The organism is Aquincola agrisoli (genome assembly GCF_036621135.1).
Taxonomy (GTDB): domain Bacteria; phylum Pseudomonadota; class Gammaproteobacteria; order Burkholderiales; family Burkholderiaceae_C; genus Aquincola; species Aquincola agrisoli.
The window spans coordinates 1-56,537 of the sequence record NZ_JAZIBG010000044.1; the positions used below are offsets into that span (position 1 = coordinate 1).

The following is a 56,537-nucleotide window of genomic DNA, read 5'->3' on the forward strand; positions in this document are numbered from 1 at the left end:
TGATAGTGCGGGTTCCCGTGTGAAAGTAGGACATCGTCAGGCTATTTACCCCGCAAAGCCCCTGCTCATCTCCTTGAGCAGGGGCTTCGCCTTTTGGGGATCGGGCTTTGGCTGCCTCAAGGTATCGAGGACTTGATACCCAAGGCAGTACACAGGCCAGACTCTTTCGTCTGCCAACGCATTTTGCGTGTGCTCCGAGGGTTGGTGGACGGCCCCGACCGTCAGGGCGCCCGACGAAAAATTGATCGGGTCAGGTCCCATGACCGACCCGACCCGCCCCGTCAGCTCAGGAGCATCAGTCGGCGTATTGACCGGCCGCCTTGATCACCGGGCTCCACTTCTCAATTTCCGCCTCGACAAACTTCTTGTGCTCGGCTCCGCCCACACGGTTGTCGGTCACGATGACGGCGCCCAGGGCCTCTTCACGCTTGATGAAGTCAGCATCTTTGAGGGCCGCACGCAGCGCCGTGTTGATCTTCTCCAAGGTAGCCGCCGGCGTGCCCTTCGGTGCATAGAGGCCGTGCCAGATGGTGACGTTGAACCCCTTCAGGCCCGATTCGTCGAGCGTGGGCAGTTTGGCGAGCGCCGCGGGCTTCAGCCGCTGCGTGGTCGTGACGGCGAACGCCTTCACCTTGCCAGCTTCGATCTGTCCGCTGGTGTTGGTGGTCTGGTCGCACATGATGTCAACCTGGCCGCCCAGCAGATCATTCATGGCGGGCGCCGTGCCCTTGTAAGGCACCGTGGTCATGTCGATCTTGACCGTCGACTGGAACAGCAACCCACACAAGTGCGATGCGGCACCCAGACCTGCGTTGGCAAGGTTGACCTTGCCCTTGTTGGCTTCGAGCCACTTCACGAGCTCGGGATACGTGTTGGCCGGTAGCGTGGGGCGGCCGATCAGCGTCATCGGCACCTCGTTGACCAGGCCCAGGTACTCGAAGTCGTCCAGGGTCTTGTATGGCAGGCTCCGATACAAGGACGGCGATGTTGCCATCCCGATGTGGTGCAGCAGCAGGGTGTAGCCGTCGGGTGCGGCCTTCGCCACCTTCGCGGCGCCCAGGGTGCCGCCTGCACCTCCGACGTTCTCGATGATCACCGTGGCACCCAAGGGCTTGCGCAGAGCTTCGGCCAGATCGCGGCCAACTTTGTCTGTCGGGCCACCCGCCGTGAACGGCACGACGATCGTGATGGGCTTGCTGGGGTACTGTGCCCATACGGCGGCACTGACGGCGGCCAGCGCGCCGCCCACCAGAAATTTCTTCATGAGGCTCTCCTTCAATGACGGTGCATGCGCACGGTGGCGTCATGCTAGTCAAGCGCATGAAGGGCGTACCGTCGGTCACTACGTAGGGGGCGGCCCGGGGTCAGGGCCAGGCCTTCGGCCGCCGCTACTATTTGCCGCGCTTCAGCGGTAACTGCGACGGTCCTCTATCACCTTGCCGTCGTTGGCCAAGGCACCCGGCGCCACCATGGTGATGTCGGCCCTCAGCTTCGTGATGTCGCGCACGCTGACGGTGAGCGACGACGCGAGCGCCTCCGACGGGACGGCAGTCTCGACGAACAAGGTCAGGCGGTCGCTGGCCATCTCACCCTCGACCACCATCCTGGCACGACGAACGTCGGCGGCATGCCTGCGAACCACCTCGGCAACCTGGCTCGGATGGACGAACATGCCGCGCACCTTGGTGGTCTGGTCCGCCCGGCCCATCCAGCCGGCGATGCGTGTGTGGGTGCGGCCCGTCGGGCAGGGGCCGGGCAGCACGGCGCTCAGGTCGCCCGTACCGAAGCGCACGAGTGGGTAGTCCGGATCGAACGTCGTCACCACCACCTCCCCCACCTCGCCTTCAGGCACGGGATCGCCTGTGCCGGGCCTCACGATCTCAACCAGGATCTGCTCATCCAATACCAGGCCTTCCCGTGCTTGCGTCTCGTAGGCGATGAGACCGAGATCGGCCGTCGCATAACACTGGTAGCCGTCGATGCCCCGGGCTGCCAGCCAATCCCGGAGGGACGCCGGAAACGCCTCGCCGCTGACGAGTGCCTTCTGTAACGACAACGTGGTCCGCTGCTCGGCGGCTTTGTCCACGACGATCTTCAGGAAGCTGGGTGTGCCGCAGTAGCCCTGAGGACGCAAATCCGCCATGGCTTGCAGCTGCAGGTCGGTGTTGCCCGTTCCGCCCGGGAACACCGTGCAGCCCAATGCGTGAGCGCCTTCTTCCATCATCGCGCCGGCAGGGGTGAGGTGGTAGCTGAAGCTGTTATGTACGAGATCTCCCGGCCGGAAACCCGCAGCGTGCAGCGCACGGGCCATGCGCCAGCCGTCCGGACCCCCCCCTTGCGGCTCGTAGATCGGCCCCGGCGACTGGAACACCCGCTTCGCCGGGCGGGTGCGTCCGAGGGCCGACCAGCCGCAAGCCGCGAAGCCCGCAAACGGATCACCGCCCCGTTGGTGGGCCTGCTGCTCCAGCAATTCGTGTTTGCGCAGCACGGGCAGTTGCGCCAGCGCGGCTCGCGTGGTGACGCTCTGCGGGTCGATGTGCGCAAGCCGCGCCGCGTGCGCCGCACTCGCCGCCTTGGCGTGCGCCAGCTGCCGCGGCAAGGCCGCCAGCAGCGCCGCCTCGCGCGCTTCGGGTTCGCGCGTTTCCAGCGCGTCGAAATAGACGGTGCTCATTCGTCCTGGCGCCAGCGCGCGAGTTGGATTTTCAGGTGGTCGACGAAACGGCGGACGTCGGCGCTGGACGCCAGACGGTGGACCGTCCATTCCGGCGTACGGGCCGGGCGTTTGACCAGCCGCACCTCGATGGCGGTGTCGCCGCCGCCGAGCTCGACCACCGCCAGGCCGGCCTCGGTGTAGCGCGACCCTTGCTCGCTGAGCTTCAGGTCGCGCAGCTGGCGCTTCAGCTGCACCAGCGCCTCCGCCGGCTTGAACAGCGGCGGGGCGAAGAAATCGTTGTCGGACATGCGCGGTTCTCCGGATGCGTGGCGCCGATCAGGCCAGCCAGCGCTTGCGGCGCTTGTAGCTCTTCACGTCGCGGAAGCTCTTGCGCCCCTCGCCGCCGGCGCCGAGGTAGAACTCCTTGACGTCCTCGTTCTCGCGCAGCGCCGCGGCCTTGCCGTCCATCACCACGCGGCCGCTCTCCAGGATGTAGCCGAAGTCGGCGTAGCGCAGCGCCATGTTGGTGTTCTGCTCGGCCAGCAGAAAGGTCACGCGCTCCTTGGTGTTCAGGTCCTTCACGATCTCGAACACCTCTTCGACGATCTGCGGGGCCAGCCCCATCGACGGCTCGTCGAGCAGCACCATCTTCGGGTTGGCCATCAGTGCACGGCCGATCGCGCACATCTGCTGCTCGCCGCCGGAGGTGTAGGCCGCCTGGCTGGTGCGGCGCGTCTTCAGGCGGGGGAAGTAGTTGTAGACCTTCTCCAGCGTCGCGGCCACGCCGCCCTTGCCGTCGCGCCGTGTGTAGGCCCCGGTCAACAGGTTCTCCTCGATGGTCAGGTGCGCGAAGCAATGGCGGCCTTCCATCACCTGGATCACGCCGCGGTCCACCAGGCTGGCTGGCGTCAGGTTCTCGATGCGCTCGCCGCGCAGCGAGATGGAGCCCTTCGTGACGGCGCCGCGCTCCGCGTGCAGCAGGTTCGAGACGGCCCGCAGCGTGGTCGTCTTGCCTGCGCCGTTGGCGCCCAACAGCGCCACGATCGATCCCTCGTCGACCCGCAGCGACACACCCTTGAGCACGAGGATCACGTGGTTGTAGATCACCTCGATGCCGTTGACGTCCAGCAGTTGCGTCATGGGAAGCTTCCAGGAACAGGTTCTTGATCCAGCAGCCACCGCGGATCCGGCTTTGCCGGGCCGCCAGTGGCTCCCCCTCGAGGGGGAGCGCCTTAAGGCGCTCCGGGGACGGTCAACAAGCTCTGGGCTTGATGTTCTTGTCCTTGGCGTACTTGGCCGACAGTTCCTTGACCAGCGGCTCGATGATCGTCTGGTCCGCCTGGTACCAGTCGGACACGAGGTTCCACTTGCCGCCGTCCCACTGGACGATGCGAGCCCAGTCGGTGCCCATGTGATTGCTGCACGAGGTCTTGACCGGCCGCATGATTTCGCCGAAGCCCAGCGCCTTCAGCTTGTCGGCCGAGAGGTCGAGGTTCTCGAAGCCCCAGCGCACCTGTTCGGGGGTCATCACCTTGCCCTTGCCGTACTTCTCCTGCGCCGCGCGGATCGCTTCCACCTGCAGCATCGAGATCATCATGCCCCGCGTGTGCGCCATCACGCCGACCTCGCTCGCGGCACCGGCCGTGCCCTGGCCCTTGTCGTAGACGAACTTCTTCAGGTCGTCATGCACCTTGTCCTTGGCCGAGCTGTTGTGGATGGTGATCGCGTTGTAGCCCTTGGCGCCCGCGCCGATGTCCTTGACGTCGTGGTCGGAGCCGGCCCACCAGATCGCGTAGATCTTCTCGCGCGGATAGCCGCTGGCCTGCGCCTCGCGGATGCCGGCGGGCGTCATCACGCCGGCCGACCAGAACAGCACGTAGTCGGGCCGTTGCTGGCGGATCTGCAGCCAGGTCGACTTCTGCTCCACCCCCGGCGGCGTCACCGGGAACAGCGACAGCTCGAAACCCTCCTTCGCCGCGCGCTTCTGCAGCAGCAGGATCGGCTCCTTGCCGTAGGGCGAGTCGTGGTAGACCAGCGCGATCTTCTTGCCCTTCAGGCTGCCTTTCTCCTTCTTCAGGATGTCCTGGATCATCACGTCGGCCGCCGTCCAGTAGGTGCCCAGCAGCGGGAAGTTCCACTCGAAGACCGTGCCGTCCACCGACTGCGACAGGCCGTAGCCCAGCGTCTCGATCGACACCTTGTCGTTGAAGGCCTTGTCCGTCACCGCGAAGGTGATGCCCGTCGACTGCGGATCGAAGCCCGAGGCGCCGCTGCCCTTGCTCTTCAGGCGCTCGTAGCATTCCACGCCCTTGGCCGCGTCATAGGCTGTCTCGCACTCCTCGAACACCAGCTTCACGCCGTTGACGCCGCCGTCGCGGGCGTTGATCAGCTTCAGGTAGTCCTGCTTGCCGTCGGCCCACGGGATGCCGAGCGGCGCGAACTGGCCCGTGCGGTACACCAGCAGCGGCACGAACTGTTCCGCCGCCTGCGCCTGGGCCGGCAGCGGTGCCGCGGAGAACGTGGCGGCAGCCGCGAAGGCTGCAGCGGTGACGGTGAGCGATCCGAACATCTTCATGGGTTGTCTCCGTGAGGGTTGGGGGGCCATGCGGTCTGCGCCGCGGTGTCAGTGGGGGAAGGGCCAGAGGCGGAGCTTTTCGCGCGCGGTGAGCCACAGCCGTGCCAGGCCGTGCGGCTCGACGATCAGGAAGAACACGATCAATGCGCCGAAGATCATGTGTTCCAGGTGCGAGGCCGTCGCGGTCGACAGCGGCAGCCCCAGCCAGTGCGGCACGTAGTTCAGCAGCAGCGGCAGCAGCACGATGAAGGCCGCGCCGAAAAACGCGCCGGAGATCGAGCCCAGCCCGCCGATGATCACCATGAACAGCAGCTGGAACGAGCGGTCGATGCTGAACGCCGCCGGCTCCCAGGAGCCCAGGTGCACGAAGCCCCACAGGGCGCCGGCCACGCCGACGATGAACGAGCTGACCGCGAAGGCCGACAGCTTCGCGTAGACCGGCCGGATGCCGATGACCGCGGCGGCCACGTCCATGTCGCGGATGGCCATCCACTGCCGGCCGATCGCGCCGCGCACCAGGTTCTTGGCCAGCAGCCCGAAGATGCAGACGATGGCCAGGCACAACAGGTACTTCTGCACCGGCGTCTCCACGGGCACGCCGAACACCGACAGCGCGCCGACGCTGACCGAACCGGACGGCGAATCGTTCGTCACCCACTTCACGCGGTTGGTGAACCAGTCGGTGAAGAACTGCGCCGCCAGCGTCGCCACCGCCAGGTACAGCCCGCGGATGCGCAGGCTGGGGATGCCGAACAGCACGCCGAACACCGTGGCCGCCACGCCACCGCCGATCAGCGACAACAGCAGCGGCATGCCTTCGATGCGCACCTGCAGGTTGTAGGCGGCATAGGCGCCGATCGCCATGAAGGCCCCGGTGCCCAGCGAGATCTGCCCGCAGTAGCCCACCAGGATGTTCAAGCCCATCGCGGCGAGCGAGAGGATCAGGAACGGGATCAGGATCGCGCGGAAGAAGTAGTCGCTGGCCAGCCAGGGCACGGCGACGAACGCGACAAGCAGCAGCAGATACATGCCGATGCGGTCCTGCAGCACCGGGAAGATCTGCAGGTCGGCGCGGTAGGTCTGCTTGAACTGGCCGTTTTCTCTGTACAGCATTGCCGGTCGCTCCCGTTACACGCGATCGATGATCTTGTCGCCGAAGAGGCCCTGCGGCCGCAGCAGCAGGAAGCCGAGTGCCAGCACGTAGGCGAACCAGTTCTCGATGCCGCCGCCGAGCATCGGGCCGATGTAGATCTCCGAAAGCTTCTCGCCCGAACCGATGATCAGCCCGCCGACGATGGCGCCGGGCACCGAGGTGAGCCCGCCCAGGATCACCACCGGCAGCGCCTTCAGCGCGACCAGCGAGATCGAGAACTGCACGCCCAGCTTGCTGCCCCAGATGATCCCGGCCACCAGCGCGACGATGCCACCGATCGACCACACGATCACCCAGATGCGCGACAGCGGAATGCCGATCGACTGCGCGGCCTGGTGGTCGTCGGCCACCGCACGCAGGGCACGGCCGGTGGCCGTCTTCTGGAAGAAGAGCGACAGCGCGGCCACCAGCAGCGCGGCGATCAGCGCGGCGTAGAGGTCTTCCTTGCTCAGCAGCAGGCCGCCCTGGAAGGTGTCTTCCAGCACGATCATCGGGTCCTTGGGCATGCCGACATCGATCTTGTAGGTGGCGCTGCCGAACAGCAGCTGCCCTGCGCCGTCGATGAAGTAGGCGATGCCCAGCGTGGCCATCAGCAGCGCGATCGGCTCCTGCCCGACCAGCGAGCGCAGCGCCAGCCGCTCGATCAGCCAGGCCACCCCCACCATCACCGCGACCGCGGCGATGAGCGCCAGCACGTTGGCCAGGAACAGGCTCTCGAAGCCGAACCACTTCGGGAACCACTCCGAGAAGCGCGCCATCGCCAGCGCCGCGAACAGCACCATCGCGCCCTGCGCGAAGTTGAAGACCCCGCTGGCCTTGAAGATCAGCACGAAGCCCAGCGCCACCAGCGCGTAGAGCATGCCGGCCATCAGGCCGCCGAAGAGTGTCTCGAGGAAGAATCCCATGTTGCTGCTCCGGGGCTCAATGCGTGGTGCCCAGGTACGCGCGGATCACGTCCTCGTTGCCGCGTACTTCGTCCGGCGTGCCGTCGCCGATCTTCTTGCCGTAGTCGAGCACCACCACGCGGTCGGAGATGTCCATCACCACGCCCATGTCGTGTTCGATCAGCACGATCGTCGTGCCGAACTCGTCGTTCACGTCGAGGATGAAGCGGCACATGTCCTGCTTCTCCTCGACGTTCATGCCGGCCATCGGCTCGTCGAGCAGCAGCACCTGCGGCTCCATCGCCAGCGCGCGGCCCAGGTCGACGCGCTTCTGCAGCCCGTAGGGCAGGCGGCCCACCGGCGTCTTGCGCCAGGGCTGGATCTCGAGGAAGTCGATGATGCGCTCCACCTTCTCCCGGTGCGCGATCTCCTCGCGCTCCGCCGGCCCCCAGCGCAGCGCCTGCAGGAAGATGTTGCTCTTCATGCGCAGGTTGCGGCCGGTCATGATGTTGTCGAGCACGCTCATGCCCTTGAACAGCGCGAGGTTCTGGAAGGTGCGCGCCACGCCCATCTCGGCCACCTGCCGCGAGTTCATGTGCTTGAAGGTCTGGCCGCGGAAGGTGATGGCGCCTTCCTGCGGCGCGTACACGCCGTTGATGCAGTTGAGCATCGAGCTCTTGCCGGCGCCGTTGGGGCCGATGATGGCGCGCACCTCGTGCTCGCGCACGTCGAAGCTGATGTCGGTGAGCGCCTTGACGCCGCCGAAGCGCAAGCTGATGTTGCGCACGTCGAGGATCACGTCGCCGATGCGCCTGCCGGCCGCAACGGGGGGCTCGGCCTGGCTGGCCGAAGGAGGCTCCGCCGAGGCCTGCGAGGTGAACATCGCGCCGGCGGGCAGGGCGTGGACTGCTGGGCTCATCGTCGGTGTCTCCAGGGCGGTGTGTGCTGCGCAGGCCTCAGGCGGCCCGGCCGAGCGGCGCGAAGGTCTTCGCGTCGGCGATCTTCAACGTCGCCGAGACCATGCCGCTGCGGCCGTCCTCGAACTTCACGGCCGTCTCGATGAACTGTTCGGCTTTGCCGCCGTACAGCGCCTCCACCAGCACGCCATAGCGTTCGGCGATGAAGCCGCGGCGGACCTTGCGCGTGCGGGTCAGCTCGCCGTCGTCGGCATCCAGCTCCTTGTGCAGCACCAGGAAGCGGCTGATCTGGGAACCGGCGAGCCGCTCGTCGGCGGCGAGGTCCGCGTTTACCTGCTCGACGCACTCGCGGATCAGTTCGTACACCTCCGGCTTGCCGGCCAGGTCGGTGTAGCCGGCGTAGGGCAGGTTGCGCCGCTCGGCCCAGTTGCCCACCGCTTCCACGTCGATGTTGATGAAGGCGCAGACCCGGTCCCGGCCGTCGCCGAAGGCCACCGCCTCCTTGATGTGGGGAAAGAACTTCAGCTTGTTCTCGACGTACTTGGGCGCGAACATCGCGCCGTCGTTCGCGCCGCCGCGCAGCCGGCCCACGTCCTTCGCGCGGTCGATGATCTTCAGGTGGCCGCCGGCATCCAGGAAGCCGGCGTCGCCCGTGCGGTACCAGCCGTCGGGCGTCAGCACCTCGGCCGTGGCCGCGTCGTTCTTGTAGTAGCCCTTGAGCAGCCCGGGCGAGCGCACGAGGATCTCGCCGCTGTCGGCCACGCGGATCTCCACGCCGTCGATCGGCACACCCACCGTGTCTGCCTTCACCTCGTGATCGGGCTGCAGGCACACGAACACGGCCGTCTCGGTCGAGCCGTAGAGCTGCTTCAGGTTGATGCCGATGGAGCGGTAGAACGTGAAGAGGTCGGGCCCGATCGCCTCGCCCGCCGTGTAGGCCACGCGCACGCGGGAGAAGCCCAGCGTGTTGCGCAACGGGCCGTAGACCAGCAGGTCGCCCAACGCGTATTTCAGGCGGTCGAGCGTGCCGACAGGCTGGCCATCCATGCGGGCCGGCCCCACGCGCTTGGCGAGATCGAGGCCGCGGCGGAACAGCCAGCGCTTGAAGCGGCCCGCGTCCTCCATGCGGATCATCACGCTGGTGAGCAGGCCTTCGAAGATGCGCGGCGGCGCGAAGTAGTAGGTCGGCCCGATCTCCTTCAGGTCGATCATGACCGTGCTGGCCGACTCGGGGCAGTTCACCACGTAGCCGCAGGCCAGCCACTGCGCGTAGCTGAAGATGTTCTGCCCGATCCAGGCCGGCGGCAGGTAGGCCAGCACCTCCTCGTGCTCGGTCAGCTTGTCGAAGCGCTGGCCGGCACGCGCGCGGTCGAGCAGCGAGGCGTGCGTGTGCACCACGCCCTTCGGGTGGCCGGTGGTGCCGGAGGTGAAGAACATCGCCGCCACATCGCCGGGCGACGCCGATGCCACGGTCTGGTCGAAGAAGCTGGGCTGCTGGCGGTCGAACGCCTGGCCCTGCTCGCGCAGCGCGTCGAGCGACGCCAGCCCCGGCTCCGTGTAGTTGCGCAGCCCCCTCGGGTCGTCGAACCAGATGCGATCGAGCCGCGGGCACTGGGCGCGGACCTCGATCAGCTTGTCGACCTGCTCCTGGTCTTCCACCACCGCAAACGCCACCTCGGCGTTGTTGATGGGGTAGACGAACTCCGCCGCCACCGCGTCCTGGTACAGCGGCACCGGTACCGCCCCCAGCGCCTGTGCCGCGAGCATGCAGGCGTACAGGCGCGGCCGGTTCTCGCCGATCACCACCAGGTGCTGGCCCCGCTGCAGGCCGGCGAGATGCAGGCCGCAGGCCAGCGCGCGCACGAGCCCGGCGAGCTGAGACCAGTCGGTCGTCTGCCAGATGCCGTACTCCTTCTCACGCAATGCCGGGGCATGGGGCCGCTGGCGGGCGTGATCGAGCATCAACCGGGGGAAGGTGCTGTCCAAGGCGCTTTCTCCTTGCAATGACTGCACTGTAGGAACAAGTTTGACGCCCGGTTGTCGTTCTGACGACAATCCTAGGGACAGTACGCCCCGGTGCTTACCCGGAGCGGTTTGGACAGAGGACACCGGTGGACCTTCGCTCGAACGACCTGCCGCGCGCGTCGACGCTGCGCCACCGCGTGCGCGCGGCGCGGCCGGGCGAGCTGGAGATGATCCCTTGGCTGCGTGTGCTGGGCCCGGAGGACCGGGCGCGGACGGTGGCCGACCTGCAGCTCGCCGATGCCGAGCCGGGTGAACGCTTGTGCCGCATCGGCCGGCCGGCGGCGCTGTGGTTCGGCGTGATCGACGGGTTGTTGAAGATGACCAACGACGACTCGGTCGACGCGGCGATCACCTATTCCGGCCTGCCGCCCGGTGCCTGGTTTGGCGAGGGCACGCTGCTCAAGCGCGAGAGCTACCGCTACAACATCGAGACCCTGCGCCGCAGCGTGGTGGCGGGCCTGCCGATCGGCACGTTCGAGTGGTTGCTGGAGCGCAGCATCCCGTTCAACCGCTACCTGATGAACCAGCTCAACGAGCGCGTGAGCCAGTTCATCGCCGCGCGCGAAACGGATCGCCTGACCGACCCCGACACCCGCGTCGCACGCAGCCTCGGCGGGCTCTTCCATCCGGTGCTGTTCCCCGGCGTGGGCACGGTGCTGCGCATCACGCAGCAGGAGCTGGGCTACCTGGTGGGGCTGTCGCGCCAGCGGGTGAACGAGGCGCTGCGCGCGCTGCAGTCCGCCGGCCTGATCCGCATCGAGTACGGCGGCGTGCAGGTGCTGGACCTGGAGGGGCTGCGGCGCTATCGCCCGCGATGACGTGTGGGCAGGGGTACGACGGAGTTCGCGCCTGATGGCCGCAGGCCACTGCGGTCATGCGTGGTGCGCAGACGGCCGCCGTGTCTGCCGCCGACAGCAGTCGACCAGCTGCTGGAGGGCAAAAAAAGAGGAAGCGCCTCCGGCGAGGCGCTTCCTTGCGCAGCAACGCTAACCCACACGCGTCCTTGTCCGGTGACGGGAACGGGACAAGCGCCCCCTCCGTCGGACCGAGGCGCGTGCTCTTGGCTGTCCCGTCGTCGCCGGGGAGGACCGGCACGGCCGGGACGTGCGCCTGCATGCAGGGTGTATGCCAATGCCACCGGGGCCGCCGGCCGCGCCAAGCCATTGATTTGGAAGAAGGTCGTGGCGCGCCCGTGCCGGCAGTCCGTCTCGCCTCCCGGTCGAGCGGACGGCTTTCCGCCCCCGTGTTTCGCATCCCGGCCGTCATCCAATGAAGGACCGGGGAACGATGATCGAGGGCCACGGCGGCAGGCCGTGAGGCTCACAGCCCGTACTTCTTGATCTTGTCGTTCAACGTCGTCTTGGCCACGCGCAGCGCCTTCGCGCTGTGCGCGATGTTGCCGCTGTGGCGGCTCAGCTCGGCGGCGATGAGGCTGCGCTCGAAGCCTTCCACCATCTCCGACAGCGAGGCGCTGGCATCGGCGTGCTCGCCGATCGCGGCGGGGCCGGCGCCGAGCACGTCCTTGCGGATGCCCAGCACCAGGCATTCCGCCACGTTGCGCAGCTCGCGCACGTTGCCGGGCCACGAGTGCGCCATCAGGCGCTGCATCTGTTCGACGGTGACCGTCGGCTGCGCACGGCCGTAGCGGCTGGCCGCCAGCAGCATGAAGTGCTCCATCAGCAGCGGGATGTCCTCGCGCCGCTCGCGCAGCGGCGGCAGCTCGATCGACACCACGTTGAGGCGGTAGTACAGGTCGGCACGGAACGCGTTCTCGCTCGCGCGCTGCAGCAGGTCGTCCTTGGTGGCGGCTACCACACGCACGTCGACCGGCAGGCTCTGGTTGGAGCCCAGCCGCTCGATGCGGCGGTCCTGCAGCACGCGCAGCAGCTTGATCTGCATGCCCATCGGCATGCTCTCCAGCTCGTCGAGGAACAGCGTGCCGCCGTTGGCGTATTCGATCTTGCCCACGCGGCGCTTCTGCGCCCCGGTGAAGGCGCCGGCCTCGTGGCCGAACAGCTCGCTGTCGAGCAGGTTGTCGGGCATGCCGCCGCAGTTCAGCGCGACGAAGGGCGCGTTCTTGCGGGTCGACATCTCGTGCAGCGACTGCGCCACCACCTCCTTGCCGGTGCCGGTTTCGCCGTGGATCAGCACATCCACCGGCGAGTCGGCCACCTCCATGATGAGCTGGCGCACGCGGTCGATCTGCGGCGAGCGGCCCATCAGCCGCCCCTCCAGGCCGCTGCGCTTGTCGAGCATGCGCCGCAGCGTCGCGACCTCCATCGTCAGCGCGCGCTTCTCCATGGCGCGGCCGACGACCTCGGTCAGCGTCTCCGGGGAAAAGGGCTTGGGAATGAAGTCGTAGGCGCCGCTGCGCATGGCCTCGACGGCCAGGCTCACGTCGCCGTGGCCGGTGATCATGATCACCGGCAGGCCGGCGTCCAGCTCGCGGCAGTGCCGCACCAGCGACAGGCCGTCGGAGCCCGGCAGCCGCATGTCGGTGACGACGACGCCGGCGAAGCCCGCCTCGATGCGCTGCATCGCCGCCTCGGCCGTGTCGACGGCGTCCACCGGTACGTCGGCCAGCTGCATGGCTTGCACGCAGCCGAGCTGCACATGGGGATCGTCCTCGACGATCAGTACCGAAAGACCGTTGTTCATGCGGTGAGTGTCTCCTGCGAAGCCGCGGCGGGCAGCCGCAGGCTGAAGCACGCGCCGCCGTCGGGCCGGCTGTGCGCCTCGATGTCGCCGCCGAACTCGCGGGCGATGTCGCGCGATATGGCCAAACCCAGACCCAGGCCCGCGCCTTGTGTCTTGGTGGTGAAGAAGGGTTCGAACAGATGGGCCAGCGTCTTCTCGTCGAGGCCGGCACCGCTGTCGATCACGTCGATGCGCGCCCAGCGGGGCGGCCCCGCATCGGGGTCGGCTTCCTCGTAGTCGGCGGCGAGCGTCAGCGTCTTTGTGGGCGAGTTGGCCATGGCGTCGATGGCGTTGCCGACGAGGTTGATCAGCACCTGCTCCAGCCGGTTGGCGTCGCACCAGGCGGTGACCGCGCCGGGCTCGCACAGGTTGACGACCTCGATGCCTTCCTTGCGCAGCCGCAGACCGTAGAGGAACAGCGCATTGCCCAGCGCCACCGCGACATCGGTGCGTGCGGGCGCCGGATCGGACTTGCGCGCGAACCCCTTCAGCGGATGGATGATGCTGCCCATCTGGTCCGCCAGGCGGGCGATGATGCCGAGGTTGCCCGAGAGCGTCTTCATGTCGCCGCGCTTGAGGAACTCGATGGCGTTGCCCGACAGCGTGCGGATCGCGCCCAGCGGCTGCGTCAGCTCGTGGGTGATGCCGGTGGCCAGCTGGCCGAGCACGGCCATCTTGGCCGCGTGCACCAGTTCGCTCTGCGTGGCCCGCAGGGTCTGCTCGGCCTGTTCGCGGTCGGCCACCTCCTTGCGCAGGCGGTCGTTGGCGTCGGTGAGGTCCTGTGTGCGCGTCGCGACCTTCTGCTCCAGCTCGGCGTTCGCGCGTTCCAGCAACTGGCGCGATTCCAGCCGCTGGCGCTGGATGCGCCGGCGCTGGGCGATGAACAGCGCCAGCAGCAGCAGGAAGGCCGCTGCCACCGAGGCCATCATCCCGTTGAAGGCCGCGGCGGTGCGCACCTCCCGCAGGTCGAGGAACATCATCACCCGCCAGTCCATGCCGTCGAGCGGCCGGCTCAGCACGAGCATGCCGCCGCCGGAGGTGCTGCGCATCAGCTGCTGCGGGCCGGCCTGCCCGCGGCTGTCGACGAGTTGGCCGTCCTCGCCGATCCACAACAGCGGCGACAGCGGGAACGGCCGGATGCGCATGCTGTTGTACATGCGGGTCAGCAGGAGGTCGACGCGGCGTTCCACCGGCAGGTCGACCAGCGCCGTGTAGCGCCAGCCCGGCTGCGACGAGTGGATGACCACCTGGTTGGCGTCGGCCAGCAGCGCCGGCGAGCCCACCATCTGCCAGGTCTGGTCGATGGGCTCCAGGCTGATCTTGATCGCGGCCACGCCGATCACCCGTGCGCCGTCGCGGATGGGATGCGAGACGAAGTAGCCGGGCTCGCCGCGCACGCCGATGGCGAAGTGCCGTCCGACGCGGCCGGACAGCGCTTCGAGGAAGTAGGGGCGGAAGGAGACGTCCTCGCCGACGCGGCTGTCGTCGGCGCGGTCGGTGTTGCTCGACGCGAGCACCACGCCCCGGTCGTTGAGGACGAAGGCAGACACGCTGCCCACGTGCGCGTTGAGGCGCCGCAGGTAGCTGTCGGCCGCCTGCACGCGGCGCGGGTTCGCCGGGTCGCGCAGCAGGTTGAGCACATCGTGGCTGAGCTGGATGGTCGCCGGCACGTGCTCGAGCCGCTTGACCATGCCTTCGACCGCCGATGCGAAGAGATCGAGCCGATGGTTGGATTCGGCCCGCAGCGAGGCGATGCCCTGGTTCTCGCTCAGGTGGAAGCCGAGCCAGGAACTGGCGGTGATGAAGGACACCGCCAGCGCGCCCCACAACAGCCGGCGCCAGAAGGGCAGGACGGGCCTGCCGGGCGCCTGCTGGGAGCTCACTTCTCGGCGTAGTCTTCCATCGGCTTGTCGTTCGGGTTCGCCCAAGCCGACTTCGTCGCTTCCGACGCCGGCAGGCCGACCTTGGTGTTGGTCGGGGGAATCGGCTGCATGAACCACTTGTCGTAGAGCTTGGCGATGTCGCCGCGCGCGATCTGCGCCTTGATGCTGTCATCCACGGCCTTCTTGAAGGCCGGGTCGTCCTTGCGGATCATGATAGCGATCGGCTCGACCGACAGCACTTCGCCGACGATCTTGTAGTCGGCCGGGGCCTTCGACTTGGAGATGTTGCCGGCCAGGATCTGGCCGTCCATCACGAAGGCATCGGCGCGGCCCGACTCGAGCAGCAGGAAGGAGTCGGAGTGGTCCTTGCCCATCACTTCCTTGAACTCGACGCCGTTGGCGCGGCGGTGCTTGCGCAGCGTCTGCACCGAGGTCGTGCCGGTGGTGGTGGCGATGGTCTTGCCCTTCAGGTCGGCGATCGAGTTGATGCCGGAGTTGGCCTTGACCGCGATGCGCACTTCTTCCACGTAGGTGGTGACGGCGAAGGCCACGTCCTTCTGGCGGGCGGCGTTGTTGGTGGTGGAGCCGCACTCGATGTCGACCGTGCCGTTGACGACCAGCGGGATGCGGTTCTGCGAGGTGACCGGCTGGTACTTGATGTCCAGCTTGGCCAGGCCGAGCTGCTTCTGCACGTCGGCCAGCACGTTCTGGCAGATGTCGTAGTGGAAGCCGGTGTACTTGCCGTCGCCCAGCGTGTAGGCCAGCGCGCCGGAGGATTCGCGCGTGCCCACGGTCACGCTGCCGGAGTCCTTGATCTTCTTCAGGGTGTCGGCGTGCGCGGTGCCCAAGGCCAGCAGCGCAGCGATCGTGAACAGGGTCTTCGTCATGCTTGTCTCTTTCAGAGAGGGGTGGGGAAAGGGGTGTGGAGACGGCAACCGCCGGTCACAAGGGTTTGTCGGTGGGCGCCCGGTAGAGTTCCAGCAGCGCGTCGGAGGGCGGCCAGTTGAGGTTCAGCCCCTTGGGAGGGATGGGCCGCTGGAACCACTTTGTGTAGATCTTCAGCGCCTCGCCCGATTGCATCAGCCGGGTGAGCTCGCGATCCACGACCTTCTTGAACGCCACGTCGCCGCGCCTCATCATGCAGCCGTAGGCCTCGGCGGACATCGGCGAGCCGACGACGATCCAGTCTTCCGGCTGCTGCGCCTTGGCGCGTTCGCCATAGAGCAGTGCGTCGTCCATCATGAAGGCCTCGGCACGGCCGAGTTCCAGCAGCTGGAACGACTCGCCGTGGTCCTTCGCGATGACGATGTTGATCGTGCCGCCGATGCGCTCGTTGAAGGTGCGCAGCAGCCGCTCCGAGGTGGTCGCCGCCGTCACCACCACGCTGCGGCCGGCGAGATCGGGGAAATCGCGGATGCCCGAGCGCCGGTTGGTCATCAGCCGCGTGCCGATCACGAAGATCGAGGTGGAGAAGGCGACCTGCCGGGCGCGCTCCTCGTTGTGCGTCGTGGAGCCGCACTCGATGTCGACGGTGCCGTTTTGCACGAGGGGGATGCGGTTCTGCGGCGTGACGGGCACCAGCTTGATCGTCAGCGCAGGCAACCGCAGTTCGGCCCGGATCCCGTCCAGCATCTTCAGCATCAGCTCGTGGGAGTAGCCCACCACCTGGCGCTTGTTGTCGTAGTAGGAGAACGGCACCGACGACTCGCGGTGTCCGAGGTTGATCGTCGCGGTCTCGGCAACCTTGGCCAGCGTGTCGCCGTTCTGCGCATGCGCACCCGCGCCGGCGGCGAGCAGGGCCGACCAGGCGAGAACGATGCGGACAAGAACGGTGAAATGCTTCATGCGGTGGCACGGGGGCCGCGACGGGTGGACTTCTTACTGCACGAGGCGTGCCAACGCTCGTCGACGCGATTTTGAGGCGGATCCGTCGGCATCCCGGCCGCAGCGGCGGGCACCGGGGGCGCCTGGAATCGGAAATCCGTCACGTCGCTTTCCGGTGGCGTCGGTTTTTCGGCCGCAGGGCGCTTGGGCCGGGGCGGGCGGCGCCGCGCCGCCGGTAGTGGCCCGGGGAATCAGGGAAGACCCTTGGGTGATCGAGCGGTACACCACCGGTTCAGAGGGGGGCGGACGGAAATCCGTGTGCTTGTCTATACAACTTTCCGGCGCGACGGATGGCCGTTTTGCGGCGGTCGTGTGACCCAGGGTGAAGCAGTGTGAACGCTGGCACGTTTCACGCATGAGGAGCCCATCGGCCAGCCCGGCCGTCGATCCCGCCGTGGCGGATCGTTCCGTAGCCTTTGGAGATGGGAACTAATGTCCAAGCCAACCTGCCCAACGAAGCTCGTCGCCGCAATGGCCCTGGCCCTGGCCAGCCTTGCGGCACCGGCGCACGATGCCAATACCTCCAGCGAGGAGTTGGGCGCCGTGCTGTCCATCGTCGTGCCCTACGCGCATGAGAGCCAGCTGTCCATCGCGACCAAGCTGCTCGACCACCCCTACGTCGATCAGGACAAGATGGAGGTGCACGCCGAGGTGTCGCCGGTCGAGTTCGAGGCCCTCAAGGCCGCAGGCCTGAGCCCGCAGATCAACGAGGCGGAGACGGCGCGGATCAAGCACTTCATCGAGTCGCGGGCGCAGGACGTCAAGTCGGGCAACATCGCGCGTGCGCTGAATGCCAAGCCGAGCAGCATCGCCAACGGCGTGCACTCGTGCTACCGGACCGTCGAGCAGGTCTATGCGACCTACGAAGAGCTGGCCGCCAAGTATCCGAAGCTCGCCCGCGTGCAGACGCTGGGCAAGTCGTGGATGGGCACCAAGCAGGTGGTCCCGCCGGTCGGCACCGCGGTGCCCGACAACTCCAGTTCGTCGTTCGCGAACCTGCTGATCAAGTACCTGCCGCCGTCGATCGTCACCCGCTTCAACCTGAGCCTGTTCCCGGTGGATCCGGCGCCGATCAAGGTGATCGTGGTGGGCAACTTCGAGAAGCAGGACGCCCAGGCCGAAGCACCGCCCGCGATGCTGTGGACCGGCGGCATCCATGCGCGCGAGTACGCGCCGCAGGAAGTCGGCGTGAAGTTCATCGAGTGGCTGCTCGAGAACTACGAGACCGACGCCAATGCCCGCATGATGGTGGACACCAACCGGTACCACCTGGTCATCCACAACCCGGACGGCCGCAAGCTCGCGGAGCAGGACATCTCGGCCCGCCAGCGCAAGAACACCAACTACGAGACCGCCCGCTGCACCACCACCAGCGGCGGCGTGGCCAACACGCTGAGCTCGGGCGTCGACCTGAACCGCAACTACCCGTTCGGCTGGGCCACCGGCGGCACCGGCGGCTCCGACGGCAACACCTGCGGCGAAACCTACCGGGGCACGGGCCCGGCGTCCGAGCCGGAAACCCAGGCCGTGCTGAACTACATGCGCGGCACCTGGAACCAAGCCGCGTGCCGTTGGGAAGGCGGGGCGCTGCCCGACGGCCGCCCGAAGAGCTCGACCTACTGCAACCCCGAGAACCGCGACAACAACGGCACGGGTGAACTCGACTGGACGTCCGGCGCGAGCGAGGATTATCCGGGCGGCGTGTTCATCGACCTGCACAGCAATGCGCGCGCCGTGCTGTGGCCGTGGGGCGTGGAGCGGGCCGAGAACGGCTTCAACACCCACACGCCCAACAACAAGGGCATGGCCGTCATCGCCCAGCGCCTGTCCTACCACAACCGGTATTCGTCGCAGCAGCTCCTGAGCTACAACACCGAAGGCACGACCAAGGACGCCGCCTACGGCTACCTCGGTGCGCCGGCCTACACGGTGGAAATGGGCCGGTCGTTCTACGAGGACTGCGGCGTGTTCGAGCGCGAGACCTATCCGGAGAACTTCAACGGCTTCCATTACCTGAGCCGCGTGCTGCACCGCGTCTACAAGCTGCCGTTCGGCCCCGACACGGTGGACGTGAAGGTGGGTGCGGCGACGGTGGAGTCGGGCAAGACGGTGACGGTCACCGCGACGATCGACGACAACCGCTACCGCTACTCCAACGCGGGCCAGTCCACGATCAAGCCGCCGCCGTACCCGGTGGTCTACAACGTGACCGGCGCCAAGGCCTACATCAACCAGCTGCCCTGGGAGCCGGGCGCGCAGGGCCAGGACATGACGCTGTCGGCGTCGGACCAGGCCAAGTCCGATTATCCCGACGCGACCAAGACCGCCTCGGTCGAGCTGAAGACCGACGGGCTGCCGGCCGGCCGCCACATGGTCTACGTGCAAGGTACCAACGCCGACGGCAAGCCGGGCGCCGTGTCGGCCGCGTTCCTGGACGTCACCGAGAAGCGCAGTTCCGGTGGCGGCGGTGCACTGGGCTGGTTCGATCTGGGCGCGATGGCCGCGGGCCTCGCAGCGCTGGTCGGCCTGCGCCGTCGCCGCAGCCACTGAGCAGGGGCCTGTTTTTTCTGCCCCTCGGGCCTGCACGATGAGGCGGTCCGTGGGGCGCAACGATCGAAAAAGGATTTACAGATGAACTTGACGACGAAGAAGCGGCTGCTGCTGACCACGGTGTACAGCGCCTCGGTGCTGGCGTTGGCCGCCTGCGGCGGCAGCGGCGGCGGCGACGGCGACACGCCGGGCGGCCCTGCCGCGACGCTCGAAGGCATGGTCATCGATGGCGCCCTGGGCAATGCCAAGGTCTGCCTCGATGTGAATGAAAACCGCGTGTGCGATGCCGACGAACCCTCCGCGGCGACTGCGGCCAACGGCAGCTTCAAGCTCGAGGCGCCCGAGGACCTGCTGGCGGCGCACACGGTGCTGGCGGTGGCGGCGGCCGGGACGACCACCGACGCTGACTACGGTCCGGTGAAGAAGAGCTACACCCTGGCCGCGCCCGCCGGCAAGGGGGCGCTGATCTCGCCGTTCACGACCTTGCTGCAATCGGAGTTGGACGGCGGACGTTCCGCGAACCTGGCGCAGGCCGAGATCACGCTGAGCAACCGCCTGGTGGGCACGGCCGGCGACACGGGGGGCCTGACGGTCTACTCGAACTACCTGCCGCTGCCGGCCGAAGCCAACGATGCCTACGCCGCGAAGCGTGCGCGCATGTACGGCATCGGCCAGATCCTGACGCGTGGCTTCGCCGAGACGGCGGAGACCTCGGGCCTCACCGGCAAGGCGGGCTTCGGCGCGCTGGGCCTGGTGGCGACCGGTTCGCTGCAGCAACTCGCATCGCAGGTCAGTGCCTCGCTGACGGAGGCCCAGCGCGACGTGCTGTTCGCTTCCATCAAAGACAGCCTGGTGCCTACGCCGGCCACGCTGGCCACCGTGGCGGCGCTCGCCACGAAGACCCAAGCCGCCCCGATCGAAGGCGCGTGGACCGGCACCAAGACGCTGCCGACCGGCGAGACGGTCACCGAGCTCTACGTGTTCCTGCCCGATGGTGCCTACATGCACCGGGTGATCACGACCAGTTCGACGACCAGCACGCTGTTCGACAACGGCTTCGGCGCCCGCTACGGTCGCTACACCTTCGCCAACGGCACGCTCACGACCACGGTGCTGGATGCCGCCGAAGTCTCCGGCCCGCAGGCGGGTGCGCTGACGGGCGTGACGCTGAACGGTGACCAGCTCACCGGCGCGGGCCTGAACCTCAGCCGCGTGTCGAGTGCGTCTGGTGTCGTCGGCGCCTGGGTGCGGCCTGACGGCAGCGCGGAGCCCGAGGTGCTGGTGATGTTCGGCGACGGCACGTTCGTCCACAGCACGTTCTATTCGCAGCACGATCCGGCCACCGGCACTGCGCCCGCGCTGGAGACCGCCCGCTACCCCGGCATGCGCAAGGGCACATACGCCCAGGCCGTCCCGGCATCCGGTTCGCCGGCGCCGGCCCAGCCGGTGTTCGAGTTCGGCGAGACGCCCACCGTCGCGTTCAACGGCGCCCTCGCCGTCCCGAGCACGCCGGGCGTGGCCTCGCTGCAGGCGGACGGCAGCCTGTCGATGACGGGCTTGCGCATGGTGAAGCTCGGCACGGCGGCGTCGGCGAAGGCGTACTCCGGACTGAACGAGGCGACCCGTTCGCGCATCTGGTCGGGCCGCTTCTTCACCCGCACGGTGAACCCCGGCACGGGCAACCGCACGCAGTACCTCTACGTCCGCGGCCCGAACGACGTCATGACCTTCTGGCAGGCGCCGACCGGCAGCAGCGCCACCGTGGCGTGCGACATCTCGAGCACCAACGGCGCCGTGCTGCCCTTCACGCAGGTCGATCCGTCGGATGGCCTGCTGAAGCAGTTCGTCGTGGGAACGGGCACGGCTGCCTCCGCCGGTGCAGCGCAGCGCCGCCTCAACATCGGCGTGCCGGGCACCGTCACGACCTTCACGCCGGCCGGCCGGCCGACCGACGCAACCGCACGCTGCGCCGTGCCGCTGTGATGGCCTGACCAGCGCCAGGGAGCAGGGCCGCAGCATGCTGCGGCCCTGAGCGACCCGGCAGCCGCCCCCTGGGCGCTGCCGGGCTTTTTTCTTTCAGCGGCCCGGCGTCACCACGATGTTCGCGATGCCGCTGGCCACATGCCCCGCCGGGACGTGGCCAGCGGCGTTCTCGATGTGCCCCGTCTGGTCGTCGAAGAAGAAGTCGGGCTCGAACTCGCGCAGGAACTCGCCCTTGGGCAGCCCGCCCAGGAACATCGCGGCGTCGACGTCGATGTGCCAGTCCATCAGCGTGCGGATCGCGCGTTCATGCGCCGGTGCGCTGCGGGCCGTCACCAGCGCCGTGCGCAGGCGCATGCCGGTCGCCGGGGCCTGCTGCTGCAAGGTGTGCAGCGCCTGCAGCAGGGGCTTGAACGGCCCCGCGGCCAGCGGTGTGACGGCATGCTCCCGCTCGTGGGACTGGAAGGCGTCGAGCCCCCCGTGCCGAAAGACCCGCTCGGCCTCGTCCGAGAACAGCACGGCATCGCCGTCGAAGGCGATGCGCACCTCGTTCGGGTGCGCATCGGAGGCGCGCTTCGAGTGAGGGAAGACCCGCGCCGCCGGCACGCCGGCCTCCAACGCCGAGCGCACGTCCGCCTCGTTGGTCGACAGGAACAGGTGTGCGTTCAGTGGCCGCAGGTAGCGCCACGGGCTTTCGCCGCGGGTGAACACGCCGCGCTCGACCGGCAGGCCATAGTGCTGCGCCGAGCGGAACACCCGCATGCCCGACACCGGGTCGTTGCGCGAGAGGATCACCACTTCGGTCAGCCGCTGCGCCGCCGGATCGGTGCCGTTGAAGGCGAGCAGCTTGTGCACCAGCGAAAACGCCACGCCGGGGCGTGCCGGTTGCTCCAGGCGCTGCAGCTGCAGCTGCATGTAGGCGCGGTCGTCGTGCGCCTCGAAGATGCGGTTCTCTTCCTCGAAGTCGAAGAGGGCGCGCGAGGAGATGGCCACCACGAGGCGGCCGTCGAGCGTGACGGGCATGCGGCCGATGATACGGCCGCACCCCGCGGCGTCGTCAGTGGTGGAAGCCGATCGGCGGGCGGCGGGCGTGGCCGCCCGGCAGGTCGCGCAGCTCAATGCGGTCGCGGCCGTCCAGCCGCGCGTTGCCGAAGGCCGCCATCCATGCGCGGCGCATCTCGCGCGGCGCCAGCTCGGCCATGCGGTCGAGCACCGCCTCGGGCGGCTCGGGCTCGAAGCGGCGGCCCCAGTCGTGGCCGCCCCGGATGCCCGCGTACAGCCGCAGCGCGATCGAGCGGGCGGCGTCGCGGTCCGGCGCCTGCACCTCGTAGACGTTCATCCGGTTCAGGATGGGCTCGGGGATCGCGCGCTCGTCGTTCGCGGTGGCCACCCAGATCATCTGGCTGGCGTCGATGGGCACCTCGGCGAATTCGTCGGTGAAGCTGTGCGCGGTGTCGTGCTCGAGCAGGCTGTACAGCGCGCCCAGCGGGTCGTAGGCATGCTCGCCGCGGGCCTTGTCGATCTCGTCGACGACCATCACCGGGTTGGCATAGGCGCCGTCGACCAGCGTCTCGAAGACCTTGCCCGGCCGCGCACCCTTCCACTGCGACGACGCGCCCGACAGCACCCAGCCGGCCGTCAGGCTGCTCATCGAGACGAAGCCCATGCCGGTGCCGAGCAGCTGCGCGACCTCGCGCGCGAAGTGCGTCTTGCCGACGCCCGGCGGGCCGAGCAGCAGCATCGGGGTGATCTCCAGCGCATCGCGGCTGTCGTGGCACAGCGCGAGCTGGCGCCGCACGTCGTCGAGCGCCTCGTGGAAGTTGGGCAGCTCGTCGTAGAGGTGCTCCATCGCCGGCAGGCCGGAGGGCTTGACCTGGAAGCGCTCGGCGCCCTTGACGAGCATGCGCTCGTAGGTGGAGCGCAGGCTCTCGTGTTCCTTGGGCGGCAGCTTGGCCAGCTTGCGCTCGACCTCGTCCATGCGGTAGACGCTGCGCATCTGCGCCAGGGGGATGTTCGTTCCGTTCGGGATCGGAACCAGGTCGGTGCTGGTGGGGGTTGTTTCGACCATGCGAGCCTCCTTGCCGTGCAGCTTCATTGCAGCGCAACGTGCCCGCGACCAAGGTGCGATCAGCAGGTCAAAGACGCCGCAATTGCCATCCAAGTGTGAGCAAGTATCGCGCCTGAAGCCACCCCGCGGCACCGGGTGGTTACTGCGTGGCGACGCGGTTGCGGCCGGCCTGCTGGGCGCGCGCGAGGGCCTGCTCGGCGCTTTCCATGAGCGTGTCGACGGTGCCGGCATCGCCGCTCTCCAGCGTCGCCGCGCCGATCGTGACGGTCACCGGCGCGGCCGGCGCCACGGGCCCGAGCTCAGCCACCGCGGTGCGCACGCGCTCCCCGATGGTGACGGCGGTGTCCGTGCCGGTCTGCGGCAGCAGCACGGCGAAGCTGTCGCCGCCATGGCGCGCCAGCGTGTCGTAATCGCGCAGGCCGCTGCGGCAGGCCTGCGCGACGCGCTGGAGCACGTCGTCGCCGGCGTCGTGGCCCCGCGCATCGTTGATATGGCGCAGCGCGTCGATGTCGATCACCAGCACCGACATCGGCACCTGCGCGCGCCGGCTGCGCAGCAGCTCGGCCTCCGCGAAGACGAAGAACTGGCGCCGGCTGCACACGCCGGTGAGCGGGTCGATCAGCGCGAGGCGCTCGGCTTCGGCATGGGCGTCGTCCACTTCCTGCAGCAGCCGCACCAGCAGCCGCACGGCCGACGGCGCGGCCAGCATCGCGGGCAGGGCGGCGCCCAGCAGCGGCCAGGTCCAGGCGCTGGTCGGCACATGGGCCAGCGCGAGCACGGCCGCCGCGATCAGCGCGGCCAGCGGAGCGGCCACGGCCATCGCCAGCAATGCGGCGCGGCGCGGTCCCAGGTTCAGCAGCAGGCGGCGCAGCGGCGCTGCCGATCCGGGGTTGGGCGCCGCCGGCGTGCTCACTTCACCCAGGTGTTGAGCTGGATGATCGGCAGCAGCACGGCCAGCACGATCAGCATCACCACGATGCCCATGGCCACGATCAGCAGCGGCTCCAGCAGCGTGGCCAGCGCCATCGCGCGGCGCTGCACCTCGGCGCCCATCTGCGCGGCGGCACGACCGAGCATGGCGGGCAGCGTGCCGGTCTGTTCGCCGAGCCGCGCGAACATCGCCAGCAGCCCGGGGAAGCGCTTCTTGCCCGCCATCGCTGAGGCCAGCGGCGCGCCCTCGCGCACACGCACCAGCGCATCCATCGCGTCGGCGCGCATCGCGCGGTTCGACAGCGTCTCCGCCGCCGCCTGCAGCGCCTTCAGGATGGGCACGCCGGCCCCGGCGAGCATGGCCAGCGTGCTGGCGAAGCGCGCGGCGTTGTAGCCCCGCGCCAGCCGGCCGATCAGCGGCAGCGTCAGCCAGCCGGCGTCGAAGCGCTGGCGGAAGCCCTCGTTGCGCAGCGCGAACATCAGCGTCCCGAAGCCGCCGGCGATCGCCAGCAGCGCGAACCAGCCGTAGTGGCGCACGAAGTCGCTGATCGCGAGCATCGCCACGGTGAGGCCCGGCAGCGCCCGCTTGCTGTTGGTGAAGACCGAGGCCACCTGCGGCACGACGTAGGTGACCAGGAAGATGACGATCACCACGGCGATCAGCGACACGATCGCCGGGTACAGCGCGGCGCCGATGAGCTTGGCGCGCAGGGCCTGCCGCTCCTCGAGGTCGTCGGCCATCTTCTCCAGCACGATGCCGAGCGCGCCGCTCTGCTCGCCGGCCGCCACCACGGCGCGGTACACGTCGTCGAAGTCGCGCGGCGCGCTCGCCAGCGCGCGGGCGAAGCTGGCACCGGCGTTGACTTCGCTCTTGAGATGGGCGATCAGCTCGCGCTGCCGGGTGTCGTCGGCTTCGTCCGACAGGGCCGTCAGTGCCCGTTCGAGCGGCAGGCCTGAACCCACCAGCCCGGCCAGCTGCCGGGTCCAGACCGTCAGCGCGGTGGTATTGAACACGCGGCGGCCGCCGCGGGCCGGGCCGCCGTCGAGTGCGGAAGGCGCGGAGGCCGCGCCCACCGGCGAGACGGCCAGCGGCACCAGCGCCTGCGCACGCAGCTGCGCCCGGGCCGCGCGGGCGTTGTCGGCTTCCAGCAGGCCGGTGGACGACTTGCCGGCGGCGTCGAGGGCTTCGAAACGGTAGGCGGGCATGGGTCTTCAGCGAGGGCGCGGGTCGGGGAGCGCGGAGGCCGTCATGACCGCGTCACGCGCAGCACTTCTTCGGGCGACGTGACGCCGGCGGCGACCAGGCGGTCGCCGTCTTCGCGCATCGAGCGCAGGCCCGACTTGCGCGCTGCGGCGAGCAGCTCGCTTTCTGCGGCGCGTTCGTGGATCAGCGCGTTCACGCGTTCGTCCGACACCATCAGCTCGTAGACGCCGGTGCGGCCCTTGTAGCCGCTCATGCTGCAGGCCGGGCAGCCCACCGGGTGCCATTGGCCGTGGGCGTCGACGCGCTTGCACTCGCCGCACAGCTTGCGCACCAGCCGCTGCGCGAGTACGCCCAGCAGGCTCGAGCTGAGCAGGAACGGTTCGACCCCCATGTCGGTGAGGCGGGTCACGGCGCTGGGGGCATCGTTGGTGTGCAGCGTGGCCAGCACCAAGTGGCCCGTCAGCGAGGCCTGGATGGCGATCTGCGCGGTCTCGAAGTCGCGGATCTCGCCGATCATGATCACGTCCGGGTCCTGCCGCAGGATGGCGCGCAGCGCCTTTGCGAAGGTGAGGTCGATCTTGGCGTTGACCTGCGTCTGGCCGATGCCGGGCAGTTCGTACTCCACCGGGTCTTCCACCGTCAGCACGTTGGTGGTGCTGGTGTCGACCCGGGCGAGCGAGGCGTACAGCGTCGTCGTCTTGCCCGAGCCGGTCGGGCCGGTGACGAGCACGATGCCGTGCGGCTGCTGGATCAGGCGGTCGAAGCGCGACAGCGTGTCGCCGCTCATGCCCAGGCCTTCGAGCGTGAACTTCGATTCGGTCTTGTCGAGCAGGCGCAGCACTGCGCGTTCGCCGTGGGCGCTGGGCAGCGTGGAGACACGCACGTCGATCGCGCGGCCGCCGATGCGCAGCGAGATGCGGCCGTCCTGCGGCATGCGCTTCTCGGCGATGTCGAGCTCGGCCATGATCTTCAGGCGCGAGATCAGCGCCGCGTGCAGCGCGCGGTTGGGCTGCACCACCTCGCGCAGCGTGCCGTCGACGCGGAAGCGCACGCTGGAGCTGCGCTCGTAGGGCTCGATGTGGATGTCGCTCGCGCCGTCCTTCGCAGCCTGCGTCAGCAGCGCGTTGAGCATGCGGATGATGGGGGCGTCGTTGGCGGCTTCGAGCAGGTCTTCCACCGCGGGCAGGTCCTGCATCAGCCGGCTTAGGTCGACGGCGCTTTCCACCTCGCCCACCACGGCCGCGGCGCTGGACTCCCCGCCCGCATAGGCGCTGGCGATGCGCTGGCCCAGCGTGGCGCTGGCCTCGCGCTCGAAGGTGGCGATGTCGTAGAGCCTCAGCACCTCGGACATCGCCGTGGCCGGCGACGTGTCGCCGCAGTACAGCGTGAGCTGCTCGCCGTTGTCCTCGAGCAGCAGCGTGTGCGCCTTCGCGAAGGCGTAGGGCAGGGGGTGGCGAGCGCTCATGACAGCCCCTCGCCCGCCGAGTACGTCGGTCGATCCCCCACGGGGATGCGGGCCGACTGGGGAGCGGCCCGGCGCTCGGCCCGCAAGCAGATTGACGCAGGGTGTTTCATGGCTCAGGGCTGCGAGGCAGGCGTTTCGGGTGGCAGCACGCCTTCGCCGAGCGGCCGCGGCACCGGCGCCGCCGGGGCCACGGGCAGGGCGGGCAGGACGGGTGCATCGTTGACCGGGATCACGATGCTGGGCCGGGGCTGCCCGTTCTGCTGCAGCGCGCGGATCGATTCGTAGCGGTCGACCGTCAGCGAGTTGGCGGTCGCCTGGTCGCGGATGACCACCGGCCGCAGGAAGACCATCAGGTTGGTCTTCACGCGCTTGCGTTGCTCGTTGCGGAAGAGGTTGCCCACCACGGGGATGTTGCTCAGGCCCGGGATGCGGTCCTCGCCGTCGGTGTACTCGTCCTTCAGCAGGCCGCCGAGCACCATGATCTGGCCGTCGTCGACCACCACCGAGGTCTCGATGCTGCTCTTGTCGGTGGTCGGGCCGGCGGTGGCGCTGGTGCCCAGCACGGAGGAGTTCTCCTGGTAGATCGTCATGCGCACCGTGCCGCCTTCGCCGATCTGGCTCTTGATGCGCAGCGTCAGGCCCACGTCCTGGCGCTCGATCGTCTGGAACGGATTCACCGTGCTGCTGCCGGTCGTGTTGGCGTAGGTGCCGGTGACGAAGGGCACGTTCTGGCCGATCACGATCTTGGCCTCCTCGTTGTCGAGCGAGATCAGGTTCGGCGTCGACAGCAGGTTGGCGCCGACGTTGTTCTCGAGGAAGTTGGCGATCGCGCCCAGCGTGTAGTAGCTGCCGATCTTCTTGACCAGGCCGATGTTCAGGCCCTGCGGCACGCTGCCGATCGCGCCGGCCACGCCCTCGACCCCGCCGGCCGTGGCCGCCGTCAGCCCCAGGATGTTGCCGCCAGTGATGTTGGAGTTGGTGCCCAGGCCGATCAGGGTGTTGTCGCCCGAGTTGCCGAACAGGTGCTGCCACTGCACCCCGACCTGGCCGAGCTTCTCGGCGTTGACCTTCACGATCATCGACTCGACGTAGATCTGCGCGCGGCGCGTGTCGAGCTGGTCGATGGCCGCACGCACCTGTCGGTACAGCGGTTCGGGCGCGGTGATGATCAGCGAGTTGGTCGACGGATCGGCCTGGATGAAGCCGCCGGTCGACGGCCCCTGCGACGCCTGGATCGGCGAGGTGGCGGCCGAGTTGCCCAGCCCGCCGCTGGAGGACGACGACGAGGACGAGCCCAGGCCCCCGCTGGTGTTGCTGCTCGTGTTCTGGAGCGCGCTGAAGCTGCTGCTCGAACCGGTGCTGCTGCTGCCCGATCCGCCGCCGCCGCCGCCGCCGGGCGAGAACGCCGCGCGCAGCACGGTGGCGAGCTTCACCGCATCGGCGTTCTTCAGGTAGACGACCCAGATGTTGCCGCCGGGGCCGCCGCCGTGCACCGGGCGGTCGAGCTTCTCGATGATCGAGCGGATCTGCGCCAGCTTCACCGGGTTGGAGGCCCGCACGATCAGCGTGTTGCTGCGCGGATCGGCCAGCACCGAGGAGCTGCCGCTGCCGCCGGGGGCGGCGGGGGCCGGGACACCTGGCGTGGCACCGCCGACGCCGCCTTCGGCCAGCCGCTGGACGAGCGCGGCCATGTCGCTGGCCACCGCATGCTGCAGCGGCACGACCTCGATGTCGGTGGCCGCCGGCTGGTCGAGCGCAGAGATGATCTTGCCCAGGCGCTGCAGGTTGTCCGCGTAGTCGGTGATGACCAGCGTGCTGTTGCTGGGGTTCGCGTTGATGGTGTTGTTGGCGCTGATCAGGGGGCGCAGGATGGCCACGAGGTTGTTCGGGTTCTCGTGGCTGAGCCGGAAGATCTGCGTGATGACCTGGTCGCCCCGCGGCGCGCCGCCGCCGATCGTGACGGTGCCCGTCTGCAGCTTCGCGTCGGCTTCCGGCACCACCTTCAGCAGGCCCCCGCTCTCGACCACGGCAAAGCCCAGGCCGCGCAGCGCGGCGAGGTAGTTCTGGTAGGCCATCGCCACCGGCAGCGGCTGTTCGCTGTAGACCGTGATGGTGCCCTTCACGCGGGGATCGACGAGGAACTGCCTGTCGAGGATGGCCCCCATCGCGCGGGTCACGGCCTCGATGTCGGCATTGACGAAGTTCAGCGTCACCGGGGTGTTGGTCCGGATGGCCGGCAGGTTGCGGGGGGGCGTCTGGGCAGCGAGCGGCGGCGGTGCGAGCATGCCCGCGCACACCAGGGCGCCGACCAGCGCATCGCGCTTGCGGCGGGCCATGTGGGTGGCCAGGAGTCGGTATTTCATGAAGTCATCCGATCGAGATGACGGACAGCGCTCCCTGGCGCCGCCCGACGATGTTCAGCAGATTGGACAGGGCGCCCTCCTGGCCGTCGGCGGCCCGGAGTTCGCCGCGAAATCGCAGCCGGCCCTCGCCCCATTGCCCCTGGCCGCTGGCCTGCAGCGCGCCTTCGAGCGTGGTGAGGGTGATGGTGGAGGCCTCGCCGCTGGCGGCGTCGCCGCGCAGCGTCATGCGGTAGCTGCCCAGCGAGTCCAGCGGGGCGAGCGGGGTGGCGGCATTGGCGAGTTCGAGCGTCGCCTCGCCGGTGAAGCGGGTGCGACCCGCCACCTGCTCGATGGCCAGGCCTTGCGACTGGAGCTGCACGGTGCCCGAGAGCTGCAGCGCGTTCCACGGCGTGCCCAGCCCGGCCAGCCAGCCCGCCGGCCATTGGCCGATCAGCCCTCCGGCCTGCGAGGGCTGCACGGCGACCAGCAGCCGGCCGAAGCCGGGCTGCAGCCGCAGCACGACCTCGCCCGCGAGGCAGCAGGGCTGGCGCAGCAGCAGGTCCACCGACCAGCCCCGCCAGCGCACCGACCATTCGAGCCGGCCGGGCAGGGCCAGCGCGGTGCGGCTCTCGGGCCCCGCGGTCAGCACGGGCAGCGCACTGCCCGACCAGACCGTGCCGCGCGTCTGCGCCAGCAGCAGATGCTCCCCGGTGGCGGATGCGACGCCGCGCGCGAGCCAGGTGGCCGGCGCAAAGGCGATGAAGGCCAGCAGCAGCCCGGCCGCGGCGCCGGCGAAGCCCCAGCGGCGCGTGCGGCGGGGCGCAGGGGCCGTCCCGTCGGGCAGCGCCTGGGCGCCGTGCGGTCCGCGACGCCGCGGGCGCAGCGCAGTCCAGCGCGTCATGGCGCATTGCCCGGCAGCGCGACCACCAGCGTGCCCGAATGGCCCTGCGGGCCGCGGGTGAGGGTCGCCTCGACCGGCCTCGCCCGCGCGCCGCTGCGTGCCTCGGCGAGCCACCGGCGCAGGCGGTCGCCGTCGACGTTGGTCAGCGTGAGCGTGGCGCGGTCGCCGATGATCTGCAGCTTGCCCTTGTCGCCCAGCTGCGCGGTGCTGCTGCGCAGCGCCTCGCTCGCCTGGGCCAGGTTGACCCGGGGGGCATTGCGCAGCGACTGGCTCTCGGCGGCCTCGATGCGCATCTGCTGCAGCTGGGCCTCGAGGCGGTCGATCTCGGCGGGCGCGCTGCGCAGCGTGTGCCAGGCGGGCTGCACCGCGACCATCCACACCAGCGCGAAGCCGATGACGATCGACGCGGCCGCGACCAGCCGCCGTTCCCGCTGCGCCAGGCTGCGCCAGCGTGCGCGCAGCTGCGCGCGCACCGCCGCCAGGCCGCCCTGGGCGGGGCTCAGCACCGCGCTCATGACCGTCCCCCTGCCGGCGCGCGGCTCAGCGTGAGGGCGCCGTTGTTCTCCTCGACCCGCCAGCCCGCCGGCCGGAGCTGGCCGCGGAACTGCTCGATCTGCTGGGGTCCCCAATCGAGCGCGGTGAAGCTCAGCCGGCCGGGCTCGAAGCGCAAGGACGCGGCCGGCGCGGCGCCCTGGGGCCATGCCGAGGCGGCGACGTTCAACAGCGTCTCCAGGTCGGTGTCGCCCGGCTTGCCGGCGGCCACCCGCAACTGGTCCGTCTCCCGCTGCATCTGCAGCGGTGCGTCGAGCACCGCGCGCACCTGCGGATGCGCCGTCTTCAGCAACTCGACCATGGCCACGCGGCGCTGCTCCATCTCCTGCCGCTCGTGCCAGGCCCACAGGTTCAGGCCGATGACCTGCACGACCGCCAGGGTCGCGAGGCCCCAGCGCACGGGCCGGTACGCCGGGCTCATGAAGCGGCGGAACGCCTCGCGCACGGCCTGGGTGCCGCGGTGGCGGGGTGCCAGCTCGAACTGGCGCAGGTTCCAGCGCGAGCGCACCGCCTGCAGCGCACGCTCGTCCTCGCCCAGCACCTGCACCGGCGACCCCAGCCAGTTCTCGGCGGCGGTGGCGGCGCCGGGGGTGGCGCTCCAGCGCGAGGCGCCGGCGATCCACTGGGGCAGCATCTGCCGTGCGAAGCCGCCCTGCAGCCCGAGCGTGAGCACGCCGTTCGCATCGGACCAGGTCAGCGTCGGCGGCTCGTCGGCGGCCCCCTGCGCCTCGGCGAAATGGCCGAGCGCGGTGTCGTCGGGCCAGGCCGAGGGCAGCACCCGCTCCACCGAAAGGCCGGCGGTTTCCAGGGCGGACAGGTGCAGCGTCAGCCAGGCCCGCGGCAGCGCGGCCACCCAGGCAGGCTGGCCGGCCGCGCTGCCGGGCGCGAGCGCGAAGTGCATGTCCTCCGCATCTTCGAGCAGGGTCTCTTCCAGCACGCCCACGAGCGCCGCGCGCAGCCTTGCAGCCGGTGCGCGCGGCAGCGTGACGCGTTGCCAGCTGACGTCGGTGTCGGCCAGCACGGCGACCACGGTGTCGGCCTTGGGCAGCAGCGAGGGCGCGCAGCGGCCCTCGCCGCTGACGGCCAGGCCGTCGTTGCTCAGCACATAGGCGTACTCGCTGGCGCTGCGTTCCGGCGCATCGCCGCGACCAGGCTTCAGCCGTTCGCGCGGCGGTATCTTGACTACTAGGATCGACATGGAGGGGGCGAGGCTAACGGCTTTGCATGACGGCAGCAATTGGAACAGCGTTCGATTCGACAGATCGCTGGGACGGTGTACGGCGGTTCATGGCCGAGACAGGTTGCGCAGCGCCACACGCTCCTGGCGCACGAGCGTGATGTTGGATTGGCGGCGGCGCAGCAGCCACACGTCGCTGGTGACCTGGTCGCCGATGCGCAGTTCGGAGTGCACCTCGAAGTAGCCGGTGGTCACCGACAGGTTCGAGAAGTCCTCGGGTTTCAACTGAGGGAACAGCTCGCGCACCTTGTCGGTCGAGGTGAAGCCTTCGTTGTTCTCGCTGCGCCTGCGCGTGTCGATGATGCGCTGGGCGCTGCTGCGGTCGAGGCCGTTGATGGCGGCGGCCAGCACGTCGGCCAGGGCGGTGTTGACGTTGATCTTCGTGCCGCGCTCGGGCAGCAGCGTGACGAGGGGGCGCAGCGTATCGATCACCGAGGGCTCGATGCCCAGCCAAGTGAGCTGCGCCAGCCGGTCGGGCGCCACGATGGCATCGGGCTGCAACTCCTGCGTCGCCCAGGCCTTGCGCAGGCCGATGGCGATGCGCTGCGCCACTTCGGCCGGCAGGCCGGCGTTGGCGCACAGCCTGCGCAGGATCTCGATGTCGGCCAGGCTGGGTTCGTTCTTCTCGTCGACGAGGTTGCGCAGGTTGAAGCGCGATTGCGCGTCGATGATCTCGCCGCGCATGAAGGCACGCAGGCCTTGCTCCGAGGTGGGCGACCGGTCGTTGCCCGCGATCAGCGACGACAGCTCCGTCTCCGGCAGGCTGGTGGCCCACGCCTCTCCGAGGTGGTCGGTCTTCGGGTTCTTGGTGGCGTCCTGGCGCAGGATCCAGCGCGCCAGCTCGAGGCCGCCGAGGGCGACGCGCGAGGTCTGCTCGCGCGCACGCTCCGCGGACTCGACCCGGATGGCGCGGTCCTGCTGGTAGACCATGCCGGCCGCCAGCGTGGCAACCAGCGTGAGGATGATCATCGCCATCAGCAGCGCCGCGCCGTGCTGCTGGCGGGGAGGGCGGGGGCGTGCGGGCGGCATCACGGCAGCGGCGGCAGGGCCGTGTCGCGCGTCAGCGTGCCCTGCGTCTCGCCGGCGAACTGCAGCACCAGCCGCACGGCCAGCGGCAGGCCGTCCTGCGTCGACTGGCAGTTGCTGAGGTTGGGGCTGCCGTCGTGGCAGTAGGCCTGCCAGCTCGCGATGCCTTCGAGCATCAGCATCTGCTGGGTCTCGTTGCCGAGCAGCCGCTGGCTGCGCTGCCAGTGCTCCTGCAGTTCGGCGACGCCGCGGGTCGGCGGGCTGGCCCAGCGCAGCAGCCGGCCATTGCGTACCGACCACACCACCACCTGCACACCATCGTCGTTGGTGCGCACGAGCCGGGCGATCTGGTCGGCCAGCATCAGCGAGGGGACGTTCAGCGCGGCGAACACCGCGGGCTGGCCGCTGACGAGCGGCACGGCATGCAGCGCCCGCAGGTCGGCCTGCCACTGCGCCAGCACGGTGCCCACGCGCAGCGTGCGATCGACGCTGGCCTTGGCGGTGCTGCGCGACCGCGCGATCGCATCCACGCCCTGCCACGCCATCGCCGCCATCGTGGCCATGATGAACAGCGCCACCAGCACCTCGACCAGCGTGAAGCCGCGTTGCACGTTCTTCATCATCGGTAGCGGAACATGCCGGTCGAGACGATGACCAGCGGCACGTCGTTCTCGTCGGACACCACGGCCTCGACGACGCGCAGGTCGGTGTTGACCGTCGCGCGCACCACCAGCCGCCCCCGATAGCGGCGGCCGAGCTGCTCGCACTCGAAGGCCGTTTCGCCCACGCCGGGGAAGGCGCCCTTGCGGGTGGTGAGCACCACGAGCTCGTTGTCGGCGCACCATTGGGCGGCCGTCACCTCGGCCAGGCGTTCGGCGTTGTCGGTCAGCGAACCGGCGGCCTTGAGCCCGGCGCCCAGGGCCACGGCGACGATGACGAGCGCGACCAGCACCTCGATCAGCGTGAAGCCCCGTGCCCCGTGCGGGGCGCGCGGCTTCACGGCGGCCCCCCGCTGACGATCGTGAAGGGGCCGAGGCCGTCGGTGGCGAGATCGACCCGCTGGTCGCCCAGCCGCAGCACGATGCGCTGCGCGCCGATCAGCGGCTCGGGGCCCAGCCGCACGGCGAGGGAGCCGACGATGTCGACCGTGACGCCGTCGGCCATCCAGTGGCTGGGACGGTCCGGCGAGGGCGGCAGGCCGATGAAGCGGAAGTCGGTGCCGTCGCTGTCGACGCCCGTCGTCGGCTCCCACCGTGCGGGCAGCTGCGCGGAACGTGCTTCGGCACGGGCGCCCTCGAGCAGGGCGGCGAGGCGCTCGGCCTCGCGTTCGAGCTGGACCTGTGAGCCATCGCGCAGCGCCAGGCTGGCGACGCCGGCCGCGACGGCGATCAGCGCGATCACGACCAGCAGTTCGATCAGCGTGAAGCCGCGATGGCCGGCGGCGCGGCGGTGCCGTGCCATGCCCGGCTCACTGCCAGGAACCGATGTCGGCGTTGTTGCCTTCGCCGCCGGTCTGCCCGTCCGCACCGTAGCTGAAGACATCGATCTCGCCCTTGATGCCCGGGCTGACGAACTGGTAGGGGCGGCCCCACGGGTCGTTGGGCAGCTTGTCGAGGTAGGGCTTCCAGTTGTTGGGAATGGCCCCGACCGTCGGTTTGCGCACCAGGGCCTCGAGGCCCTGTTCGGCGGTCGGGTAGCGCTGGTTGTCGAGCTTGTAGAGCTTGAGCGCCTGCACGAGGTTGTTGACGTCGGTGCGCGCGGCCGTCACGCGTGCGTCGTCGGCACGGTCGAGCACGTTCGGCACGATGAGGGCCGCCAGCACGCCGATGATGACCAGCACGACCATCAGTTCGATCAGCGTGAAGCCGCGGGCGGCGGCGCGGCGACGGGGGCAATGGGGTGTCGGGACCATGACTGCAGTCGTGAGGAAGGGGAAATCGCACGGGGCGAAAAACCGATCGATCATAATCTGCACATGACGGCAAGACTGTTGGCGTTTACGTTCTGGGCAGCCGCGGCCGCGACGGCGGTGTTCTGGGGCCTGCGCGTTTTCGTTGCGGCGCCGCAGATTCCTGCGCATGCGCAGCCCGCGGACGGCGGCGGCATGCCGCCTGCCGATTTGTCGCGTGTGCTGGGCCAGGCGCCCGTGATCACCGAGGCGGCGCCCGTCGCGCCCGAGGTGGCGAGCCGGTTCAGGCTCGTCGGCGTCGCATCGCCCCGCCAGGCCGATCGGCCCGTGGGCGTGGCGTTGATCGCCATCGACGGCAAGCCGGCACGGGCGTTCCGCGTCGGCACGGCCATCGAGGCCGGCCTGGTGCTGCAGTCGGTGCATCAGCGGGGCGCGGCGCTCGGCGCCCGCGGCGAGCCGCCGATCGTGCGCCTGGAACTGCCGCCCCTGCCGCCTCCGGCGACCGGCACGCTGCCGCCGTCGGGTGCCTTCTCCGCCCCGGCGGTGCCCGCTGCGCCCACCTTCGCACCACCGCCCGCCTTCCAGCGCCCGCCGGTGGGTGCCGTGCCCGCCATGCCGGTCCAGGCCGTGCCGCCTGCGCAACCGTCGGAGCAGCAGGAGCACGAGGACGAATCCGAACAGCACAACCCGTCCGTGAACTGAAGGCGGCCCCCGCGCCAGCGAGGCCCGCGCCTACAGCGCGACGTCGGGTGTGCCCAGCGGCCCGGGGGCCGTGGCGCTGTCCGTCGAAATCAGCAGGCCGCCTTCGGCGGTGTGCATGACCAGCGGCCGCGACGGGCCCGGATCCTCCCCTTCCGCCACCTCGGTGAGCAGCGCGGCGGCCGAGCGCACCAGCGGCCACGCCAGCGTCGCGCCGGTGCCGTCGGTGCTTTCCATGCCCAGTTCCAGCAGCGCGGAGGCACGGAAGAGCTGCAGCGCCTCGTCGAGCCCCTGGTGCGAATGGCTGCGGCAGAAGACACAGTAGTCGGTCACCGGGGCGGCGATCCGCGATGCCACCATCAGCGCGGCGCAGGCGGCCATCCCGTCGACCATCACCAGGTGCCGCTTGCTCGCCGACACCAGCATCACGCCCACCATCATCGCGATCTCGAAGCCGCCGAACGCGGCCAGGACTTCGACCGGATCGCTGATGTCGCGGTGCCGCCCCTGCGCGCTCTGGACGACGGCCAGCAGGTGCGACAGGTCATCCTGGTTCATCTGCGGGCCCTCGATCAGCAGCTCGCGCACCGACGAGTCGGTTAGGCGCGACAGCACCAGCGCGGCGCTTTCGTGGCTGCCGACGCCGATGCCCGCGCAGACGACGAGGTTGCCCTTCAGCGCATCGCCGATCTCCATGCCGGCGCGGATCGCGGCATGCGCCTGGTCGACCGTCATCGCCGGACCCACCCGCGAATTGCGCGTGCCGTGGGCGATCTTGCGCATCAGCAGGCGATCGTGCGGCAGCAGCGTCTCGGCCACGCCGCAGTCGACGACCGACAATTCCATGCCCTGGATGCGCGCGAAGACCGCCACCGGCAGCTGTGCGCTGAGCAGCTGCAGCACCTGTTCACGCGTGCTGCGCTGGTGCGCCTTGGCGAGGCCGTCGACGGCCAGCCCGTGGTCGGACGCGAACAGCACGACCTGCGGATCGCGCAACCGGGGCTTGAGCGTGTTCTGCATCAACCCCAGGCGGATGGCCAGGGGCTCCAGCTCGCCCAGGCTGCCGGTGGTTTCGCTGCGGCGTTGCAGCTTGTCGCGCAAGGCGCTTTCGAGCAGGGCGCTCGAAGTGGGCGAGATGAGCGAGCGGTTGACCGGCATGCGCCGAGTTTAAGCAGCAGGTCAGCGCAGGAACATGCGATAGACGGGATTGTCGGTTTCGTCAACGTACGGGTAGCCCAGCCCGTCGAGGAACGCTCGCAGCGCCTTCCGGTCCGCGCGCGGGGCCTGCAGTCCGACGAGGATGCGGCCGTAGTCGGCGCCCTGGTTGCGGTAGTGGAAGAGGCTGATGTTCCAGTTCGGCGGCATCGCGCTCAGGAAGCGCATCAGCGCACCCGGGCGCTCGGGGAACACGAAGCGGTAGAGGTGCTCGTCCTGCGCCAGCTCGGTGCGCCCGCCCACCATGTGGCGCAGGTGCTGCTTGGCCAGTTCGTCGTCGGTGAGGTCGAGCGTGGCGAAGCCATGGCGCTCGAAGCTGCGCGCCAGCTTGTGCGCCTCCTCGCGCCTGTGCGTCGAGATGCCGACGAACACGTGCGCCGCCTGGGCGTCGGAGATGCGGTAGTTGAACTCGGTCACGCTGCGCGGGCCGATCAGTTCGCACAGGCGCTTGAAGGAGCCGCGCGCCTCCGGGATGGTGACGGCGAAGATGGCCTCGCGTTCTTCGCCCACCTCCGCGCGCTCCGCCACGAAGCGCAGGCGGTCGAAGTTCATGTTCGCGCCGCAGGTGATCGCGATGAACGTCGCGCCCTTCTGCTTGTGCGTGTCGGCGTATTGCTTGATCGCCGCCACGCCCAGCGCGCCCGCGGGCTCGAGGATGCTGCGGGTGTCCTGGAAGACGTCCTTGATGGCGGCGCACACCGCATCGGTGTCGACGACCACGTAGTCGTCGACGAGCTCCCGCGTGATGCGGAACGTCTCTTCCCCGACCAGCTTGACGGCGGTGCCGTCGGAGAACAGGCCCACGTCGTCCAACTGCACCCGCTTGCCGGCGCGCACCGAGCGGACCATCGCGTCGGAGTCCGAGGTCTGGACGCCGATCACCTTGATCTCCGGCCGCACGGCCTTGATGTACGACGCCACGCCCGCGATGAGGCCGCCGCCTCCGATGGCGACGAACACCGCGTCGATCGGGCCCTCGTGCTGCCGCAGGATCTCCATGGCGATCGTGCCCTGGCCGGCGATGACGTCGGGGTCGTCGAAGGGGTGGACGAAGGTCAGCCCCCGCTCCGTCTCCAGCACCTTGGCGTGGGCGTAGGCGTCGGAGTAGCTCTCGCCGCTCAGCACCACGTCGCCGCCGAGCGCCTTGACCGCGTCGATTTTCAGTTGCGGCGTCGTGACCGGCATCACCACCACGGCGGTGGTGCGCAGCCGCCGGGCGCTCAGCGCCACACCCTGCGCATGGTTGCCCGCCGACGCGCAGATCACCCCTCGCGCCAATTGTTCGGCCGACAGGTGCGCCATCTTGTTGTAGGCGCCGCGCAGCTTGAAGCTGAAGACGGGCTGCTGGTCCTCGCGCTTCAGGAACACCTGGTTGCCCAGCCGCTTCGACAGGCTGCGGGCCGGATCCAGCGGCGTCTCGATCGCCACGTCGTAGACACGGGCGGTGAGGATCTTGCGGAGGTAGTCGGGGTGAGGCGCGGCGGAGGTGCCGCGAGGCGTGCGGGGGGAGCGTTTGCGGGCGGCGCCGGCCATGGTGACGGTCGTCTTTCTTATGGTGCGGCGCCGCATCATAAAGAAAAAGGCCCGAAGCTTGCGCTTCGGGCCGAATCCACCAATGGAGGAGGTGGAGGAGACAACCGGTGGGTTCAGTGTTTGCTGAACCAATGAAGGGCAGTTTAGCAGCCGCCATGCTGCGGTGCAATATCAAACGGCCGAAAATTTTCCATTCATCGCGAAGGGACGGCGGTTCAGGTTGCAGAATTCACATCGACTAGACACAAATGCACCGGCCAGGTGCAAAACAGCGATGGAATGCACGATCAACTGGGTGCCCGCCACCGGCATGGGATTTGTGGCCGAAACCGGCAGCGGCCACCTGCTGACGATGGACGGCGCACCGGACGGCGGCGGACGCAACCTGGCGCCGCGGCCGATGGAAACGCTGCTGGCGGGTGCGGGCGGCTGCACGGCCTACGACGTCGTGCTGATCCTCAAGCGCGGCAGGCACGAAGTGACGGGGTGCGAGGTGAAGGTGACCTCGGAACGCGCGCCTGTGGATCCGAAGGTCTTCACCCGCATCCACCTGCATTTCAAGGTGAGTGGCCGCAACTTGCCGGAAGCGGCGGTCGCGCGCGCCATCGAGCTGTCGCACGACAAGTACTGCTCCGCCACGATCATGCTGGCCAAGACGGCCGAGATCACGACCGGCTTCGAGATCGTCCCGGCCTGATCAGAGGCGGTGTGCCGTCGCCGTCATCACCTTGCTGGCGGCACGCATCAGCCAGGTGACGGCACCCGGCAGGGCGGCGGCGCCTGCGGCCTCGGCATGCTCGGCGTGCCGGGCCTCATCGACCTTCATCTGGGCCACGATCGTCCGCGACCGCTCGTCATGGGCGGGCAGGCGGTCCAGGTGGCTGGCCAGATGCTGCTCCACCTGACGCTCCGTTTCAGCCAGGAAGCCCAGGCTGACGCGGTCGCCCGCGCGGCCGGCCGCCAAGCCGATGGCAAACGCCCCTGCATACCACAGGGGGTTCAACAGGCTGGGGCGGTCGCCCAACTCGTCGAGGCGCTGCCGCGTCCAGGCCAGGTGGTCGATCTCCTCGCGGGCGGCCTGGTTCATCGCCTCGCGCAACGCGGGGTCGCGGGCGGTGAGCGCCTGGGCCTGGTACAGCGCCTGGGCGCAGATTTCCCCGACATGGTTGACACGCATCAGCGCACCGGAGAGCCGTCGCTCGGGAGGCGACAGGTCGCACGGTGGCGCGTCCGGCGCAGGGCGTGACGCGCGAGCGCCTCCAGAGAGCGTTCGGAGTGCCGCATCGGCAGCGGCAAGCAGGGCATCGGCTGTCATCATGGTTTGGTAAGGATACTGAACCAACCCTGGGGCTATCCCTTACGCAAGCCGAAGGATTGTTGCAGCTTGCCAACAGCTGGACGGTTTCAGCCGCCAATTCTTTGCATCGCGGTAGGGGGTCTGGTGCAATCCGCGCAGCTTCCGCAAAGGAGGTTGGCCTGTACGGCGGCATCCAGCCCATTTGAGGCTGTGAGCACGCCGGATTCGGGACCTCTTGTTCAACCTTGGAGATAGATGCAATGAAGAAATCTCTCGTCGCGCTGGCAGTTCTCGGCGGTTTCGCCGGCATGGCTGCTGCCCAGTCGTCCGTGACCCTGTTCGGCGTGGTGGACGTTGCTGCTACGTACGTCAAGAACGACGATGCCAAGCAAAAGAAGCTGACGTCGGGTGGCAACTCCACGAGCCGTCTGGGCTTCCGTGGCGTTGAAGACCTGGGTGGCGGCCTGAAGGCCAGCTTCTGGCTCGAGTCGCACATCAACGTCGATGACGGCACGCAGAATTCCAGCGGCAAGTTCTGGCACCGCCGTTCCACGGTCAGCCTGAGCGGCGGCTTCGGTGAAGTCCGTTTGGGCCGCGACCTGCTGCCGACCTGGACCGCGTTCGCTGACTACGATCCGTTCGGCACCGTCGGCGTGGGCGACAAGGGCCGTCTGTTCAACGTGTACGGCGGCGCCGCCACCAAGAACCGCGCGGACAACATCATCGCCTACTTCCTGCCGTCCACCCTGGGTGGCATCTACGGCCAGTTGTCGGTGGCTGCGGGCGAAGGCAACGACGCCAACAAGTACGTCGGTGGCCGCCTGGGCTACAAGGCCGGTCCGTTCGACGTGACGGCCGCCTACGGCCAGACCGAACTCCCGGCCGACGACTACCAAGTCGCCGTGATCTCCGGTTCGTACGACTTCGGCATGGCCAAGCTGATGCTGAGCTACCAACAGACCGACTACCTGTCCAACAAGGACAAGTTCCTGGGTGTTGGCGTGACCGCCCCGGTCGGCCCCGGCACGCTGAAGCTGGCCTACAACCGCACCGACGGCGAAGCCAACGGCGCGCACGGCGATGCCGACCAGTTCGCCATCGGCTATGTCTACGACCTGTCGAAGCGCACCGCGATCTACTCGACGCTGGCTTACATCAAGAACAAGTCGGGCGCTTCGCGTGCTGGCAACTACTCGGTGTCCGACATTGCTGGCCGTCCGATGACCGCCGGCGAGAAGTCGACCGGTTTCGACCTCGGCATCCGCCACTCGTTCTGATGCAGCGCTGCCGCGAGGCAGCTCCGCTCGAACAAAAGCCGCCTTTGGGCGGCTTTTTCGTTTCCGCTGCGCAGAAAAAGGGATTGGGGTTTTTTCCTGTGCGAGTGCTGCAACAAAACGGGGGCTCCCATTCACTGCATGGCAATATTCTTTTCAGAAGTCGTCCACGGCTCCTTCCATCGATTTGCTGACGGAGATGAATCTGATGAAGAAAACCTTGCTCGCGGCCTCGGCGGCACTGGCTGCCTGCGCTGTTCATGCCCAGTCCACGGTCGAGATCTACGGGACGGCCGACGTGGGCGCGGAAACCACGAACCGGACGGCGGGGGTCAATCCGCTGTTGCGCAGCAACGTGGGCCGCAAGGAGCGCCTGGCGCCCAGCATGTCCGGCATCAGCGCACTCGGCTTCCGCGGCACCGAAGACCTGGGCGGCGGCATGCGCGCCGGCTTCGTGCTCGAGATGCAGCCCACCTATGACGAAGGCACGCTGGGCAACGACGGCCGCGCCTGGGGCCGGCAGGCCTTCGTGTCGTTGACGACGCCCTACGGTGAAATCCGCCTCGGCCGCCAGTACGCGCCGTTCTTCTATGCCAAGGCGTTCTCCACGACCGAGCGGCTCGCGGGGACCGACCTCTTCACCGGCCTGCTGACGATCAACCAACTGCAGGTGCGGCAGGACAACCAGGTCAGCTACTGGCTGAAGGCAGGCAAGTTCACCGGCAGCATCGCGGTCTCGCCGAATGCCGGCGTGGGTGCGGCGGGCATCAACGGCCGCCGCGCCGCGACCGGGGCGACCGGCAGCACGGCGCAGATCCTCGGCGGGCAGACGGCGGGCGCCGAGGGGCGCGGCCGCACCGCAGGCGCCTTCATCAACTACGCGGACAACCCCGGGCCGGGCGGCCAGGGCGTCAGCGTGTCCGCCGCCGTGCACACGAACCGCTTCGACGTGCCCCTGTACCTGGGCCCGACCGCCACGCTGGCCAACGGCCTGCCGGTGGGTGTGCTCGACGACTACCGCAGCTATGTGCTGGCAGGCCGCTACATCGCCGCCTCCGGCTGGGCGGTGGCGGCGGCGTTTGGCGAGGGCTCCTACGACTTCAAGTCCTCGGCGTTCCCGACGCTGGTTTCCGACGGCATCGACATCCGCTCGTTCGCGGTCGGTGCCCGCTACACCTTCGGCGTGTGGCAGGTGGGCGCGATGTACGGCATCCAGAAGTTCAAGAACTTCACGAAGGGCAAGGACACCGCCTTCGTGCTCGGTGCCGACTACAACCTGTCCAAGCGCACGGCGCTCTACACCCGCTACGGCTACCTGAAGGACGACGAGGGCAGGACGCTGCCGGTGTCGGCCACGGCGGGCATCAACGGCGGCCCCGAACCGCTGCTGGTGGCCACCGGCCTGCGCGAGGTCCCGGTGTGGAACGGGGTGGGCGTGAACCCCGGCGGCAAGTCGACGAGTTTCAGCATCGGCATCCGGCACACCTTCTGATCGAAGGCGGCCTGCGTGCCGCACGGCATGAACAAGATACCGGCCGCGTGCCGGTATCGTCGTTTTCATCATGCGGATTTACCCGCCTTGGCGGACGGCACGCAATTTGCGGAAGATCCGGCCATATCAGGTTGCAGGAGTGCCCAACGTGGTGCAATTCAATGTATCGGTGTTCGCAGCCATGGCGCTTGCATCTGCCATTGCAGCCATTCCCGCCCACGCCAAGACATTCAGGTGGAGCAGCGCCAGCGACATCCCGACCTGGGATATCCATTCGCAGAACAACGCCCTCGGCAATGGCGTGCATGCCGCGGTGTATGAATCGCTGTTCTATTACAACGCCAAGTTCGAGCTGGAGCCCATGCTCGCGACCAGCTTCCAGCAGATGAGCCCGACGCAGGTGCGCATCAAGCTGCGCAAGGGCGTGAAGTTCCACGACGGCGCGCCGTTCAACGCCGACGACGCGGTGTTCTCGCTCGAGCGGGCGATGGAGAAGACCTCCAACTACGGCGTCTTCACGCAGGGCATCGACAAGGTCGTCAAGGTCGACGACGAGACCATCGACATCATCACGCGCGGTCCGAACCCGGTGCTGCAGCGCCAGCTCACCGAGCTGCGCATGATGGACAAGGAGTGGGCCGAGAAGAACAAGTCGATGCAGCCCAAGGACATCAAGACCAAGGATGAGAACTTCGCGCACCGCAATGCCAACGGCACCGGCCCCTTCATGCTCAAGAGCTGGGATCCGGATGTGCGCATGGTGCTGGTGAAAAACCCGCAGTGGTGGGGCAAAGCGAACGGCAACGTCACCGAGATCGTCTACTCGCCCATCAAGTCGGAAGCGACGCGTGTCGCGGCGCTGCTGTCGGGCGAGATCGACATGGTGCTCGATCCCTCGCCGGCCGACCTGCCCAAGCTGCGCAGCGCCGGATCGCTGAAGGTGCTGGACGGCGCGGAGAACCGCACCATGTTCCTCGGCCTCGACCAGTTCCGCAGCGAGCTGCCCGGCTCCAACGTCAAGGGCAAGAACCCGCTGAAGGACCTGCGCGTGCGCAAGGCGCTCTACCAGGCCATCGACATCCAGGCGATCCACCGCGTCACGATGCGCGGGTTGAGCCAGGTCACCGGCACCTTGATCGCGCCGCAGGTCAACGGCTGGACCAAGAAGGCCGACGTGCGCTGGCCGTACAGCCCCGAGGCCGCGCGGCAACTGCTGGCCGACGCCGGCTATCCCGGCGGCTTCGAGGTCGACTTCGCCTGCCCCAACAACCGCTACATCAACGACGAGGAGATCTGCCAGGCGATCACCGCGATGTGGGCCCGCATCGGCGTCAAGGCCAAGCTGCGCACGCTGCCGCTGGTGACCTACTTCCCGATGATCCAGCGCTACGAGGCCAGCATCTACATGCTCGGCTGGGGCGTGCCCACCTTCGACGCGTTGTACTCGCTGCAGTCGCTGGTGCGTTCGGTCGGCGCGCAGGGCGACGGGAACTACAACGTCGGCCGCTACAGCAACCCGCAGATGGACGCGCTGGTCGAGCGCATCAAGAAGGAGGTCGACCAGTCCAACCGCAACGTGCTGATCGAGCAGGCGTTGCTGCTGTCGCACGAAGACGTCTCGCACATCCCGCTGCACAACCAGGTGATTCCCTGGGCGATGAAGAAGAACATCGGGATGACCCACCGCGCCGACAATCGCATCGACATGCGCACGGTCCGCATCGACTGAAGGGGCGCCCCGACCGATGGCTGGTTCTTCCAAGCGGCACCTGAACCAGCCTGGCGCCCCGACCGCCTCCACCGACTGAACGGCGTCTCCGGAGCCGCCGCACCCAAGCCGCTCATGCTCGTCTTCATCTTCCGCCGCCTGGTGCAGGCCGTCGTCGTGATGCTCACGGTGGCCTTCATCGCGTTCATGCTCTTCCAGTACGTCGGCGATCCGGTCACGAACCTGCTCGGACAGGACGCCACGCCGCAGCAGCGCGACCAGCTGCGGCGCGACCTGGGCCTCGACCAACCCTTTCCCGTCCAGTTCGCCGCCTTCGTCGGCAACGCGGTGCAGGGCGAGTTCGGCCTCAGCCTGCGCCAAGGGCGCAAGGTCTCCTCGCTGATCGTCGAGCGCTTCCCCGCAACGCTCGAGCTGGCGGTCGCCGCCGCGGTGATCGCACTGCTGGTCGGCGTGCCGATGGGCGTCTACGCCGCGTTGCGGCGCGGCACCTTCCTGTCGCAGGCCTTGATGACCTTCTCGCTGCTCGGGGTCTCGTTGCCCACCTTCCTGATCGGCATCCTGCTGATCCTGGTCTTCGCGGTGAACCTGAAGGTGCTGCCCAGCTTCGGGCGCGGCGAGGTGGTATCGCTCGGGGTATGGACCACCGGCTTCCTGACCGTCGACGGACTCAAGCACCTGGTCCTGCCGGCGGTCACGCTGTCGATCTACCAGCTCACGCTGATCATGCGGCTGGTGCGCTCCGAGATGCTCGAGGTGCTGCGGGCCGACTACATCAAGTTCGCGCGTGCGCGCGGGCTGCCGACGCGGGTCGTGTACTTCGGCCACGCGCTGAAGAACACCCTGGTGCCCGTGATCACCATCACCGGGCTGCAGCTCGGCGGGCTGATCGCCTTCGCGATCATCACCGAGACGGTGTTCCAGTGGCCCGGCATGGGGCTGCTGTTCATCCAGGCCGTGCAGTTCGCCGACATCCCCGTGATGGCCGCCTACCTGTGCCTCGTGGCCCTGATCTTCGTCCTCATCAACCTGATGGTGGACCTGCTGTACTTCGCGGTCGATCCGCGGCTGCGCATCGAGCGCAGCGGCAGCGCCCACTGAAGCCGAACCTGCCAGGAGACCCCATGAAGTTCAAGCCCACGCTCGTTGCCGCCGCGCTCGCGTTCGCCGCGGCAACAGCCCCGGCCGTCACCTTGCGTGTTGCCGATGTGGGCGACGTGCAGTCGATGGACCCGCATTCGCTTAACGAGACCTTGCAGCTCAGCTTCACCGAGAACATCTACGACCCGCTCGTGAGCCGCGGCAAGGACCTTGAGCTGCAGCCTGGCCTCGCCACCAAGTGGACGCAGGCCTCGCCCACCGTCTGGCGCTTCGATCTGCGCAAGGGCGTCACCTTCCACGACGGCACGCCGTTCACCGCCGACGACGTGGTGTTCTCGTTCAAGCGAGGCGCCTCCGAAGGCTCCGACATGAAGGGCTACACCAACCCGATCAAGGAGGTGCGCAAGGTCGACGCCCACACGGTCGACATCGAGACCGTCGCGCCGCTGCCGATCCTGCCCGACACGCTCACCAGCCTTTTCATCATGAGCCGGAAGTGGTGCGAGGAGAACAAGGCCGAGCGGCCGGTGGACCGCCGCAAGGGCATCGAGAACTACGCCTCCTTCAAGGCCAACGGCACCGGCCCCTACCGCCTGAAGGAGCGCCAGCCTTCTACCCGCACGGTGATCGTGCGCAACCTGAACTACTGGGACAAGATCGAGGGCAACGTCGACGAGGTGGTGTTCACGCCGATCGGCAACGACGCGACCCGTGTGGCGGCGATGCTGTCGGGCGAGGTCGACGTGATGGAGCCGGTGCCGCTGCAGGACGTCGAGCGCCTGAAGGCCGGGGGGTTCTCGGTGCTGCAGGGCCCCGAGTTGCGCACCATCTTCCTGGGCATGGACCAGAAGCGCGACGAACTCCAGTTCTCCAGCGTCAAGGGCAAGAACCCTTTCAAGGACGTGCGGGTGCGCAAGGCCTTCTACCAGGCCATCGACATCGAGGCGATCAAGTCGCGTGTGATGCGCAATGCGTCGTCGCCGACCGCGCTGATGGTTGGCCCGGGGGTCCGCGGTTTCCAGGCCGACATGAACAAGCGGCTGCCCTACGACGTGGAGGCGGCGAAGAAGCTGATGGCCGAGGCCGGCTATGCAAGCGGCTTCGAGGTCGGCCTCAACTGTCCGAACGACCGCTACGTCAACGACGGCCCGATCTGCCAGGCGGTGGCGGCGAGCCTGGCGCGCATCGGCGTGAAGGTCAACCTGCAGACCGAGACCAAGAACACCTACTTCCCCAAGATCCTGCGCCGCGACACCAGCTTCTACCTGCTGGGCTGGACGCCCAGCACCACCGACTCGCACGACGCGATGTCTGCGCTGATGGCCACCCCGACCGACAAGGGCCAGGGCCAGTTCAACCTCGGTGCGTACAGCAACCCGAAGTTCGACGAGCTGACGGCGATGGTCGCTTCCGAGATCGACCCGGCCAAGCGCAACGCCCTGATCCGCGAGGCCTTCAAGGTGCATGCGGACGACGTGGGCCACATCCCGCTGCACCAGCAGGCGCTGGCGTGGGCGGCGCGCAGCAATGTCAGCCTCGTGCAGCGGGCCGACAACCGCATGTTCTTCAAGTGGATCACGGTGAAGGGACGATGAACGCCGCACCGCTCGCACCCTCCTGGTGGCAGCGGGCGCTGGACAGCGATGTCTGGCACAGCTTCCGCTCGTCGCCGACGGCCATCGTGGCGGCGGTCATCGCGTTCGTGTGCGTGTTCTGCGCGCTGTTCGCCGGCATCGTGGCGCCGCACAACCCCTTCGACCTGGCCTCGCTCGAACTGTCCGACGCCCGCCTGCCGCCGGCGTGGCAGCAGGACGGCAACCCGAAGTACCTGTTCGGCACGGACGACCAGGGCCGCGACATCCTGTCCGCCCTGATGTACGGCGCGCGCATCTCGCTGCTGGTCGGGGTCGCGTCGGTGGTGCTGTCGGTGGTTGTCGGGGTCGGCCTGGGCCTGTTGTCGGGCTTCGTCGGCGGCAAGACCGACGCGTTCATCATGCGCGTGTGCGACGTGATGCTGTCGTTTCCGTCCATCCTGATCGCGCTGCTGATCGACGGCGTGGGCCGCGCGATGTTCCCCAACGCCCACGACACGCTGGCCTTCGCGGTGCTGGTGCTGGCGATCGCGATCCCGGGCTGGGTGCCGTACGCGCGCACGGTGCGCGGCTCCACGCTGGTCGAGCGCAGCAAGGAGTACGTGCAGGCGGCCCGGGTGATCGGGGTCAGCTCGTCGCGCATCATGTGGAAACACGTGCTGCCCAACGTGATGGGGCCGGTGCTGGTGCTCGCCACCATCCAGGTGGCGCTGGCGATCCTGACCGAGTCCACGCTGTCGTTCCTCGGCGTGGGCGTGCCGCCGACGCAGCCTTCGCTGGGCACGCTGATCCGCGTCGGCAACGACTTCCTCTTCTCCGGCGAATGGTGGATCACCATCTTCCCGGGCGCGATGCTGGTGCTGATCGCGCTGTCGGTGAACCTGCTGGGCGATTGGCTGCGCGACGCCTTGAACCCGCGGCTGCGCTGACGGCGGCCTCCCTAGGAACCCACGTATGCAACACGCCATCGGCGGGCCGGGCGCCGGACCGTCTCCCCAGCGGCCCGCTGTCGCCACGACGGCCCCCCTGCTCGAAGTGCGCCACCTGCGGGTGGAATTCCCGACCCGGCGCGGCACGCTGCTGGCGCTGGACGACATCTCCTTCGAGATCCGACCCGGCGAGATCCTGGGCGTGGTGGGCGAGTCCGGCGCCGGCAAGTCGCTGACCGGCGCCGCCATCATCGGGCTGCTGGAGCCGCCTGGGCGCATCGCCGGCGGCGAGATCCTGCTCGAAGGCCGGCGCATCGACAACCTGCCCTACGAGCAGATGCGCGCGATCCGCGGCCGGCAGATCGGGGCGATCTTCCAGGACCCGCTGACCTCGCTGAACCCGCTGTACACGATCGGCCGGCAGCTGACCGAGACCATCCGCACGCACCTGCCGATGTCCGAGTCGCAGGCGCGCGAACGGGCGATCCAGCTGCTGAGGGACACCGGCATCCCGGCGGCGGAAGCACGCGTCGACCAGTACCCGCACCAGTTCTCCGGCGGCATGCGCCAACGTGTGGTCATCGCGCTGGCGCTGGCCGCCGAGCCCCGGCTGATCGTCGCCGACGAACCGACCACGGCGCTCGACGTGTCCATCCAGGCGCAGATCATTTCGCTGCTCAAGCGCGTGTGCAAGGAGCGGGGTGCCGCCGTGATGCTGGTGACACACGACATGGGCGTGATCGCCGAGACCTGCGACCGCGTGGCGGTGATGTACGCCGGCCGCGTGGCCGAGATCGGGCCGGTGCACGAGGTCATCCACCACCCGTCCCACCCCTACACCGTGGGCCTGATGGGCTCGATCCCGACGATGGACGAGGACCGCGAACGCCTGCTGCAGATCGACGGCTCGATGCCGCGGCTGACGGCCATCCCGCCCGGGTGCGCGTTCAACCCGCGCTGCCCGCGGGTGTTTGACCGCTGCCGGGTGGAGCGCCCGGGCCTCATGGACGCCGGTGCGACGCAGGCAGCGTGCTGGCTGGTGCAGCGCAACGAGCGGGAGGCGGCATGAAGCAGCGGGAGGTTGCCTTATGAGCCTGGTCGAGGTAAACGACCTTGCCAAGACCTTCGACGTCTCGGCGCCGTGGTTGAACCGCATGGTCGAGCGCAAGCCGAGGCAGTTCGTGCATGCGGTCGACGGCGTGAGCTTCAGCATCGACCGCGGCCGCACGCTGGCCCTCGTCGGCGAATCCGGCTGCGGCAAGAGCACGGTGGCGCGGCTGCTGGTGGGCCTGTACGGGCCCACCCGCGGCTCCGTTCGGTTCGACGGCATGGACACCGGCCAGGTCTTCGCCTCGCCGCAGGCGCGCACGCTGCGCCAGCGCATGCAGATGATCTTCCAGGATCCGTACGCCAGCCTGAATCCGCGCTGGAAGGTGGTCGACATCGTCGGCGAGCCCTTGCGCGAGCACGCCCTGGTCACCGACAAGGCGGCGCTGCGGCACCAGGTGGCCGAGCTGCTGAAGTCGGTCGGGCTGGCGGCCGCCGACACCGAGAAGTTCCCGCACCAGTTCTCCGGCGGCCAGCGCCAGCGCATCTCGATCGCGCGCGCGCTCGCGACGCAGCCGGAGTTCCTGGTCTGCGACGAGCCCACCTCGGCGCTCGACGTCTCGGTGCAGGCGCAGGTGCTCAACATCATGAAGGACCTGCAGCGCGAGCGGGGGCTGACCTACCTGTTCATCTCGCACAACCTCGCGGTGGTGCGGCACGTGGCCGACCAGGTCGGCGTGATGTACCTCGGCCGGCTGGTCGAGCTGGCGGACAAGGCCACGCTCTTCGGCAGCCCGAGGCACCCCTACACCCGCATGCTGTTGGATGCGATCCCGGACATCCACATGACGGGCCGCGCCCGCACGCCGGTGCAGGGCGAGGTGCCCAATCCGCTGAATCCTCCGACCGGCTGCGCCTTCCATCCCCGCTGTCCGCACGCCAATGCGCGCTGCTCGGCCGAGCGGCCGGCGTTGAACCACTTCCGCGGGATCCGCGTGGCCTGCCACGCGGTGGAGGAGGGGCGGATCTGAGGGTGGGCGCAGGCGTCAGCCGGCGACGAGCCGCTCGCCCGCGAACAGGTCCTGCACGCGCTCCCGCTCGCGGATCACGGCCGCCCGGCTGCCGTCCACCATCACCTCCGCGCCGCGCGGCCGGGTGTTGTAGTTGCTGGCCATCGACATCGCATACGCGCCGCAGGACAGCACCGCCAGGCGGTCGCCCGGCGCCACGGCGAGTTCCCGGTCCCGGCCCAGCCAGTCCCCCGATTCGCACACCGGGCCGACGACGTCCCAGACCTGTGCGGCGTCGCTGCGCGGCCGGCACGGGACGATGCCCATGTAAGCCTCGTACATCGCCGGGCGCATCAGGTCGTTCATCGCCGCGTCGACGATGCAGAAGCGCTTGTCGCCGGGCTTGAGCACCAGCACCTCGGTCACCAGCACGCCGGCATTGCCGACGAGCGAGCGGCCGGGTTCGAAGAGCAGCTCGCGGTGCCCGTGGCCGCGCGCGTCCAGCCGTTCGAGCAGCAGGCCGATCAGCGTGCCTGCCGCTGGCGGCTGCTCGTCGGTGTAGGTGATGCCCAGGCCGCCGCCCACGTCGACGTGGCGGATCGGGATGCCGGCCTGCTCCACCGCCTCGACCAGGTCGAGCACGCGGTCCAGCGCGTCGAGGTAGGGTGCGGTTTCGGTGATCTGCGAGCCGATGTGGCAGTCGATGCCCACCACCTGCAGCCCTGGCAGCGAGGCGGCATGGCGGTACGCCGCCAGCGCCTGGCCATGGGCGATGCCGAACTTGTTGCCCTTCAGCCCGGTGGAGATGTAGGGGTGCGTCTTGGCGTCCACGTCCGGGTTCACGCGCAGGCTCACGGGCGCCCGCGTGCCCAGTGCCGCCGCCACGTCCGACAGCACGTCCAGTTCGGCTTCGCTTTCGACGTTGAAGCAGCGCACGCCGGCCTGCAGGGCCTGCCGCATCTCGGCGCGGGTCTTGCCGACACCCGAGAACACCACCTTGGACGCATCACCGCCCGCGGCCAGCACCCGCGCCAGTTCACCGCCCGAGACGATGTCGAAGCCACAGCCGGCTTCGGCAAACGTCTGCAGCACCGCCAGGCTCGAATTGGCCTTGATCGCGTAGCAGACCAGGTGGGGCCGGCCGGCCAGCGCCTGCTGGTAGGCCGCGGCGGCGGCACGCATCGCGTTGCGCGAGTAGACGTACAGCGGCGTGCCGTGCTCGTCGGCGAGCGCGTTGACGCGGCAGTCTTCGACGAACAGCTCGCCGTCGCGGTGGGCGATCCAGGGCGCGCCGGGCAGGCTCATCGTGCCGCTCCCGAAGCGGGCCTGGCGGCGGAGGGCAGTTCCAGCGGGCCCTTCTGGCCGCAGCCGCCCAGGCCCAGGGCCAGCGTGCACAGGCCGGCCGCGACGAGTCCGAGTCGCCAGGCGGGCCTCGTCGGCGCCGCTACACTCGATCGAGTTGTTGCATTCATGCAAAAGATTCTAGCCAGCACCATGTCCGACGCAGCCCTGAGCGACCTCGACTACCACCGCCTGACCGACGCGGTGCTGGCCTCCATCGAAGCCACGGTGGACCGGTGGCTGCAGGAGGACGTGATCGACATCGACGCCAGCCGCACCGGCGGGTTGCTGGAACTGGCCTTCCCCGATGGCAGCAAGATCGTCGTCAACACGCAGCCCCCTCTGCAGGAGCTGTGGCTCGCGGCGAGGGCCGGGGGTTACCACTTCCGTTATGCGGACGGCGTGTGGCGCGAGCGCGAGGGCCACGAGTTCTTTGCGCTGCTGTCGGCCCGCGCCAGCGAGCAGGGCGGCAAGCCGTTGCGGTTCTCGCCGGCCTGAGCCGCCGCGCGGCCCGCCCAGGGGTCTCAGCGCCGGAACAGGTCGAGGATGCCGCGCTTCTCGTCCTCGGTCGGGGCCTGCGGCGGCATGCGGTCTTCCAGCCCCAGGCTGCTGACACCGGCGCCGTGGCTGAACTCCTCGAAGGTCCAGTCGCCGTTGACGTTGGTCACGCCGGGCGGCGGGGGCGTGTCCTGCACCGGTACGTCCTTCAGCGCGTGGCCCATGTACTCCGTCCAGATCGGCAGCGCGAGGCCGCCGCCGGTCTCGCGGTCGCCCAGCTTGCGCGGCTGGTCGTAGCCGACCCACACCACCGCGACCGTCGAGGGCTGCCAGCCGGCGAACCAGGCGTCCAGCGAATCGTTGGTGGTGCCGGTCTTGCCGAAGAGGTCGGGCCGCTTCAGCGTGCGTGCGGCCAGGTTGCCGGTGCCGGAGCGCACCACTTCCTGCAGCAGCGTGCTCATCACGAACGCATTGCGGGCGCTGATCGTGCGGGCCGATTCGTCCGGCGGCGTGAGCTTGCGCTCCATCAGCGTGCGGCCCTTGGTGTCGGTGATGCGCGAGATCAGCACTGGCTGCACCAGGTAGCCGCCGTTGGCGAACACGCTGTAGGCGGTGGCCATCTCCATCGGGGTGACGGAGCCGGCGCCCAGCGCCATCGTCAGGTAGGCGGGGTGCTTGTCGCCTTCGAACCCGAAGCGGGTGACCCAGTCCTGCGCAAACGGCGCGCCGACCGACTGCAGCACGCGGATGGACACCATGTTCTTGGATTTGGCCAGCGCGGTGTGCAGCGCCATCGGGCCGTCGAACTTGCCGTCGTAGTTCTTCGGCTCCCAGGGCTGGCTGCCGGTGGAGCCGGCGCTGAAGAACAGCGGGGCGTCGTTGACCACGGTGCCGGGCGTGAAGCCCTTTTCGAGCGCCGCGGAGTAGATGAAGGGCTTGAAGCTGGAGCCCGGCTGCCGCCAGGCCTGCGTCACGTGGTTGAACTTGCTCTTGCCGTAGTCGAAGCCGCCGACGAGCGCGCTGATCGCGCCCGTGTCAGGCGCCATCGCCACCAGCGCACCCTCGACTTCGGGCAGTTGCGTCAGCGACCATTCCTTGCCCACCTGCACCGCGCGCACCACGGCGCCGCGCCGGATCTGCTTCTGCGGCCCGGCCTTCTCGGAGAGCCCCGAGGCCACCGGCTTCAGGCCGTTGCCCGTGACGGTGATCGATTCGCCCGACTGCAGCACCGCGACGACCTTGCGGGGCGAGGCTTCGAGCACCACCGCGGCCCTCAGGTCGTCGTTGTCGGGGTGGTCGGCCAGTGCCTCCGCGATGTGGGTGTCGATGTCGGCCGGGTCGGAGGGCAGCACCACGTAGGCTTCCGGGCCCCGGTAGACCTGCCGGCGCTCGTAGTCGATCAGGCCGCGGCGCAGGGCGCGGTAGGCGGCCATCTGCTCGGTGGACCGCACGGTCAGGAAGACGTTGAGCCCACGGGTGTAGGCGTCGTTGCCGTACTGCGTGTAGACCAGCTGGCGCGCCGCCTCGGCGGCGAACTCCGCATGCACCGGCACCGCCGAGGGCGTGCGGTAGCGCAGCGTTTCCGCGGCGGCTTCGCGGGCCTGGTCGGGCGTGATGAAGCCGTTCTCGAGCATCCGCTCGATGATGTATTGCTGCCGCGTCGTCGCCCGCTTCGGGTTGACGATGGGGTTGTAGGCCGACGGGGCCTTCGGCAGGCCGGCCAGCATCGCGGCCTCGGCGATGCTGACGTTCTTCAGCGGCTTGCCGAAGTAGATCTCGCTGGCGGCGGCGAAGCCGTAGGCGCGCTGGCCGAGGTAGATCTGGTTCATGTACAGCTCCAGGATCTGGTCCTTGCTGAGCTGGCGCTCGATCTTCAGCGCGAGCAGGATCTCGTAGATCTTGCGGGTGAAGGTCTTCTCCGTCGACAGGTAGAAGTTGCGGGCCACCTGCATCGTGATGGTCGAGGCGCCTTGGCTCTTGGCTTCGGCGAACTGGGCCAGCCCGGCGCGTATCACGCCCAGGTAGTCGACGCCGCCGTGCTGGTAGAAGCGGGCGTCCTCGATCGACAGCACGGCGTCCTTCATCACCTTGGGCATGTCGCCGATGGGCACGAAATTGCGACGCTCCTCGCCGTATTCCGCCAGCAGCACGTTGTCGGCGGCGTAGACGCGCATCGGCAGTTTCGGCCGGTAGTCCGCCAGCCCGCTGATCTCGGGCAGGTTGGGGTAGGCGACGGCCAGCGCGATCGCGACCAGCGCCAGCACGGCGATACCGCCCGCGGCCGCCAGGCCGAAGAGCCAGGCGACGATGCGGCCGATCGAGGCGGCCCAACTCGACGCGGGTGCAGGGGAGGGGCGGGGGGGACGCGGCGTGCGCGGCGGCTTCGAGCCGTCGGTCTTGGACATGAAGGTTTCCGAGGGCGGAGTGCTTGAATTATAGAAAGGGGCCCCTGGGCACGACGTGTCCGGGGGTGACGGCCCGGCGACCGCTGCCGCAGGGCTCGTCGGGGGCGGCCGACCGTGGGCGGTTACCAACGAGCTGGCCCTGATTTACCCGGCTTTTCTCATCTTGCACAAAGGCTTTACTGCTAGCATTGAAGTAACTTCTTAACAATCGCTGAAGTGTGCGGGGCGCTAGCGCTGCACGTTGGGAGAACCCCCGGTGAGCTTTCTGGACGCGCTGCTGGGCCGCAAGCACCCACCGACCATCGGCCTGGATATCAGTTCGTCCAGTGTGAAACTGGTCGAATTGGGGCAGAACAAGGCCGGCGACTATGTGCTCGAGCGCTTTGCGTCCGAGCCCTTCGAAAAAGGGTGGATCACGGACGGCCAGATCGAGAAGTTCGATGAGGTCGCCGACGCCGTGCGCCGAGTGGTCGCGCGCAGCGGCAGCCGTACGAAGCAGGTGGTGATGGCCATGCCGCAGTCGGCCGTCATCACCAAGAAGATCATGCTGCCGGCCGGCTTGCGCGAGGAAGAACTCGAGGTGCAGGTCGAATCGGAGGCCAACCAGTACATCCCGTTCTCGCTCGACGAGGTCAGCCTCGACTTCTGCGTGATCGGCCCCAGCCCCACCTCGATGGGCGATGTGGAGGTGCTCATCGCCGCGTCGCGCAAGGACCGCGTGCAGGACCGCCAGGGCCTGGCGGAAGCCGCCGGCCTGAAGCCGGTGGTGCTGGACATCGAGTCCCACGCCTCGCGCCTGGCGATGACCCGGGTGATCAAGGCGCTGCCCAACGAGGGCAAGGACGCCCTGGTCGCGCTCTTCGAGATCGGTGCCGACGTCACCAGCCTGAAGGTGCTGCGCGACGAGGAGATGCTCTACGACCGCGACCAGGCCTTCGGCGGTTCGCAGCTCACCCAGCTCATCTCGCGCCAGTACGGCTTCTCGTTCGAGGAGGCCGAGCAGAAGAAGCTGTCCGGCGACCTGCCGGAAGACTACGAGTCGTCGATCCTCAACACCTTCGTCGACAGCCTGTCGCAGGAGATCGGCCGCGCGCTGCAGTACTTCTTCACCAGCACGCCGCACCACAAGGTGCATTACGTGATGCTGGCCGGCGGCACCGCGACCCTGCCCGGCCTGAAGGAGCGTGTGACCGAACTGACCGGCTTCGCATCGATGATCGTGAATCCGTTCGACCAGATGAAGCTCGGCTCCGCCGTGCGCGAAGCCAAGGTGCGCCGCGAGGCGCCCTCGTACCTGACGGCCTGCGGCCTGGCGATGCGGAGATTCACGCAGTGATCCTGATCAACCTGCTGCCTCACCGTGAGGCCCGGCGCAAGCGCCGCAAGGCGGCGTTCTTCGCCGGCCTCGGCATGTCCGCCCTCGCGGGGCTGGCCATCGTCGCGGCCTGGTATGCGGTGTTGCAGCAACTGACGGATTCGCAAGCGCAGCGCAACGCGGTGCTGCAACGCGAGATCAGCCTGCTCGAAGGCCAGATCAAGGACATTGCCAACCTGCGCGCCGAGATCGAGAGCCTGAAGGCCCGGCAGAAGGCCGTCGAAGACCTGCAGACCGACCGCAACATCCCCGTCTACCTCCTCAACGAGCTGACGAAGCAGACGCCGGAGGGCGTGTACCTCACGTCGATCAAGCAGACGGATGCCGTCGTGGCCGTCACCGGCATCGCGCAGACCAACGAGCGTGTCTCGGAGCTGCTGCGCAACGCGCTCTACAACTCCGAATGGCTCGAACGGCCCGAGCTGGTCGAGATCAAGGCGGCGACGGTCAAGGAGGCCACCCGCGAGCAGCGGCGCCTGTTCGATTTCTCGATGCGTGTGTCGATCAAGCGGCCGCAGGCGCCCGCCGCCGGGGCCAGTGCGCCGGCCGGCGCCGCGTCCCGGGCGTCCTGAGGATTGCGGCGATGGCGACGGCTAAACGGATGAACCTCGATCTCGGCGAGGCCCTGGAGCACGCGGCGGCCCAGTTCCGCGGGCTCGACATGAAGGAGCCCGGCCAGTGGCCGCTGCTGCCGCGCATCGCCGCCTGGGTGCTGATGGCCCTGGTGGCGGTGGCGCTCGGCTGGGTGCTGCTGCTCTCCGACGAGACCGACCTGCTCCAGGCCGAGCGCGACCGCGAGCCCACGCTCAAGGCCGACTACCGCGCCAAGCTCAACCAGGCGGTCAACCTGAGCGAGCTGCGCAAGCAGAAGTCGCAGGTCGAGGAGTACGTGACCCAGCTCGAGAAGCAGCTGCCCGGCAAGGCCGAGATGGACGCGCTGCTGTCCGACATCAACCAGGCCGGCCTGGGCCGCGGCCTGCAGTTCGAGCTGTTCCGCCCGGGCCAGGTGGTGGTCAAGGACTATTACGCCGAGCTGCCGATCTCGATCCGCGTCAGCGGCCGCTACCACGACATGGGCGCTTTCGCCGCCGATGTGGCGAACCTCTCGCGCATCGTCACGCTGCACGACCTGTCGATCAGCACCCCGCAGCGCGACGCGGCGGGCAAC

Annotated in this window: 50 protein-coding genes (1 of these 50 running past the window's edge); 17 read left to right on the forward strand and 33 right to left on the reverse strand. The window is 68.8% G+C overall.

Features of this window, described 5'->3' with window-relative positions:
- Window positions 1–295 precede the first annotated feature (295 nt).
- From V4F39_RS20865 to V4F39_RS20905, 9 genes are all read right to left on the reverse strand, one after another.
- On the reverse strand, window positions 296–1,264 hold the full coding sequence (locus V4F39_RS20865) for a tripartite tricarboxylate transporter substrate-binding protein (RefSeq protein WP_332291857.1): 969 nt from the start codon (window positions 1,262–1,264) through the stop codon (window positions 296–298).
- A 141-nt stretch (window positions 1,265–1,405) separates the two neighbouring features.
- Window positions 1,406–2,671: a phenylacetate--CoA ligase family protein gene (locus tag V4F39_RS20870; RefSeq protein WP_332291858.1), complete on the reverse strand. Its 1,266-nt coding sequence runs from the start codon at window positions 2,669–2,671 to the stop codon at window positions 1,406–1,408.
- A complete protein-coding gene (locus V4F39_RS20875; RefSeq protein ID WP_332291860.1) occupies window positions 2,668–2,961 on the reverse strand; it encodes a hypothetical protein in 294 nt (97 codons plus the stop codon). The genes V4F39_RS20870 and V4F39_RS20875 overlap by 4 nt, the downstream gene beginning before the upstream one ends.
- A 28-nt stretch (window positions 2,962–2,989) precedes the next feature.
- Window positions 2,990–3,793 (reverse strand): ABC transporter ATP-binding protein, encoded by an 804-nt coding sequence (locus tag V4F39_RS20880; RefSeq protein ID WP_332291861.1) that lies wholly within the window; start codon window positions 3,791–3,793, stop codon window positions 2,990–2,992.
- Between the two features lie 112 nt (window positions 3,794–3,905).
- On the reverse strand, window positions 3,906–5,228 hold the full coding sequence (locus tag V4F39_RS20885; RefSeq protein ID WP_332291863.1) for an ABC transporter substrate-binding protein: 1,323 nt from the start codon (window positions 5,226–5,228) through the stop codon (window positions 3,906–3,908).
- A gap of 48 nt (window positions 5,229–5,276) precedes the next feature.
- On the reverse strand, window positions 5,277–6,341 hold the full coding sequence (locus V4F39_RS20890) for a branched-chain amino acid ABC transporter permease (protein ID WP_332291865.1): 1,065 nt from the start codon (window positions 6,339–6,341) through the stop codon (window positions 5,277–5,279).
- Window positions 6,342–6,356: 15 nt separating this feature from the next.
- Window positions 6,357–7,286, reverse strand: a complete 930-nt coding sequence (locus V4F39_RS20895) for a branched-chain amino acid ABC transporter permease (RefSeq protein ID WP_332291867.1) — start codon at window positions 7,284–7,286, stop codon at window positions 6,357–6,359.
- 16 nt (window positions 7,287–7,302) lie between these two features.
- Entirely contained in the window at window positions 7,303–8,184 is an 882-nt protein-coding gene (locus V4F39_RS20900; protein WP_378235105.1) for an ABC transporter ATP-binding protein, read from the reverse strand.
- Window positions 8,185–8,221: 37 nt separating this feature from the next.
- Window positions 8,222–10,168 carry an AMP-dependent synthetase/ligase gene (locus V4F39_RS20905; RefSeq protein ID WP_332291868.1) on the reverse strand — a complete coding sequence of 649 codons (1,947 nt, stop codon included), beginning with the start codon at window positions 10,166–10,168 and terminating at the stop codon, window positions 8,222–8,224.
- Window positions 10,169–10,374: 206 nt separating this feature from the next.
- Here V4F39_RS20905 and V4F39_RS20910 point away from each other — a divergent pair, with 206 nt between their 5' ends.
- The gene (locus V4F39_RS20910; protein ID WP_332292069.1) at window positions 10,375–11,025 is read left to right on the forward strand and encodes a Crp/Fnr family transcriptional regulator; all 651 of its coding nucleotides are present in this window, start codon (window positions 10,375–10,377) and stop codon (window positions 11,023–11,025) included.
- Window positions 11,026–11,527: 502 nt separating this feature from the next.
- Here the strand turns inward: V4F39_RS20910 and V4F39_RS20915 are convergent.
- The 4 genes from V4F39_RS20915 to V4F39_RS20930 are packed head-to-tail and all read right to left on the reverse strand — an operon-like array spanning window position 11,528 to window position 16,632.
- A complete protein-coding gene (locus V4F39_RS20915; RefSeq protein WP_332291869.1) occupies window positions 11,528–12,865 on the reverse strand; it encodes a sigma-54-dependent transcriptional regulator in 1,338 nt (445 codons plus the stop codon).
- Window positions 12,862–14,787 carry an ATP-binding protein gene (locus tag V4F39_RS20920; protein WP_332291870.1) on the reverse strand — a complete coding sequence of 642 codons (1,926 nt, stop codon included), beginning with the start codon at window positions 14,785–14,787 and terminating at the stop codon, window positions 12,862–12,864. The genes V4F39_RS20915 and V4F39_RS20920 overlap by 4 nt, the downstream gene beginning before the upstream one ends.
- Entirely contained in the window at window positions 14,784–15,674 is an 891-nt protein-coding gene (locus V4F39_RS20925) for an amino acid ABC transporter substrate-binding protein (protein ID WP_332291871.1), read from the reverse strand. The genes V4F39_RS20920 and V4F39_RS20925 overlap by 4 nt, the downstream gene beginning before the upstream one ends.
- Window positions 15,675–15,729: 55 nt before the next feature.
- A complete protein-coding gene (locus V4F39_RS20930; RefSeq protein WP_332291872.1) occupies window positions 15,730–16,632 on the reverse strand; it encodes a glutamate/aspartate ABC transporter substrate-binding protein in 903 nt (300 codons plus the stop codon).
- 510 nt (window positions 16,633–17,142) lie between these two features.
- Here V4F39_RS20930 and V4F39_RS20935 point away from each other — a divergent pair.
- Entirely contained in the window at window positions 17,143–19,221 is a 2,079-nt protein-coding gene (locus V4F39_RS20935; protein WP_332291873.1) for a M14 family zinc carboxypeptidase, read from the forward strand.
- 81 nt (window positions 19,222–19,302) lie between these two features.
- On the forward strand, window positions 19,303–21,204 hold the full coding sequence (locus V4F39_RS20940) for a hypothetical protein (RefSeq protein WP_332291874.1): 1,902 nt from the start codon (window positions 19,303–19,305) through the stop codon (window positions 21,202–21,204).
- Between the two features lie 93 nt (window positions 21,205–21,297).
- Here the strand turns inward: V4F39_RS20940 and V4F39_RS20945 are convergent, their stop codons facing one another.
- The 14 genes from V4F39_RS20945 to gspG all read right to left on the reverse strand — a co-directional run bounded on the left by V4F39_RS20945 (window position 21,298) and on the right by gspG (window position 34,838).
- Window positions 21,298–22,224, reverse strand: coding sequence for a 5'-nucleotidase (locus V4F39_RS20945; protein WP_332291875.1), 927 nt, complete (start codon window positions 22,222–22,224; stop codon window positions 21,298–21,300).
- 34 nt (window positions 22,225–22,258) lie between these two features.
- The gene (locus V4F39_RS20950) at window positions 22,259–23,269 is read right to left on the reverse strand and encodes an AAA family ATPase (RefSeq protein WP_332291877.1); all 1,011 of its coding nucleotides are present in this window, start codon (window positions 23,267–23,269) and stop codon (window positions 22,259–22,261) included.
- A gap of 139 nt (window positions 23,270–23,408) precedes the next feature.
- Complete coding sequence (locus V4F39_RS20955; RefSeq protein WP_332291878.1) at window positions 23,409–24,182, reverse strand: GGDEF domain-containing protein; 774 nt, start codon at window positions 24,180–24,182, stop codon at window positions 23,409–23,411.
- Window positions 24,179–25,405, reverse strand: a complete 1,227-nt coding sequence (gene gspF / locus V4F39_RS20960) for a type II secretion system inner membrane protein GspF (protein ID WP_332291880.1) — start codon at window positions 25,403–25,405, stop codon at window positions 24,179–24,181. The genes V4F39_RS20955 and gspF overlap by 4 nt, the downstream gene beginning before the upstream one ends.
- Before the next feature lie 41 nt (window positions 25,406–25,446).
- A complete protein-coding gene (gene gspE / locus V4F39_RS20965) occupies window positions 25,447–26,868 on the reverse strand; it encodes a type II secretion system ATPase GspE (RefSeq protein ID WP_332291882.1) in 1,422 nt (473 codons plus the stop codon).
- A gap of 113 nt (window positions 26,869–26,981) precedes the next feature.
- Window positions 26,982–29,231, reverse strand: coding sequence for a type II secretion system secretin GspD (gene gspD / locus V4F39_RS20970; protein WP_332291883.1), 2,250 nt, complete (start codon window positions 29,229–29,231; stop codon window positions 26,982–26,984).
- 4 nt (window positions 29,232–29,235) lie between these two features.
- Window positions 29,236–30,111 (reverse strand): type II secretion system protein N, encoded by an 876-nt coding sequence (gene gspN / locus V4F39_RS20975; RefSeq protein ID WP_332291884.1) that lies wholly within the window; start codon window positions 30,109–30,111, stop codon window positions 29,236–29,238.
- A complete protein-coding gene (gene gspM, locus V4F39_RS20980) occupies window positions 30,108–30,626 on the reverse strand; it encodes a type II secretion system protein GspM (protein WP_332291885.1) in 519 nt (172 codons plus the stop codon). The genes gspN and gspM overlap by 4 nt, the downstream gene beginning before the upstream one ends.
- A complete protein-coding gene (gene gspL / locus V4F39_RS20985) occupies window positions 30,623–31,861 on the reverse strand; it encodes a type II secretion system protein GspL (RefSeq protein ID WP_332291886.1) in 1,239 nt (412 codons plus the stop codon). Before gspL ends, gspM begins: the two co-directional genes overlap by 4 nt.
- 87 nt (window positions 31,862–31,948) lie before the next feature.
- Window positions 31,949–32,929 (reverse strand): type II secretion system minor pseudopilin GspK, encoded by a 981-nt coding sequence (gspK, locus tag V4F39_RS20990; RefSeq protein WP_332291887.1) that lies wholly within the window; start codon window positions 32,927–32,929, stop codon window positions 31,949–31,951.
- Window positions 32,929–33,546, reverse strand: a complete 618-nt coding sequence (locus tag V4F39_RS20995; RefSeq protein WP_332291888.1) for a PulJ/GspJ family protein — start codon at window positions 33,544–33,546, stop codon at window positions 32,929–32,931. The genes gspK and V4F39_RS20995 overlap by 1 nt, the downstream gene beginning before the upstream one ends.
- On the reverse strand, window positions 33,546–33,926 hold the full coding sequence (gene gspI, locus V4F39_RS21000; protein ID WP_332291890.1) for a type II secretion system minor pseudopilin GspI: 381 nt from the start codon (window positions 33,924–33,926) through the stop codon (window positions 33,546–33,548). Before gspI ends, V4F39_RS20995 begins: the two co-directional genes overlap by 1 nt.
- Window positions 33,923–34,387, reverse strand: coding sequence for a pilus assembly FimT family protein (locus V4F39_RS21005; RefSeq protein ID WP_332291892.1), 465 nt, complete (start codon window positions 34,385–34,387; stop codon window positions 33,923–33,925). The genes gspI and V4F39_RS21005 overlap by 4 nt, the downstream gene beginning before the upstream one ends.
- Window positions 34,388–34,394: 7 nt before the next feature.
- The gene (gene gspG, locus V4F39_RS21010; protein ID WP_332291893.1) at window positions 34,395–34,838 is read right to left on the reverse strand and encodes a type II secretion system major pseudopilin GspG; all 444 of its coding nucleotides are present in this window, start codon (window positions 34,836–34,838) and stop codon (window positions 34,395–34,397) included.
- 63 nt (window positions 34,839–34,901) lie between these two features.
- Between gspG and V4F39_RS21015 the strand changes: the two genes are divergently transcribed.
- Window positions 34,902–35,537, forward strand: a complete 636-nt coding sequence (locus tag V4F39_RS21015) for a hypothetical protein (protein ID WP_332291894.1) — start codon at window positions 34,902–34,904, stop codon at window positions 35,535–35,537.
- Between the two features lie 30 nt (window positions 35,538–35,567).
- Here the strand turns inward: V4F39_RS21015 and V4F39_RS21020 are convergent, their stop codons facing one another.
- Together V4F39_RS21020 and ilvA are read right to left on the reverse strand one after the other, a co-directional pair.
- Complete coding sequence (locus tag V4F39_RS21020) at window positions 35,568–36,692, reverse strand: nicotinate-nucleotide--dimethylbenzimidazole phosphoribosyltransferase (protein WP_332291896.1); 1,125 nt, start codon at window positions 36,690–36,692, stop codon at window positions 35,568–35,570.
- Between the two features lie 21 nt (window positions 36,693–36,713).
- A complete protein-coding gene (gene ilvA / locus V4F39_RS21025) occupies window positions 36,714–38,282 on the reverse strand; it encodes a threonine ammonia-lyase, biosynthetic (RefSeq protein ID WP_332291897.1) in 1,569 nt (522 codons plus the stop codon).
- Window positions 38,283–38,556: 274 nt separating this feature from the next.
- On the opposite strand from ilvA, the gene V4F39_RS21030 reads away from it, so the two are divergent.
- Window positions 38,557–38,979: an OsmC family protein gene (locus tag V4F39_RS21030; RefSeq protein WP_332291899.1), complete on the forward strand. Its 423-nt coding sequence runs from the start codon at window positions 38,557–38,559 to the stop codon at window positions 38,977–38,979.
- On the opposite strand, the gene coq7 is transcribed toward V4F39_RS21030, so the two are convergent.
- Window positions 38,980–39,600: a 2-polyprenyl-3-methyl-6-methoxy-1,4-benzoquinone monooxygenase gene (coq7, locus tag V4F39_RS21035; protein WP_332291900.1), complete on the reverse strand. Its 621-nt coding sequence runs from the start codon at window positions 39,598–39,600 to the stop codon at window positions 38,980–38,982.
- Between the two features lie 239 nt (window positions 39,601–39,839).
- On the opposite strand from coq7, the gene V4F39_RS21040 reads away from it, so the two are divergent.
- The 8 genes from V4F39_RS21040 (at window position 39,840) to V4F39_RS21075 (ending at window position 49,771) form a co-directional block, all read left to right on the forward strand.
- Window positions 39,840–40,856, forward strand: coding sequence for a porin (locus V4F39_RS21040; protein WP_332291901.1), 1,017 nt, complete (start codon window positions 39,840–39,842; stop codon window positions 40,854–40,856).
- 205 nt (window positions 40,857–41,061) lie between these two features.
- Window positions 41,062–42,345: a porin gene (locus V4F39_RS21045; RefSeq protein ID WP_332291903.1), complete on the forward strand. Its 1,284-nt coding sequence runs from the start codon at window positions 41,062–41,064 to the stop codon at window positions 42,343–42,345.
- 181 nt (window positions 42,346–42,526) lie between these two features.
- A complete protein-coding gene (locus tag V4F39_RS21050) occupies window positions 42,527–44,074 on the forward strand; it encodes an ABC transporter substrate-binding protein (RefSeq protein ID WP_332291905.1) in 1,548 nt (515 codons plus the stop codon).
- 114 nt (window positions 44,075–44,188) lie between these two features.
- Window positions 44,189–45,172, forward strand: coding sequence for an ABC transporter permease (locus V4F39_RS21055; RefSeq protein WP_332291908.1), 984 nt, complete (start codon window positions 44,189–44,191; stop codon window positions 45,170–45,172).
- A 23-nt stretch (window positions 45,173–45,195) separates the two neighbouring features.
- Window positions 45,196–46,767 (forward strand): ABC transporter substrate-binding protein, encoded by a 1,572-nt coding sequence (locus V4F39_RS21060; protein ID WP_332291909.1) that lies wholly within the window; start codon window positions 45,196–45,198, stop codon window positions 46,765–46,767.
- Window positions 46,764–47,693, forward strand: a complete 930-nt coding sequence (locus V4F39_RS21065; RefSeq protein WP_332291911.1) for an ABC transporter permease — start codon at window positions 46,764–46,766, stop codon at window positions 47,691–47,693. Before V4F39_RS21060 ends, V4F39_RS21065 begins: the two co-directional genes overlap by 4 nt.
- Before the next feature lie 25 nt (window positions 47,694–47,718).
- Window positions 47,719–48,762: an ABC transporter ATP-binding protein gene (locus tag V4F39_RS21070; protein ID WP_332291912.1), complete on the forward strand. Its 1,044-nt coding sequence runs from the start codon at window positions 47,719–47,721 to the stop codon at window positions 48,760–48,762.
- Between the two features lie 19 nt (window positions 48,763–48,781).
- The gene (locus V4F39_RS21075; protein ID WP_332291913.1) at window positions 48,782–49,771 is read left to right on the forward strand and encodes an ABC transporter ATP-binding protein; all 990 of its coding nucleotides are present in this window, start codon (window positions 48,782–48,784) and stop codon (window positions 49,769–49,771) included.
- 15 nt (window positions 49,772–49,786) lie between these two features.
- On the opposite strand, the gene lysA is transcribed toward V4F39_RS21075, so the two are convergent.
- Both lysA and lptM read right to left on the reverse strand, forming a co-directional pair.
- Window positions 49,787–51,055: a diaminopimelate decarboxylase gene (gene lysA / locus V4F39_RS21080; RefSeq protein ID WP_332291914.1), complete on the reverse strand. Its 1,269-nt coding sequence runs from the start codon at window positions 51,053–51,055 to the stop codon at window positions 49,787–49,789.
- The gene (gene lptM, locus V4F39_RS21085; RefSeq protein ID WP_332291916.1) at window positions 51,052–51,246 is read right to left on the reverse strand and encodes an LPS translocon maturation chaperone LptM; all 195 of its coding nucleotides are present in this window, start codon (window positions 51,244–51,246) and stop codon (window positions 51,052–51,054) included. The genes lysA and lptM overlap by 4 nt, the downstream gene beginning before the upstream one ends.
- A gap of 13 nt (window positions 51,247–51,259) precedes the next feature.
- Here lptM and cyaY point away from each other — a divergent pair, with 13 nt between their 5' ends.
- A complete protein-coding gene (cyaY, locus tag V4F39_RS21090; RefSeq protein WP_332292070.1) occupies window positions 51,260–51,589 on the forward strand; it encodes an iron donor protein CyaY in 330 nt (109 codons plus the stop codon).
- A gap of 26 nt (window positions 51,590–51,615) precedes the next feature.
- Here the strand turns inward: cyaY and V4F39_RS21095 are convergent, their stop codons facing one another.
- The gene (locus tag V4F39_RS21095) at window positions 51,616–53,994 is read right to left on the reverse strand and encodes a penicillin-binding protein 1A (RefSeq protein WP_332291917.1); all 2,379 of its coding nucleotides are present in this window, start codon (window positions 53,992–53,994) and stop codon (window positions 51,616–51,618) included.
- A 256-nt stretch (window positions 53,995–54,250) separates the two neighbouring features.
- On the opposite strand from V4F39_RS21095, the gene V4F39_RS21100 reads away from it, so the two are divergent.
- The 3 genes in view from V4F39_RS21100 to V4F39_RS21110 are tightly spaced (at most 11 nt apart) and all read left to right on the forward strand, a layout consistent with a single transcriptional unit that may run on beyond the window.
- Window positions 54,251–55,330 (forward strand): pilus assembly protein PilM, encoded by a 1,080-nt coding sequence (locus V4F39_RS21100; protein ID WP_332291919.1) that lies wholly within the window; start codon window positions 54,251–54,253, stop codon window positions 55,328–55,330.
- Entirely contained in the window at window positions 55,327–55,941 is a 615-nt protein-coding gene (locus tag V4F39_RS21105) for a PilN domain-containing protein (RefSeq protein ID WP_332291921.1), read from the forward strand. Before V4F39_RS21100 ends, V4F39_RS21105 begins: the two co-directional genes overlap by 4 nt.
- 11 nt (window positions 55,942–55,952) lie before the next feature.
- Window positions 55,953–56,537, forward strand: partial view of a type IV pilus inner membrane component PilO gene (locus tag V4F39_RS21110; protein ID WP_332291923.1) — the 5' portion only. Its footprint extends 105 nt past the window's final position; 585 of the gene's 690 nt are visible here — the first part of the coding sequence; its start codon is at window positions 55,953–55,955; the stop codon falls past the right edge of the window.

Coding starts and splice junctions, on each gene's coding strand:
- V4F39_RS20865 (WP_332291857.1), bottom strand. CDS start 1,264: ATGAAGAAATTTCTGGTGGGCGGCGCGCTGGCCGCCGTCAGTGCCGCC.
- V4F39_RS20870 (WP_332291858.1), bottom strand. CDS start 2,671: ATGAGCACCGTCTATTTCGACGCGCTGGAAACGCGCGAACCCGAAGCG.
- V4F39_RS20875 (WP_332291860.1), bottom strand. CDS start 2,961: ATGTCCGACAACGATTTCTTCGCCCCGCCGCTGTTCAAGCCGGCGGAG.
- V4F39_RS20880 (WP_332291861.1), bottom strand. CDS start 3,793: ATGACGCAACTGCTGGACGTCAACGGCATCGAGGTGATCTACAACCAC.
- V4F39_RS20885 (WP_332291863.1), bottom strand. CDS start 5,228: ATGAAGATGTTCGGATCGCTCACCGTCACCGCTGCAGCCTTCGCGGCT.
- V4F39_RS20890 (WP_332291865.1), bottom strand. CDS start 6,341: ATGCTGTACAGAGAAAACGGCCAGTTCAAGCAGACCTACCGCGCCGAC.
- V4F39_RS20895 (WP_332291867.1), bottom strand. CDS start 7,286: ATGGGATTCTTCCTCGAGACACTCTTCGGCGGCCTGATGGCCGGCATG.
- V4F39_RS20900 (WP_378235105.1), bottom strand. CDS start 8,184: ATGAGCCCAGCAGTCCACGCCCTGCCCGCCGGCGCGATGTTCACCTCG.
- V4F39_RS20910 (WP_332292069.1), top strand. CDS start 10,375: ATGATCCCTTGGCTGCGTGTGCTGGGCCCGGAGGACCGGGCGCGGACG.
- V4F39_RS20915 (WP_332291869.1), bottom strand. CDS start 12,865: ATGAACAACGGTCTTTCGGTACTGATCGTCGAGGACGATCCCCATGTG.
- V4F39_RS20925 (WP_332291871.1), bottom strand. CDS start 15,674: ATGACGAAGACCCTGTTCACGATCGCTGCGCTGCTGGCCTTGGGCACC.
- V4F39_RS20930 (WP_332291872.1), bottom strand. CDS start 16,632: ATGAAGCATTTCACCGTTCTTGTCCGCATCGTTCTCGCCTGGTCGGCC.
- V4F39_RS20935 (WP_332291873.1), top strand. CDS start 17,143: ATGGCCCTGGCCCTGGCCAGCCTTGCGGCACCGGCGCACGATGCCAAT.
- V4F39_RS20940 (WP_332291874.1), top strand. CDS start 19,303: ATGAACTTGACGACGAAGAAGCGGCTGCTGCTGACCACGGTGTACAGC.
- V4F39_RS20945 (WP_332291875.1), bottom strand. CDS start 22,224: ATGCCCGTCACGCTCGACGGCCGCCTCGTGGTGGCCATCTCCTCGCGC.
- V4F39_RS20950 (WP_332291877.1), bottom strand. CDS start 23,269: ATGGTCGAAACAACCCCCACCAGCACCGACCTGGTTCCGATCCCGAAC.
- gspF (WP_332291880.1), bottom strand. CDS start 25,405: ATGCCCGCCTACCGTTTCGAAGCCCTCGACGCCGCCGGCAAGTCGTCC.
- gspE (WP_332291882.1), bottom strand. CDS start 26,868: ATGAGCGCTCGCCACCCCCTGCCCTACGCCTTCGCGAAGGCGCACACG.
- gspD (WP_332291883.1), bottom strand. CDS start 29,231: ATGAAATACCGACTCCTGGCCACCCACATGGCCCGCCGCAAGCGCGAT.
- gspN (WP_332291884.1), bottom strand. CDS start 30,111: ATGACGCGCTGGACTGCGCTGCGCCCGCGGCGTCGCGGACCGCACGGC.
- gspM (WP_332291885.1), bottom strand. CDS start 30,626: ATGAGCGCGGTGCTGAGCCCCGCCCAGGGCGGCCTGGCGGCGGTGCGC.
- gspL (WP_332291886.1), bottom strand. CDS start 31,861: ATGTCGATCCTAGTAGTCAAGATACCGCCGCGCGAACGGCTGAAGCCT.
- gspK (WP_332291887.1), bottom strand. CDS start 32,929: ATGCCGCCCGCACGCCCCCGCCCTCCCCGCCAGCAGCACGGCGCGGCG.
- V4F39_RS20995 (WP_332291888.1), bottom strand. CDS start 33,546: ATGAAGAACGTGCAACGCGGCTTCACGCTGGTCGAGGTGCTGGTGGCG.
- V4F39_RS21005 (WP_332291892.1), bottom strand. CDS start 34,387: ATGGCACGGCACCGCCGCGCCGCCGGCCATCGCGGCTTCACGCTGATC.
- gspG (WP_332291893.1), bottom strand. CDS start 34,838: ATGGTCCCGACACCCCATTGCCCCCGTCGCCGCGCCGCCGCCCGCGGC.
- V4F39_RS21015 (WP_332291894.1), top strand. CDS start 34,902: ATGACGGCAAGACTGTTGGCGTTTACGTTCTGGGCAGCCGCGGCCGCG.
- V4F39_RS21020 (WP_332291896.1), bottom strand. CDS start 36,692: ATGCCGGTCAACCGCTCGCTCATCTCGCCCACTTCGAGCGCCCTGCTC.
- ilvA (WP_332291897.1), bottom strand. CDS start 38,282: ATGGCCGGCGCCGCCCGCAAACGCTCCCCCCGCACGCCTCGCGGCACC.
- V4F39_RS21030 (WP_332291899.1), top strand. CDS start 38,557: ATGGAATGCACGATCAACTGGGTGCCCGCCACCGGCATGGGATTTGTG.
- coq7 (WP_332291900.1), bottom strand. CDS start 39,600: ATGATGACAGCCGATGCCCTGCTTGCCGCTGCCGATGCGGCACTCCGA.
- V4F39_RS21040 (WP_332291901.1), top strand. CDS start 39,840: ATGAAGAAATCTCTCGTCGCGCTGGCAGTTCTCGGCGGTTTCGCCGGC.
- V4F39_RS21045 (WP_332291903.1), top strand. CDS start 41,062: ATGAAGAAAACCTTGCTCGCGGCCTCGGCGGCACTGGCTGCCTGCGCT.
- V4F39_RS21050 (WP_332291905.1), top strand. CDS start 42,527: ATGGCGCTTGCATCTGCCATTGCAGCCATTCCCGCCCACGCCAAGACA.
- V4F39_RS21055 (WP_332291908.1), top strand. CDS start 44,189: ATGCTCGTCTTCATCTTCCGCCGCCTGGTGCAGGCCGTCGTCGTGATG.
- V4F39_RS21060 (WP_332291909.1), top strand. CDS start 45,196: ATGAAGTTCAAGCCCACGCTCGTTGCCGCCGCGCTCGCGTTCGCCGCG.
- V4F39_RS21065 (WP_332291911.1), top strand. CDS start 46,764: ATGAACGCCGCACCGCTCGCACCCTCCTGGTGGCAGCGGGCGCTGGAC.
- V4F39_RS21070 (WP_332291912.1), top strand. CDS start 47,719: ATGCAACACGCCATCGGCGGGCCGGGCGCCGGACCGTCTCCCCAGCGG.
- V4F39_RS21075 (WP_332291913.1), top strand. CDS start 48,782: ATGAGCCTGGTCGAGGTAAACGACCTTGCCAAGACCTTCGACGTCTCG.
- lysA (WP_332291914.1), bottom strand. CDS start 51,055: ATGAGCCTGCCCGGCGCGCCCTGGATCGCCCACCGCGACGGCGAGCTG.
- lptM (WP_332291916.1), bottom strand. CDS start 51,246: ATGGTGCTGGCTAGAATCTTTTGCATGAATGCAACAACTCGATCGAGT.
- V4F39_RS21095 (WP_332291917.1), bottom strand. CDS start 53,994: ATGTCCAAGACCGACGGCTCGAAGCCGCCGCGCACGCCGCGTCCCCCC.